The sequence below is a fragment of the Streptomyces sp. NPDC002092 genome, from assembly GCF_053593775.1.
This window is the reverse complement of the sequence record NZ_JBSFDG010000003.1, coordinates 488,285-544,933: the sequence shown is the minus strand read 5'-3', so window position 1 is coordinate 544,933 and position 56,649 is coordinate 488,285. Positions and strand designations below refer to the sequence as shown.

52 protein-coding genes (2 of these 52 only partly in view) are annotated in these 56,649 nt (G+C 70.2%); 23 read left to right on the top strand and 29 right to left on the bottom strand.

Features of this window, described 5'->3' with window-relative positions; genetic code table 11:
* The 4 genes from ACWCRD_RS09955 to ACWCRD_RS09940 form a co-directional block, all read left to right on the top strand.
* A protein-coding gene (locus tag ACWCRD_RS09955) for a 50S ribosomal protein L25/general stress protein Ctc (protein ID WP_450965405.1) crosses the window boundary here: on the top strand, positions 1-255 show its 3' end. It extends 342 nt beyond the left edge of the window; 255 of the gene's 597 nt are visible here — the last part of the coding sequence; its start codon lies beyond the left edge, outside the window; the stop codon is at positions 253-255.
* 69 nt (positions 256-324) lie between these two features.
* Positions 325-927 carry an aminoacyl-tRNA hydrolase gene (gene pth / locus ACWCRD_RS09950; RefSeq protein ID WP_115907713.1) on the top strand — a complete coding sequence of 201 codons (603 nt, stop codon included), beginning with the start codon at positions 325-327 and terminating at the stop codon, positions 925-927.
* Between the two features lie 42 nt (positions 928-969).
* The gene (locus ACWCRD_RS09945; RefSeq protein WP_450965404.1) at positions 970-1,485 is read left to right on the top strand and encodes a hypothetical protein; all 516 of its coding nucleotides are present in this window, start codon (positions 970-972) and stop codon (positions 1,483-1,485) included.
* Between the two features lie 135 nt (positions 1,486-1,620).
* On the top strand, positions 1,621-2,274 hold the full coding sequence (locus tag ACWCRD_RS09940; RefSeq protein WP_450965403.1) for an LPXTG cell wall anchor domain-containing protein: 654 nt from the start codon (positions 1,621-1,623) through the stop codon (positions 2,272-2,274).
* Positions 2,275-2,334: 60 nt separating this feature from the next.
* Here the strand turns inward: ACWCRD_RS09940 and ppc are convergent, their stop codons facing one another.
* Complete coding sequence (ppc, locus tag ACWCRD_RS09935) at positions 2,335-5,064, bottom strand: phosphoenolpyruvate carboxylase (protein ID WP_450965402.1); 2,730 nt, start codon at positions 5,062-5,064, stop codon at positions 2,335-2,337.
* A gap of 314 nt (positions 5,065-5,378) precedes the next feature.
* On the opposite strand from ppc, the gene ACWCRD_RS09930 reads away from it, so the two are divergent.
* Positions 5,379-6,386: an acyl-CoA desaturase gene (locus ACWCRD_RS09930; RefSeq protein WP_450965401.1), complete on the top strand. Its 1,008-nt coding sequence runs from the start codon at positions 5,379-5,381 to the stop codon at positions 6,384-6,386.
* On the top strand, positions 6,383-7,060 hold the full coding sequence (locus ACWCRD_RS09925) for a TetR/AcrR family transcriptional regulator (RefSeq protein WP_365843936.1): 678 nt from the start codon (positions 6,383-6,385) through the stop codon (positions 7,058-7,060). The genes ACWCRD_RS09930 and ACWCRD_RS09925 overlap by 4 nt, the downstream gene beginning before the upstream one ends.
* A gap of 27 nt (positions 7,061-7,087) precedes the next feature.
* On the opposite strand, the gene ACWCRD_RS09920 is transcribed toward ACWCRD_RS09925, so the two are convergent.
* The 3 genes from ACWCRD_RS09920 to ACWCRD_RS09910 form a co-directional block, all read right to left on the bottom strand.
* Positions 7,088-7,261: a CsbD family protein gene (locus tag ACWCRD_RS09920; protein WP_450965400.1), complete on the bottom strand. Its 174-nt coding sequence runs from the start codon at positions 7,259-7,261 to the stop codon at positions 7,088-7,090.
* A gap of 64 nt (positions 7,262-7,325) precedes the next feature.
* A complete protein-coding gene (locus ACWCRD_RS09915) occupies positions 7,326-7,694 on the bottom strand; it encodes a VOC family protein (RefSeq protein ID WP_450965399.1) in 369 nt (122 codons plus the stop codon).
* A gap of 3 nt (positions 7,695-7,697) precedes the next feature.
* On the bottom strand, positions 7,698-8,510 hold the full coding sequence (locus tag ACWCRD_RS09910) for a trans-aconitate 2-methyltransferase (RefSeq protein ID WP_450965398.1): 813 nt from the start codon (positions 8,508-8,510) through the stop codon (positions 7,698-7,700).
* 90 nt (positions 8,511-8,600) lie between these two features.
* Here ACWCRD_RS09910 and tamR point away from each other — a divergent pair, with 90 nt between their 5' ends.
* Complete coding sequence (gene tamR / locus ACWCRD_RS09905; RefSeq protein WP_450700478.1) at positions 8,601-9,098, top strand: MarR family transcriptional regulator TamR; 498 nt, start codon at positions 8,601-8,603, stop codon at positions 9,096-9,098.
* A gap of 135 nt (positions 9,099-9,233) precedes the next feature.
* Here the strand turns inward: tamR and ACWCRD_RS09900 are convergent, their stop codons facing one another.
* The gene (locus tag ACWCRD_RS09900) at positions 9,234-10,007 is read right to left on the bottom strand and encodes a LuxR C-terminal-related transcriptional regulator (RefSeq protein ID WP_450965397.1); all 774 of its coding nucleotides are present in this window, start codon (positions 10,005-10,007) and stop codon (positions 9,234-9,236) included.
* 301 nt (positions 10,008-10,308) lie between these two features.
* Between ACWCRD_RS09900 and ACWCRD_RS09895 the strand changes: the two genes are divergently transcribed.
* On the top strand, positions 10,309-10,752 hold the full coding sequence (locus ACWCRD_RS09895) for a GNAT family N-acetyltransferase (protein ID WP_450965396.1): 444 nt from the start codon (positions 10,309-10,311) through the stop codon (positions 10,750-10,752).
* On the opposite strand, the gene galK is transcribed toward ACWCRD_RS09895, so the two are convergent.
* The 3 genes from galK to galT are packed head-to-tail and all read right to left on the bottom strand — an operon-like array spanning position 10,745 to position 13,940.
* Complete coding sequence (gene galK, locus ACWCRD_RS09890; RefSeq protein WP_450965395.1) at positions 10,745-11,908, bottom strand: galactokinase; 1,164 nt, start codon at positions 11,906-11,908, stop codon at positions 10,745-10,747. The two genes, ACWCRD_RS09895 and galK, sit on opposite strands and share 8 nt — an antisense overlap.
* Complete coding sequence (gene galE / locus ACWCRD_RS09885; RefSeq protein WP_450965394.1) at positions 11,908-12,882, bottom strand: UDP-glucose 4-epimerase GalE; 975 nt, start codon at positions 12,880-12,882, stop codon at positions 11,908-11,910. The genes galK and galE overlap by 1 nt, the downstream gene beginning before the upstream one ends.
* Positions 12,882-13,940 carry a galactose-1-phosphate uridylyltransferase gene (gene galT, locus ACWCRD_RS09880; RefSeq protein ID WP_450965393.1) on the bottom strand — a complete coding sequence of 353 codons (1,059 nt, stop codon included), beginning with the start codon at positions 13,938-13,940 and terminating at the stop codon, positions 12,882-12,884. The genes galE and galT overlap by 1 nt, the downstream gene beginning before the upstream one ends.
* A 178-nt stretch (positions 13,941-14,118) precedes the next feature.
* Here galT and ACWCRD_RS09875 point away from each other — a divergent pair, with 178 nt between their 5' ends.
* Together ACWCRD_RS09875 and ACWCRD_RS09870 are read left to right on the top strand one after the other, a co-directional pair.
* Positions 14,119-15,810, top strand: coding sequence for a sodium:solute symporter family protein (locus tag ACWCRD_RS09875; RefSeq protein WP_450965392.1), 1,692 nt, complete (start codon positions 14,119-14,121; stop codon positions 15,808-15,810).
* 21 nt (positions 15,811-15,831) lie between these two features.
* Positions 15,832-16,149, top strand: a complete 318-nt coding sequence (locus ACWCRD_RS09870; protein WP_450965391.1) for a hypothetical protein — start codon at positions 15,832-15,834, stop codon at positions 16,147-16,149.
* A gap of 71 nt (positions 16,150-16,220) precedes the next feature.
* Here ACWCRD_RS09870 and ACWCRD_RS09865 read toward each other — a convergent pair whose 3' ends face one another.
* The 5 genes from ACWCRD_RS09865 to ACWCRD_RS09845 form a co-directional block, all read right to left on the bottom strand.
* Positions 16,221-16,913 carry a helix-turn-helix transcriptional regulator gene (locus ACWCRD_RS09865; protein ID WP_450965390.1) on the bottom strand — a complete coding sequence of 231 codons (693 nt, stop codon included), beginning with the start codon at positions 16,911-16,913 and terminating at the stop codon, positions 16,221-16,223.
* Positions 16,914-17,182: 269 nt separating this feature from the next.
* On the bottom strand, positions 17,183-18,853 hold the full coding sequence (locus tag ACWCRD_RS09860) for an outer membrane protein assembly factor BamB family protein (protein WP_450965389.1): 1,671 nt from the start codon (positions 18,851-18,853) through the stop codon (positions 17,183-17,185).
* A 52-nt stretch (positions 18,854-18,905) separates the two neighbouring features.
* Entirely contained in the window at positions 18,906-20,576 is a 1,671-nt protein-coding gene (locus tag ACWCRD_RS09855; RefSeq protein WP_450965388.1) for an outer membrane protein assembly factor BamB family protein, read from the bottom strand.
* A gap of 178 nt (positions 20,577-20,754) precedes the next feature.
* Positions 20,755-22,557 carry an ABC-F family ATP-binding cassette domain-containing protein gene (locus ACWCRD_RS09850; RefSeq protein WP_450965387.1) on the bottom strand — a complete coding sequence of 601 codons (1,803 nt, stop codon included), beginning with the start codon at positions 22,555-22,557 and terminating at the stop codon, positions 20,755-20,757.
* 110 nt (positions 22,558-22,667) lie between these two features.
* Positions 22,668-23,729 carry a peptidoglycan recognition protein family protein gene (locus tag ACWCRD_RS09845; protein WP_450965386.1) on the bottom strand — a complete coding sequence of 354 codons (1,062 nt, stop codon included), beginning with the start codon at positions 23,727-23,729 and terminating at the stop codon, positions 22,668-22,670.
* Positions 23,730-24,073: 344 nt separating this feature from the next.
* On the opposite strand from ACWCRD_RS09845, the gene ACWCRD_RS09840 reads away from it, so the two are divergent.
* Complete coding sequence (locus ACWCRD_RS09840; RefSeq protein WP_450965385.1) at positions 24,074-24,667, top strand: Uma2 family endonuclease; 594 nt, start codon at positions 24,074-24,076, stop codon at positions 24,665-24,667.
* Positions 24,668-24,681: 14 nt separating this feature from the next.
* On the opposite strand, the gene ACWCRD_RS09835 is transcribed toward ACWCRD_RS09840, so the two are convergent.
* The 6 genes from ACWCRD_RS09835 to rsmI form a co-directional block, all read right to left on the bottom strand.
* Positions 24,682-25,575, bottom strand: a complete 894-nt coding sequence (locus tag ACWCRD_RS09835) for a 4-(cytidine 5'-diphospho)-2-C-methyl-D-erythritol kinase (RefSeq protein ID WP_450965384.1) — start codon at positions 25,573-25,575, stop codon at positions 24,682-24,684.
* Positions 25,572-26,447 carry a 16S rRNA (adenine(1518)-N(6)/adenine(1519)-N(6))-dimethyltransferase RsmA gene (rsmA, locus tag ACWCRD_RS09830; protein WP_450965383.1) on the bottom strand — a complete coding sequence of 292 codons (876 nt, stop codon included), beginning with the start codon at positions 26,445-26,447 and terminating at the stop codon, positions 25,572-25,574. The genes ACWCRD_RS09835 and rsmA overlap by 4 nt, the downstream gene beginning before the upstream one ends.
* A gap of 275 nt (positions 26,448-26,722) precedes the next feature.
* The gene (locus ACWCRD_RS09825) at positions 26,723-28,117 is read right to left on the bottom strand and encodes a ubiquitin-like domain-containing protein (RefSeq protein WP_450965382.1); all 1,395 of its coding nucleotides are present in this window, start codon (positions 28,115-28,117) and stop codon (positions 26,723-26,725) included.
* A 164-nt stretch (positions 28,118-28,281) separates the two neighbouring features.
* Complete coding sequence (locus tag ACWCRD_RS09820; RefSeq protein ID WP_450965381.1) at positions 28,282-29,175, bottom strand: TatD family hydrolase; 894 nt, start codon at positions 29,173-29,175, stop codon at positions 28,282-28,284.
* Positions 29,176-29,221: 46 nt separating this feature from the next.
* Positions 29,222-29,638 carry a hypothetical protein gene (locus ACWCRD_RS09815; protein WP_450965380.1) on the bottom strand — a complete coding sequence of 139 codons (417 nt, stop codon included), beginning with the start codon at positions 29,636-29,638 and terminating at the stop codon, positions 29,222-29,224.
* 246 nt (positions 29,639-29,884) lie between these two features.
* Positions 29,885-30,745, bottom strand: a complete 861-nt coding sequence (gene rsmI, locus ACWCRD_RS09810; protein WP_450965379.1) for a 16S rRNA (cytidine(1402)-2'-O)-methyltransferase — start codon at positions 30,743-30,745, stop codon at positions 29,885-29,887.
* A gap of 162 nt (positions 30,746-30,907) precedes the next feature.
* On the opposite strand from rsmI, the gene ACWCRD_RS09805 reads away from it, so the two are divergent.
* The 3 genes from ACWCRD_RS09805 to ACWCRD_RS09795 all read left to right on the top strand — a co-directional run bounded on the left by ACWCRD_RS09805 (position 30,908) and on the right by ACWCRD_RS09795 (position 36,155).
* Complete coding sequence (locus tag ACWCRD_RS09805) at positions 30,908-32,644, top strand: dolichyl-phosphate-mannose--protein mannosyltransferase (protein ID WP_450965378.1); 1,737 nt, start codon at positions 30,908-30,910, stop codon at positions 32,642-32,644.
* Between the two features lie 109 nt (positions 32,645-32,753).
* The gene (locus ACWCRD_RS09800; RefSeq protein ID WP_450965377.1) at positions 32,754-34,382 is read left to right on the top strand and encodes a penicillin-binding transpeptidase domain-containing protein; all 1,629 of its coding nucleotides are present in this window, start codon (positions 32,754-32,756) and stop codon (positions 34,380-34,382) included.
* 99 nt (positions 34,383-34,481) lie between these two features.
* The gene (locus ACWCRD_RS09795; RefSeq protein WP_450965376.1) at positions 34,482-36,155 is read left to right on the top strand and encodes a penicillin-binding transpeptidase domain-containing protein; all 1,674 of its coding nucleotides are present in this window, start codon (positions 34,482-34,484) and stop codon (positions 36,153-36,155) included.
* A 121-nt stretch (positions 36,156-36,276) separates the two neighbouring features.
* Here the strand turns inward: ACWCRD_RS09795 and ACWCRD_RS09790 are convergent, their stop codons facing one another.
* Positions 36,277-36,624, bottom strand: a complete 348-nt coding sequence (locus ACWCRD_RS09790; protein ID WP_450965375.1) for an SsgA family sporulation/cell division regulator — start codon at positions 36,622-36,624, stop codon at positions 36,277-36,279.
* Positions 36,625-36,786: 162 nt separating this feature from the next.
* Between ACWCRD_RS09790 and ACWCRD_RS09785 the strand changes: the two genes are divergently transcribed.
* The 6 genes from ACWCRD_RS09785 to ACWCRD_RS09760 all read left to right on the top strand — a co-directional run bounded on the left by ACWCRD_RS09785 (position 36,787) and on the right by ACWCRD_RS09760 (position 41,591).
* A complete protein-coding gene (locus ACWCRD_RS09785) occupies positions 36,787-37,833 on the top strand; it encodes an energy-coupling factor ABC transporter permease (protein ID WP_450965374.1) in 1,047 nt (348 codons plus the stop codon).
* A gap of 1 nt (position 37,834) precedes the next feature.
* Positions 37,835-38,596, top strand: coding sequence for a cobalt ECF transporter T component CbiQ (gene cbiQ / locus ACWCRD_RS09780; RefSeq protein WP_450965373.1), 762 nt, complete (start codon positions 37,835-37,837; stop codon positions 38,594-38,596).
* A complete protein-coding gene (locus tag ACWCRD_RS09775; protein WP_450965372.1) occupies positions 38,584-39,345 on the top strand; it encodes an energy-coupling factor ABC transporter ATP-binding protein in 762 nt (253 codons plus the stop codon). The genes cbiQ and ACWCRD_RS09775 overlap by 13 nt, the downstream gene beginning before the upstream one ends.
* Positions 39,342-39,818, top strand: coding sequence for a MarR family winged helix-turn-helix transcriptional regulator (locus tag ACWCRD_RS09770; RefSeq protein ID WP_450965371.1), 477 nt, complete (start codon positions 39,342-39,344; stop codon positions 39,816-39,818). The genes ACWCRD_RS09775 and ACWCRD_RS09770 overlap by 4 nt, the downstream gene beginning before the upstream one ends.
* A gap of 113 nt (positions 39,819-39,931) precedes the next feature.
* Positions 39,932-40,393 carry an organic hydroperoxide resistance protein gene (locus ACWCRD_RS09765; RefSeq protein WP_450965370.1) on the top strand — a complete coding sequence of 154 codons (462 nt, stop codon included), beginning with the start codon at positions 39,932-39,934 and terminating at the stop codon, positions 40,391-40,393.
* A 34-nt stretch (positions 40,394-40,427) separates the two neighbouring features.
* Entirely contained in the window at positions 40,428-41,591 is a 1,164-nt protein-coding gene (locus ACWCRD_RS09760) for a serine hydrolase domain-containing protein (protein WP_450965369.1), read from the top strand.
* 47 nt (positions 41,592-41,638) lie between these two features.
* On the opposite strand, the gene ACWCRD_RS09755 is transcribed toward ACWCRD_RS09760, so the two are convergent.
* The 8 genes from ACWCRD_RS09755 to ACWCRD_RS09720 all read right to left on the bottom strand — a co-directional run bounded on the left by ACWCRD_RS09755 (position 41,639) and on the right by ACWCRD_RS09720 (position 50,056).
* Positions 41,639-41,914 (bottom strand): dsRBD fold-containing protein, encoded by a 276-nt coding sequence (locus ACWCRD_RS09755; protein ID WP_099934194.1) that lies wholly within the window; start codon positions 41,912-41,914, stop codon positions 41,639-41,641.
* A gap of 113 nt (positions 41,915-42,027) precedes the next feature.
* A complete protein-coding gene (locus tag ACWCRD_RS09750) occupies positions 42,028-44,784 on the bottom strand; it encodes a phosphoesterase (protein ID WP_450965368.1) in 2,757 nt (918 codons plus the stop codon).
* A gap of 47 nt (positions 44,785-44,831) precedes the next feature.
* Positions 44,832-46,181, bottom strand: a complete 1,350-nt coding sequence (locus ACWCRD_RS09745) for an ABC transporter permease (protein ID WP_450965367.1) — start codon at positions 46,179-46,181, stop codon at positions 44,832-44,834.
* Positions 46,178-47,122 carry an ABC transporter ATP-binding protein gene (locus ACWCRD_RS09740; RefSeq protein WP_450965366.1) on the bottom strand — a complete coding sequence of 315 codons (945 nt, stop codon included), beginning with the start codon at positions 47,120-47,122 and terminating at the stop codon, positions 46,178-46,180. The genes ACWCRD_RS09745 and ACWCRD_RS09740 overlap by 4 nt, the downstream gene beginning before the upstream one ends.
* A gap of 303 nt (positions 47,123-47,425) precedes the next feature.
* Positions 47,426-48,271, bottom strand: coding sequence for an EamA family transporter (locus tag ACWCRD_RS09735; protein WP_450965365.1), 846 nt, complete (start codon positions 48,269-48,271; stop codon positions 47,426-47,428).
* Complete coding sequence (locus ACWCRD_RS09730) at positions 48,268-48,810, bottom strand: YbaK/EbsC family protein (RefSeq protein WP_450965364.1); 543 nt, start codon at positions 48,808-48,810, stop codon at positions 48,268-48,270. The genes ACWCRD_RS09735 and ACWCRD_RS09730 overlap by 4 nt, the downstream gene beginning before the upstream one ends.
* A 152-nt stretch (positions 48,811-48,962) precedes the next feature.
* A complete protein-coding gene (locus ACWCRD_RS09725) occupies positions 48,963-49,214 on the bottom strand; it encodes a DUF397 domain-containing protein (protein ID WP_450965363.1) in 252 nt (83 codons plus the stop codon).
* Complete coding sequence (locus ACWCRD_RS09720) at positions 49,211-50,056, bottom strand: helix-turn-helix domain-containing protein (RefSeq protein WP_450965362.1); 846 nt, start codon at positions 50,054-50,056, stop codon at positions 49,211-49,213. The genes ACWCRD_RS09725 and ACWCRD_RS09720 overlap by 4 nt, the downstream gene beginning before the upstream one ends.
* 137 nt (positions 50,057-50,193) lie before the next feature.
* On the opposite strand from ACWCRD_RS09720, the gene ACWCRD_RS09715 reads away from it, so the two are divergent.
* Positions 50,194-50,622, top strand: coding sequence for an ATP-binding protein (locus tag ACWCRD_RS09715; RefSeq protein ID WP_450965361.1), 429 nt, complete (start codon positions 50,194-50,196; stop codon positions 50,620-50,622).
* 12 nt (positions 50,623-50,634) lie between these two features.
* The gene (locus tag ACWCRD_RS09710; RefSeq protein WP_450965360.1) at positions 50,635-52,647 is read left to right on the top strand and encodes a hypothetical protein; all 2,013 of its coding nucleotides are present in this window, start codon (positions 50,635-50,637) and stop codon (positions 52,645-52,647) included.
* A gap of 81 nt (positions 52,648-52,728) precedes the next feature.
* On the opposite strand, the gene ACWCRD_RS09705 is transcribed toward ACWCRD_RS09710, so the two are convergent.
* Positions 52,729-54,921: a bifunctional glycosyltransferase/CDP-glycerol:glycerophosphate glycerophosphotransferase gene (locus ACWCRD_RS09705; RefSeq protein WP_450965359.1), complete on the bottom strand. Its 2,193-nt coding sequence runs from the start codon at positions 54,919-54,921 to the stop codon at positions 52,729-52,731.
* Positions 54,922-55,149: 228 nt separating this feature from the next.
* Between ACWCRD_RS09705 and ACWCRD_RS09700 the strand changes: the two genes are divergently transcribed.
* Positions 55,150-56,649: the 5' portion of a N,N-dimethylformamidase beta subunit family domain-containing protein gene (locus tag ACWCRD_RS09700; protein ID WP_450965358.1), read on the top strand. It continues 63 nt past the right edge of the window; 1,500 of the gene's 1,563 nt are visible here — the first part of the coding sequence; it begins with the start codon at positions 55,150-55,152; the stop codon falls past the right edge of the window.

Genomic DNA, 56,649 nt, shown 5'->3' with positions numbered 1-56,649 from the left:
GGTGGCAACCTGCTGGAGCACGTGCTGAACGCGCTGCCGGTCGAGGCCGAGGCCACGCACATCCCGGAGTCCGTCACGGTGTCCGTCGAGGGCCTGGCGGCCGGTGACTCCGTCCTGGCGAAGGACATCACGCTGCCGAAGGGCACGAAGCTGGCGGTCGAGGATGACGCCGTCGTGCTGCAGGTTCTGGCCGCGCAGGCCGAGGAGGCCGCCGAGGGCGAGGGTGCCGAGGGCGAAGAGACCGCCGAGGCCTGATCCTCACCGTCGTCGTTTCGTTCAGCCGCTGTTCCCTCAGGGGGCAGCGGCTGGCGCGTACAAGGAGACATGGACGTGACCACCCCTGCCAACGCCCCCTGGCTGATCGTCGGCCTAGGAAATCCGGGGCCCGAGTACGCGATGAACCGGCACAACGTCGGGTTCATGGTGGCGGATCTGCTGGCCGAGCGGATCGGGGGGAGGTTCAAGCGGGCGGGGAAGGCTCAGGCGCAGGTCGTGGAGGGGCGGATCGGGCCTGTGGGTCCGGCGAATCGGCGGGTGATTCTGGCGAAGCCGATGTCGTACATGAATCTCTCCGGTGGTCCGGTGAACGCGCTGCGGGATTTCTACAAGGTGCCGGTGGCGAATGTCGTGGCCGTGCATGACGAGTTGGACATCGATTACGGCACTCTTCGTCTGAAGCTCGGTGGTGGGGACAACGGGCACAACGGGTTGAAGTCGATGACGAAGGCGTTCGGGGCGGAGTATCACCGGGTGCGGTTCGGGATCGGGCGGCCTCCTGGTCGTATGCAGGTCGCCGATTTTGTGCTGAAGGACTTCTCGTCCGCCGAGCGCAAGGAGCTGGACTATTTCGTGGACCGGGCGGCGGATGCGGTGGAGTGTCTGGTGATCGAGGGGTTGGAGCGGGCGCAAAGCACGTACAACTCCTGACTTGTCCCCCACCGGAGTTGACCTGGTGTGGGGGCATGGCCAATGATCCCGGCCATGCCTGCCATTGCCGCCTCGTCCCGTCGGGTTTCGCGCCGGGCTTCGGTTGCCGCTTTGCGGTTCGGGCGGTTTGCGGCGATGGGTGCGGTTGCGGTGGTGATTCTGATCGCCGGGGTGTGGGCGTCGTGGCGGACGGCTCCGTATGTGATGCTCACGAAGGGGCGGGAGCGCGGCACGATCGAGGTGGCGCGGTGCGGGGACGATTCGTGTTCGGGTCGCTATACGCCGATTTCGCAGGGGTCTTCGGGTCGTGACCGGGTGGTCATCGAGAAGACGGTTGCGGTGCGTAAGGGGCGGACGTACACAGTGGTGGTGAAGCCGGGCAGCGATGAGGTCGTGAGGTCGGGGCCGGCGGGGGTTCTGTATGCGTGGGTTCCGTTCGGCGGGGCGTTGCTGCTGGCTTCGGTGGTGGTGGCCGGGGGGCTGGGGCGGACGCGGGCCGGGTGGGTCATGGCGGGGTCGGGGGTCGTGTTGCTGACGGCAGCTTTCGTGACTATCTGACGGGTTTTCCCGTTCTCCGTCTTGTGGAGAGCGTGAGTGTTGTCTGTTCGTGATTGACCTTGGGTCAGTCGTGGCTGGATGCTGAGCCGCCCCCTCCACATCTTCCCGTCCGTAACTCGAAGATGGACTTGCCTCATGCCTACCCTCATCCGCGCCGGCGCGCTGTCCGCCGTCGCCGCGGCGGCGCTGTTCTCGGCGCCTGTTGCCGCTCACGCCACTGTTCCCGGTGACAACGGGACTGTGAAGATCCATGACGCCACTACCGGCGAGGAGCTGAAGCGGAACGAGCCGCACGTCTGCACGTTCTATCTGGACGCGTTCGGTTTTGACGCGGTCCAGCAGGTCGACTGGCACATCGAGGCCTGGGCTCCGACGGCCGGTGTGAAGGGCAAGACGGTGAAGACCGGCGCCATCACGCTCGACGCCGAGGGTCATGGCCGTACGGCGAACATGTCGCTGCCCGATGGGCACTACAAGCTGTTCTGGAACTTCGACGGTGAGAAGGGCGCCGCCAAGCACAAGGTGTTCTGGACGGACTGCAAGGACTCGCAGGGCGGCGGCGGTTCGACGCCGTCGCCGTCGGCGTCTTCCTCGGCCTCTCCGTCGTCGTCTCCGTCGTCGCCCGGTTCTTCGCCTTCGTCCGGGGCTTCTTCCGCGTCCCCGCAGGGTGGCTCCGGTGGTGACCTGGCGGAGACGGGTAGCACTGCTCCGGTGGGCCTGCTCTCGGGTGTCGCGGCCGCGCTGGTGGCCGGTGGCGGTTATCTGGTGGTGCGTCGGCGCAAGGCCTGACGTACGGCATGGGGGTGCCCCCGGGCTTCGTACGAGCCCGGGGGCACCCCCATGTCTGGGTCAGCCGGTGTTGCGCAGGCCCGCTGCCACGCCGTTGACGGTGAGCAGGAGGGCGCGGGAGAGCAGCGGGTCGGGCTGTTCGCCGGCGGCTGCGGCGTCGCGTTGGCGCTTGAGGAGGGTGACCTGGAGGTAGGAGATCGGGTCCAGGTAGGCGTCGCGGATGGCGAAGGTCTGCTTCAGCACCGGGGCGGCGTCGAGCAGTTCGTTCTCCCCGGTCACCCGCAGCACCTCGCGCACGGTCAGTTCGTGCTCGGCCTTGATGGTGTCGAAGACGTGCTTGAGTTCGTCGGGGACGAGGGTGTCGACGTAGTGGGAAGCGATCCGCAGGTCGGTCTTGGCGAGGGTCATCTCGACGTTGGAGATGAAGTTGCGGAAGAAGTGCCACTGTTCGTGCATCTCGTCGAGCACGGTGTCCAGGCCCGCCTCGCGCAGTGCCTTGAGGCCGGAGCCGACGCCGAACCAGCCGGGGACGATCTGCCGGGACTGGGTCCAGCCGAAGACCCAGGGGATGGCGCGCAGTCCGTCGAGGGAGACGCCCGAGCCGGGGCGGCGGGAGGGCCGCGAGCCCAGGTGCATGTCGGCGAGCTGGTCGACCGGTGTGGAGGCGAGGAAGTACGTGGGCAGGTCGGGGTCCTCGACGAGGTTGCGGTAGGCGGCGTGGGCGGCGTCGGAGACGACGTCCATGGCGGCGTCCCAGCGGGCGAGTGCCTCGACGGACTGGCGGGGGGCGGTGTGCAGGGCGGAGGCCTGGAGGGTGGCCGCGACCGTGAGTTCGAGGTTCTCCCTGGCCAGGGACGGTACGAGGTACTTGTCGGAGATGACCTCGCCCTGTTCGGTGACCTTGATCTCGCCTTCGAGGGTGCCCCAGGGCTGGGCGAGGATCGCGTCGTGGGAGGGGCCGCCGCCGCGGCCGACGGTGCCGCCGCGGCCGTGGAAGAGGCGCAGCCGTACGCCGTAGCGGTGGGCGACGTCGCGCAGTCGGCGCTGGGCGCGGTGGATCTCCCACTGGCTGGTGGTGATGCCGCCGAACTTGGAGGAGTCGGAGTAGCCGAGCATGACCTCCTGGACGTCGCCCCTCAGCGCGACCAGGCGCCGGTAGGACGGGTCGGAGAGCATGTCCTCGAGGATGGTGTCGGCGGCCTTGAGCTCGTCGGTGGTCTCCAGCAGGGGCACGATGCCGATCTTGGCCCAGCCGGCGTGCAGGTCGATGAGGCCGGCCTCGCGGGCGAGGACGGCGGCGGCGAAGACGTCGTCGGCGCCCTGGCACATGGAGATGATGTACGACTCGACGACCTCGGGTCCGAAGACCTCCAGGGCCCGCTTGACGGTCTGGAAGACGCCGAGGGTCTTCTCGCCGGGTGCGTCGACGGGGGCCGGGGTGGGGGCCAGCGGCCTTCTGGACCTGAGTTCCTTGGCGAGGAGCTTGGCGCGGTAGTCGCGGGGCATGTCGGCGTAGCGCCAGGACTCCTCGCCGAGGCGGTCGAAGAGCTGGCCGAGGGCGTGGTGGTGGGCGTCCGCGTGTTCGCGTACGTCCATGGTGGCGAGCTGGAGGCCGAAGGCGGCGAGGGTGCGGATGGTGCGGTTCATGCGGCCGTCGGCGAAGAGGCCGCCGCGGTGCTCGCGCAACGAGGTCTGGATGAGGGTGAGGTCCTGAAGGAGCTCGCTGGTGCCGAGGTAGTCGCGGCCCTTCTCGTGCGGGGTGCCCTTGGCGAGGCGCTGCTTGGTGTTCTCCAGCTTCTGCCGGATGCAGGTGGCCTTGAGGCGGTAGGGCTCCTCGGCGTTGAGGCGCTTGTAGCGGGGGCTGATCTCGGGGAGGCGTTCCAGGTCGGCCTGGAGGGAGTCGAGGAGTTCCTGGGTGGCGCCGGTGTAGCGGATGGAGTTCGACAGGAAGCCGCGGAGTTCGTCGATGAGTTCCAGGGCGTCGTTGATGCCGTGCTCGTGCTGGAGGATCAGGACGTCCCAGGTGACCTGGGGGGTGACGTTGGGGTTGCCGTCGCGGTCGCCGCCGATCCAGGTGCCGAAGGTGAGGGGGCGGGTGTCGTCGGGGAGCTTGACGCCGACGCGCTCCAGTTCGGCGGTCAGGTCCTCCAGGACGTCGCCGACGGCTCCGGCGTGGAGTTCGTCGAGGTAGTAGATGGCGTTGCGGGCCTCGTCGGCGGGCTCGGGGCGGACGACGCGGAGTTCGTCGGTCTGCCATACGAGGTCGATGTTCTCGGCCAGACGGGTGTCGTAGCGGCGGCGGTCGGACTCGATGACCGGGGTCTCCAGGAGTGCGGCGATGCGCCGGAGCTTGTTGAGGACCGACCGGCGCGCGGCTTCGGTGGGGTGCGCCGTGAACACGGGGCGCACGTTGAGGTGGCGGACCGTCTGGCGCAGGTGCTCGGGGTCGGCGTCCTTCAGCCGGTCGGCGGTACGGGCCAGCAGGCCGCCCTCGGCGGCGCGCCTGGCGCGCAGCTCGCGGCCGCGGTGCACCTGCTCGGTGACGTTGGCGAGGTGGAAGTAGGTGGAGAAGGCGCGGACCAGCTTGGCCGCGGTCTCCAGCTCGGTGCCGCGCAGCAGTTCGGCGGCGGCCTCTCCGTCCTCGCGGGTGAGGCGGCGGACCTTTTCGACGAGTTCCAGCAGCTCGGGGCCCTCCTGCCTCACGAGGGTCTCGCCGAGGAGGTCGCCCAGGCGCCGGATGTCGGCGCGCAGTTCGCTGCTCGTCGTGGTCTGGTCGTCGGCACTGCTCACAGGTGCGGCTCCTTGCAGTGTTGAAGCTCGTCCGGGAGGGGAACCCGGTGCCCGGGGCCGCGCGGCGGGCGCCGCATACGGCCCTGACATCCGGGAAAGGAATTCAGAGCGGACCGCGCTGTCCGACCGACTCCAGGATAGGTGTCCATGCGGACGCGCATGATTTCGGGCTCTTGCCGCCGGGCGACTCGCTGCCATACTTACGACGCCGTAGGTTACGGAACCGTAGGGACCGTCGTAATGGAAATCGGGCACGGTTTCGATGGCCTACCCCGGCATCACACCCTCAACCCTCGACCCCACAGGGGACGCCCATGACCACTAGCTCCGATGTGATCGGAGACGCCCCGAAGGCGACCGGCGACACGTCCGTCTCCGCCACGCTGGGCGGGGAGCAGAAGCGCTCGATCGAGCAGATCACGCTGCTGCTCTTCATCACCGTCCCGTTCCTCGCGCTGGTCGCCGCGGTGCCGCTGGCGTGGGGATGGGGGGTGAGCTGGCTGGACCTCGGCATGCTGGTTTTCTTCTACTACCTGGGCTGCCACGGCATCACGATCGGTTTCCACCGGTACTTCACGCACGGCTCCTTCAAGGCCAAGCGTCCTCTGCGGATCGCGCTCGCGATCATGGGGTCGATGGCGGTGGAGGGGCCCCTGGTCCGCTGGGTGGCGGACCACCGCAAGCATCACAAGTTCTCCGACGCGGAGGGCGATCCGCACTCTCCGTGGCGGTTCGGGGAGACGGTCCCGGCGCTGATGAAGGGCCTGTGGTGGGCGCACATCGCCTGGATGTTCGACGAGGAGCAGACGCCACAGGACAAGTACGCGCCGGATCTGATCAAGGACCCGGCGATCCGTGCGATCTCCCGCCAGTTCGTGTTCTGGACGGCGCTGTCGCTGGCTCTGCCGCCGCTGATCGGTGGTCTGGCGACGATGTCCTGGTGGGGTGCGTTCACCGGGTTCTTCTGGGGCTCACTCGTTCGGGTGGCTCTGCTGCACCATGTGACCTGGTCCATCAACTCGATCTGCCATGCGGTCGGCAAGCGGCCCTTCAAGTCGCGTGACCGTTCGGGCAACGTGTGGTGGCTCGCGGTGCTGTCCTGCGGAGAGTCCTGGCACAACATGCACCACGCCGACCCGACCTCCGCGCGGCACGGTGTGGAGTGGTGGCAAATGGACTCCTCGGCGCGCATCATCCGCTGGTTCGAGGCGTTCGGCTGGGCGTACGACGTGCGCTGGCCGTCACGCTCGCGTATCGATTCACGCCGTAACACCGGCCAGGAGGGCTCTGGGCCCCGGAAGGAGTCGGCGAAGGCGGCATGATTGACGCCGTGGCGACCGACTCCAGCAGCACCCCGACGAATGAGAAGCCGCGGCGAGCGCGTCGCACCCGGATGACGGGGGCCGAGCGCCGTCAGCAGCTGCTCGAGATCGGTCGCACCCTGTTTGCAGCCAAGGGCTTCGAGGGCACGTCGGTGGAGGAGATCGCGGCGAAGGCCGGGGTGTCCAAGCCGGTGGTGTACGAGCACTTCGGCGGCAAGGAGGGGCTGTACGCGGTGGTGGTGGACCGTGAGATGCGGCGCCTGCTGGACATGGTGACCAGTTCCCTGACGGCCGGCCATCCGCGTGAGCTGTGCGAGCAGGCGGCGTTCGCACTCCTGGACTACATCGAGGAGTACACGGACGGTTTCCGCATCCTGGTCCGTGACTCGCCCATCCCGCAGTCGACGGGGTCCTTCGCCTCACTGATCTCGGACATCGCCACCCAGGTGGAGGACATCCTGGGCCGCGAGTTCAAGTTGCGCGGCTTCGACCCGAAGCTGGCTCCGCTGTATGCGCAGGCCCTGGTCGGCATGGTCGCCCTGACCGGCCAGTGGTGGCTGGACGTGCGCCGTCCGAAGAAGGCTGAGGTGGCGGCGCATCTGGTGAACCTGGCGTGGCACGGCCTCGACGGGCTGGAAGCCAAGCCGCACCTGATCGGGCGCCGGAAGAGCTGACTCCCGGCGCCCTGGGGTGTGCCCCGCTCAGTGCTTGAAGACGTCCTTGCCCTTCTCCTTCGCCTGGCGTGCGTCGCCCTTCATCTGGTCGGCCTTGCCTTCGGCGGTCATCCGCTCGTTGCCCACGGCGCGACCCGTCGCTTCCTTGGCCTTGCCCTTCAGCTGTTCCTTCTTGCCCCTGGCCTTCTCTTCCTTCGCCACGTTCGTCACCCCTTGCCGGGTTCGGCGTCGTTGTCACCTCAGCGGGTGACCGCCGCGGGCGGGCTCAAACAGCGGTCGCCTTTTCAAGGAACTCCAGCCGGTTGCCGACGGGATCCTCGGAGTAGAAGCGCCGGTGGCCAGGCAGGTTCTCGTCCCACTCCACCTGGGCCCCGTGACCTTGCAGCCGGGCGGCGTAGTGCTCGATCCCGGTGACCCGCAGCCCGGGGTGCGCCTTCTTCGCGGGCCGGAAGTTGTCCTCGATCCCGAGGTGCAGCTGCACCGAGCCTGCCTGGAACCAGCAGCCGCCCCGCGCCGCGAGCACCGGCGGCTTGGGGATCTCGGCCATCTGGAGGACGCCGGCGTAGTACGCCCGCAGCCGGTCCTCGGAGCCGGACGGTGCGGCGAGCTGGACGTGGTCGACGGCGGTGATCACGACTCATGCCTCCTTGTGGGCCACGGCGAAGATCCGGCGGAACGGGAAGGCCGTACCGTGCGCCCCGGCCGGATAGGCCTCCCGCAGGGCCGTCCGGTACTCGTCCAGGAAGGCGTCCCGGGCCGCCGGGTCGTCGGCGAGGGCGGTGAGGACCGGTCGCAGGCCGGTGCCCTTCACCCAGTCGAGCACCGGGTCCTCGCCGGTCAGGAGATGGATGTACGTCGTCTCCCAGACGTCCGCCGCGCAGCCGAGGGCGGTCAGCTGCTCCAGGTAGGTCTCGGGCGCGAGGACGGCGTCGTCGTGGCGGAGGGTGTCGGCGAGGCGGTCCTTCCAGCGGGCGGAGTGGGCGAGCTCGCGCATGAGCCGGTGGCTGGGGGCGCCGAAGTTGCCGGGGACCTGGAAGGCGAAGGTGCCGCCGGGTTTCAGGCCCGCGATCCACTCCCCGAAGCGCTGTGCATGGCCGGGGACCCACTGGAGGGTGGCGTTGCTGACGATCAGGTCGTACGGCTCGTCGGGTGCCCAGGTGCGGGCGTCGGCGGGGGCGAAGTCGAGGCGGCCGCCGCCGGGGGTGGGTCCTGCGTGGTCGACGTGGGCCTTGTCGAGCATCTCGGGCGAGTTGTCGTAGCCGGTGATGTGGGCGGCGGGCCAGCGGTCGGCCAGGAACACGGTGACGTTGCCCGGGCCGCAGCCCAGGTCGGCGACGCGGGGCGGCTGCGTGGGCAGGGCCGGGATGCGGGCCAGGAGGTCGGCGAAGGGGCGGGCGCGGTGGCCGGCGTGGCGGAGGTACTGGGTGGGGTCCCAGGTGGGGGTGCTCATGTCTCCCTACCTTCCCCGCCCACATCTCTCGATGTCAAGAGACTTGATGTCAAGAGACTTCACATCGACACAACCACTACACTGATCGTCATGGAGGACGAGGTCGATCGACTGGTCGCAGCGTGGCGCCGGGAGCGTCCGGACCTCGACGTGGAACCGCTCGAGGTGCTCAGCCGGGTGAGCAGACTGGCCCGGCATCTGGACCGGGCGCGCCGGCTGGCCTTCGCCGAGCACAGCCTGGAGCCCTGGGAGTTCGACGTGCTGACGGCGCTCAGGCGCGCGGGCACGCCGTATCAGCTCTCCCCTGGGCAGCTGCTGACGCAGACTCTGGTCACCTCGGGCACGATGACGAACCGCATCGACCGCCTGGCGAAGAAGGGCCTGGTGGAGCGGCTGCCCGACCCGAGCGACCGCCGCGGTGTGCTGGTGCGGCTGACGGACGAGGGCCGGGACCGCGCGGACCAGGCCCTGGCCGGACTGCTCGACCAGGAGCGTGCGATTCTCGGCGAGCTGTCGCGCGCCCAGCGGGGTGAACTCGCCGGTCTGCTGCGGCAGCTGACGGCGCCGTTCGACAACATCCCTGGCTAGACGCTCCGCTGGGAGAGTCGTTTGGGTAGTGCCGCGATGGGTTGTCGTTTCGGTGCGGGTTCGTTGTGGCTTGTCGCGCCCACGCGGCGGAGCCGCATGTCGAATGCAGCCCCGCGCCCCTCTGGGGCGCGTTCTTCAGGCGCTGCTGCTCTCCTCCGCCCCGATTCGTCCGGCGGGCCCCAGCTCGACCGGACCGACCCCCGCGCGCCGCGCGAGCGCGACCGCGGCAAGCGTGGAGTGGACGCCCAGTTTGCCGAGGACGTTCTGCATATGGGTGCGGACGGTGTGCGGGGAGAGGAACAGGCGCTCGGCGACGGCCTTGCGCCCGAGGCCTGCGACCATGCACCGCAGCACTTCCCGCTCCCTCGGCGTGAGGGACTCCACCAGCCGCTCGCTCTCGGTGCGGTGCTTGCGCGCGGCCGTCAGTTCCCTGAGGACGCCCGTGAGCAGGGCGGGCGGCAGATGGGTCTCGTCGCGCAGGACGCCCCGGATGACATTGAGCAGCCGGGACAGCGAGCAGTCCTTGGCGACCCAGCCGGAGGCCCCGGCCTGCAGGGCGAGTGCGGCGCGCCGCGGATCGTCCTTCTCGGCGAGGACGACGATCCGTACGCCCGGCTGCCCGGAACGTACTCCGGCGACCAGCGAGATCCCGTCGACTAGCCCCTCCTCATTGCCTTCCTGGACGGGCACGGCGGGCCGTACGCCCGGCACGTTGCCGCCCAGGTCGGAGTCGACGAGCAGCACGTCGAAGCGGCGGCCCTCGGCCGCCGCACGCTCCAGGCTGCGCAGCGCGGCGGGACCGCTGCCGGCGGCGGAGACGTCGACGTCGGGCTCGGCCGCAAGGGCGGCGGCGAGCGACTCGGCGAAGATGCGATGGTCGTCGACGACCAGGACTCGGATGCGAACCACGAAACCCCCTTCCCCAAGCTCTCCAAGAGCAGGGGATACCCCATAGTCGGGAGACGGGACGGGCGCAGGTACGGCGCCCGAAGCATCCCAGGTCGTCTGTGACCACCTGGGACCGGAACGGCACACCGCACGACCGCCGCCGTGCGGAAACTGCTACCCCCACTTCGGGCGTCGAACCCGACTGTCGCGCCCCCTGATCGGCACCGGCCCCCACCGGTGCTGTTCATCAGGGTACGGCCGGGGGCCAGGAGCGGAAGGTAATTTGCAGAACTGGCTGGCCGGCGCGTTTATCGTGAGCCGCATGTTTCGTCTTGAGACAGAAGTCGACAGGAACCGGCGCGATCTTCTCCGTTCCCGGCTGCGCGACACCAACACGAAGGCCTCCCCCGTGCTGCGCGCCCTGCGCGGTACCCCGGCCGAACGTGAACGTCCGCTCCACGTCTGGGTGTTGGACGAGCGGGACGAGCTGGCCGCGGGCCTGGTGGGCCACACCTGGACGACCTGGCTGCACGTCGCCCTCCTGTGGGTGGACGAGCGGTGGCGGGGCGCGGGCCTGGGCTCACGGCTGCTGGCGGAGGCGGAACGCATCGCGCACGACGAGCGGGGCTGCACATCGGCCCGGCTGGAGACCTGGGACTTCCAGGCGCCGGGCTTCTACCGGAAGCAGGGGTACGACGTGGTGTGCGTGATCCCCGACTATCCGCCGGGGATCACCGAATACACGCTGACGAAACGGCTCAGCTGAGCCTGCGTGCTCCCGCCGCGGGCACCGCCTCGAACACCCTGGGCGCCGTGTGACCGCCGGAGGCGAACGCCTCCTCGACCGCCTTGGTGATGGTGTCCACGTCGGACGCCTCCGCCAGGACGATCGCCGAGCCGCCGAAGCCGCCGCCGGTCATGCGGGCGCCGAGGGCGCCGGAGGCGAGGGCCGTGTCCACGACCAGGTCCAGCTCCGGGCAGGAGATGCGGAAGTCGTCGCGCAGGGATGCGTGGCCGGCGACCAGGACCGGGCCGATCGCCCGGGTCTCGCCCGCCTCCAGCAGGGCGACGACCTTCTCCACCCGCTCGTCCTCGGTGACGACGTGGCGGACCAGGCGGACCGCCTCCTCGTCGTCGCCCAACCGCTCCAGCGCGGCGTCGAGTTCCGCGTACGGGACGTCCCGCAGCGCGTCGACGCCCAGCAGGGCCGCGCCCCGCTCGCAGCCCGCGCGGCGCTTGCCGTACTCGCCGTCGCTGTGGGCGTGCTTGACGCGGGTGTCCACGACCAGCAGCCGCATGCCCTCCGCGGCCAGGTCGAAGGGGATCTGCTTCTGGGAGAGGTCCCGGGTGTCGAGGAACAGCGCGTGGCCCTCCTCGCAGCAGGCGGAGGCCGTCTGGTCCATGATGCCGGTGGGGGCGCCGACGTAGACGTTCTCGGCGCGCTGGCACAGGCGGGCCAACTGCCAGCGCTGCAGGCCCAGTTCGAAGAGGTCGTTCAGGGCCAGGGCCACGACCACTTCCAGCGCCGCCGAGGAGGACAGGCCCGCGCCGGACGGGACCGTCGACGACAGGTGGATGTCCGCGCCGGTCACCGCGTGGCCGGCCTCGCGCAGGGCCCAGACGACACCCGCCGGGTAGGCGGTCCAGTTGCGGTCCGACTCCGGGGCCAGGTCGTCGAGTCGAAGTTCCACGACCCCGCCCGCGTCACCCTCGATGTCCGCCGAGTGCAGGCGCAGGACGCCGTCCGTGCGGCGGGAGACCGCCGCGATCGCGGTGTGCGGCAGCGCGAAGGGCATCACGAAGCCGTCGTTGTAGTCGGTGTGCTCACCGATGAGGTTGACGCGGCCCGGCGCCGACCAGACACCCTCGGGCGCGGATCCGTAGAGCTCCACGAAACCGTCCCGCACCTGCACTGCGCCCACTACTGCTCCCTTACTGTGCTGATGGACCGCGCGAACTCCCACGCGTCCGCCACGATCCCCGCGAGGTCCGCGCGGGACGGGTTCCAGCCCAGCTTCTCGCGGGCCGTGGCGGCCGAGGCCACCAGGACCGCCGGGTCACCGCCGCGGCGCGGGGCCACGACCTCGGGGATCGGGTGGCCGGTGACCTGCCGGACCGTCTCGATGACCTGGCGGACCGAGAAGCCCTCGCCGTTGCCCAGGTTGCAGATGAGGTGCTCGCCGGGGGTGGCGGCCTTCAGTGCGAGCAGGTGGGCGTCAGCGAGGTCCGCGACATGGATGTAGTCGCGGACGCAGGTTCCGTCCGGGGTCGGGTAGTCGTCACCGAACACGGAGATGGCGTCCCGCCTGCCCTGCGCGACCTGCAGCACCAGCGGGATCAGGTGCGACTCGGGGTCGTGGCGCTCGCCCTGCTTGCCGTAGGCGCCCGCCACGTTGAAGTAGCGCAGCGAGACCGCGCCCAGACCGTGGGCCGCCGCCTCACCGGTGATCATGTGGTCGACGGCGAGCTTCGAGGCGCCGTAGGGGTTGGTCGGCGAGGTGGGCGCCGACTCGACGATCGGGACCTCCTTCGGCTCGCCGTACGTGGCGGCCGTCGAAGAGAAGACCAGCTTGCGGACGCCGGCCTCGCGCATCGCGCCGAGCAGCGCCATGGTGCCGGCGACGTTGTTCTCCCAGTACTTCTCGGGCTTCACGACCGACTCGCCGACCTGCGAGAACGCGGCGAAGTGCAGGACCGCGTCGTAGGAGGGGTCCAGCCATTTGGCGGCGTCGCGGATGTCGCCCTCGATGAAGGCGGCGCCCGCCGGGACCCCCTCGCGGAAGCCCGTCGTCAGGTTGTCGAGGACCGTGACCTCGTGGCCCGCCTCCAGCAGATGCTGGGCGACCACGCTGCCCACATAGCCCGCGCCCCCGGTGACCAGGTACTTACCGCTCATCAACTCGCTACCTCTCGCAGTCGCTCGGCCGCGCGCTCCGGCGGCACGTCGTTGATGAACACGTTCATGCCGGACTCGGAACCCGCGAGGAACTTCAGCTTGCCGGAGGTGCGGCGGATGGTGAAAAGCTCGAGGTGGAGCGCGAAGTCGTCACGGTTGACGCCCTCGAAGTCCTCCAGCGCCCCGAACGGGGCCTGGTGCCAGGCCGCGATGTAGGGCGTGGGCGGTTCACCTTCGCCGAAGATCCGGTCGAAGCGCCTCAAGAGTTCCAGATAGACCTTGGGGAACTCTGTGCGCGCCTCCTCGTCCAGCCCGAGCAGGTCGGGCACGCGGCGCTTGGGGTACAGGTGCACCTCGTACGGCCAGTGCGCCGCGTACGGCACGAACGCCAGCCAGTGTTCACCCTCCAGGACGACCCGCTCACCGTCGAGTTCGCTCTCCAGGACGGCGTCGAAGAGGTTCTCCCCGCCCGTCGCCTCCTTGTGCTGGGCGACCTGGCGCAGCATCAGGGCGGTGCGAGGCGTCGTGAACGGGTAGGCGTAGATCTGGCCGTGCGGATGTCCGAGCGTCACGCCGATCTCCGCGCCCCGGTTCTCGAAGCAGAACACCTGTTCCACGGAGGGGAGATGCGACAGCTCGGACGTACGGTCCGTCCATGCCTCCAGGACCAGCGCGGCCTGTTCCTCGGTGAGGTCGGCGAAGGACGCGTTGTGGTCGGAGGTGAAGCAGACGACCTCGCAGCGGCCCGAGTCGCCGGCCAGGGAGGGGAAGCGGTTCTCGAAGACGACCACGTCGTACGACGAGTCCGGGATCTCGCTCAGCCGGCCGTCCCGGGAGGGGCACAGCGGGCACTCGTCGGCCGGCGGGTGGTAGGTGCGGCCCTGGCGGTGCGAGGCGACGGCGATGGCGTCGCCGAGCAGCGGGTCACGCCGGATCTCGGAGGTCGTGACGGTCCGCTCCAGCGGCCGGTGGTCCACCGCGTCGCGCACGTTGTCGTCGCGCAGGTCGTAGTAGATCAACTCGCGACCGTCGGCCAGGCGGGTCGAGGTCTTCTTCACTGCGGACTCCCTATTCGAGCCACATCAATCATCAAACAGAACCAAACACATTGGAACATCGCCCCCTCACATCCGTCAACATCACAATCCAACAAAGAGCATCAACAAAACTGTTTGGATACTGAACACAGAGGCATAGGTCCGCTCTGTATCAGTTCACGCGACGAAGCGAGTACTCATGCAAACCCCCACATACCAGGCCATGGACCTGGCCGCCGAGCTACGACTCCCCACGAACGGGCTCGACTACACGATCCTCGCCATCTACTTCGCCGTCGTCCTCGGCATCGGATTCGCCGCCCGTAGATCGGTCAGGACCAGCCTCGACTTCTTCCTCTCCGGGCGCTCCCTGCCCGCCTGGATCACCGGTCTCGCGTTCATCTCGGCCAACCTGGCCGCCACCGAGATCCTGGGCATGGCCGCCAACAGCGCGCAGTACGGCGCCTACACCGTGCACTGGTACTGGATCGGCGCCATCCCCGCCATGGTCTTCCTCGGCCTGGTGATGATGCCCTTCTACTACGGGAGCAAGGTCCGCTCGGTCCCCGAGATGCTGCTGCTCCGCTTCGACAAGTGGGCACATCTGCTGAGTTCGATCCTGTTCGCGTTCGCCGCCATCCTGATCGCCGGCGTGAACCTCTACGCCCTCGCCATCGTCGTCGAGGCGCTGCTCGGCTGGCCGCAGTGGGTGGCGATCGTGGTCGCCGGCGCCTTCGTGCTGGCGTACATCACCCTCGGCGGTCTCTCCTCCGCGATCTACAACGAGGTGCTGCAGTTCTTCGTGATCCTCGCGGCCCTGATCCCGATCGTCGTGCTGGGCCTGAAGAAGGTCGGCGGCTGGGGCGGGCTGACCGACAAGCTCACCGCGAGCCACGGCGCGAACTTCACCACCGCCTGGGGCGGCACCGGCATCGGCAGCGGCAACCCGCTGGGCGCCAACTGGCTGACCATCGTGCTCGGCCTCGGCTTCGTGCTGTCCTTCGGCTACTGGACGACGAACTTCGCCGAGGTGCAGCGCGCCCTGTCCGCGAAGAACCTCTCCGCCGGGCAGCGCACCCCGCTGATCGCCGCGTACCCGAAGATCTTCATCGTCTTCCTGGTGATGATCCCGGGGCTGGTCGCCGCCGCGATCGTCCCCGGCTTCGGCACCACCAAGTCGGGTTACCAGTACAACGACGCCATCCCCTACCTGATGCAGGAACTGCTGCCCAACGGCGTCCTCGGTATCGCCGTGACCGGACTGCTCGCCGCCTTCATGGCGGGCATGGCGGCCAACGTGTCGTCCTTCAACACGGTGTTCACCAACGACATCTGGGGCCGGTACGTCGTCAAGGGCCGCGAGGACGGCTACTACGTCCGCTTCGGCCGCCTGATCACGGTGATCGGCGTCTGCGCCTCGGTCGGCACGGCCTTCCTGGCCTCGTCGTTCTCGAACATCATGAGCTACCTCCAGACGCTGTTCTCCTTCTTCAACGTGCCGATGTTCGTCGTGTTCATCGTCGGCATGTTCTGGAAGCGCGCCTCCGCCAGGTCCGGCTTCTGGGGCCTGCTCGCCGGCACCGTGGCCGCGATGGTGAACTACTTCGTGATCTACAAGAGGGGCATCATCGACATCCCCTCCGACCAGGGCGCCAACTTCGTCTCCGCGATCGTCGGCTTCGTGGCAGGCGCCGTGGTGATGGTCGTCGTGTCGCTGCTCACTCAGCCGAAGCCGGCCGAGGAGCTGGAGGGCCTGGTCTACGGCACCACCTCACCCGGCATGTCCGAGCCGCCCGCCGCCGGCGACGACGCCTGGTACCGCCGGCCGGCCCTGCTGGGCTGGGGCGCGGTCGTCCTTGCTGCCGCCTGCTACATCCCGTTCTCGTTCTGATCGAGGGAGGATCGATTCACCATGACTGATCAGCACGGGTACTCAGAACATGACGTGCAGCGCGAAGTCACCGAACTCCAGCAGAAGTCGGCGACGGCGGCGCGCATCTTCGACCTGCGGCGCATCATCGGCGGGTTGTTCGTGGTCTACGGCGTGATCGTCACGATCGCCGGGATCACCGATGACCAGGCCGCGATCGACAAGGCGCAGGGGGTCAACATCAATCTGTGGACCGGGATCGCGATGTTGGTTCTGGGGGTGTTCTTCCTGGTGTGGCTGCGGTTGCGGCCTACTCCGCCGCCGGTGCCTGTGCCTTCGGCGGAGGAGGAGGCGGAGTAGCGCCGTTGGGGGTGCGGTTTTCTGCCGACTGCGGCGCCATTGTGGCTTGTCGCGCAGTTCCCCGCGCCCCTTCAGGGGCGCTGCTCAGGGCCGGAGGTCACCGGACCCGCCCGGTCCAGCAAGCCCGTCCTCGCCGCCAAGGCCGCGGCTTCCAGGCGGGAGCCCACGCCCAGTTTCATCAGCACCCTCTGCACATGGGTGCGCGCGGTGCTGGGGGCGATGCCCATGCCTGCCGCGATCAGGCGGGTGTCCTCGCCGTCCGCGACCCTGACCAGGACCTCTACCTCCCTCGGGGTGAGCATCTGGAGCAGGCGCTGACCCTCGTCGTCCGGTTGGGCGGCGGGGTTCAGCAACTCGCTGAAGGCTCCTTGCAACAGCTGCGGGGCCACCGCCGCCTCGCCCGCCCTCGCCTTCATGATGGCGCGCTCGACGCCCTCTATGCGCTCGTCATGGCGTACGTAGCCCGAGGCACCGGCGGCGAAGGCGGCGGCTATGCCTCGCGGGCTCGGTACCGGGCCGAGGACCAGGACCGCCACCTGCGGACGCTCCCGTTTGATCTTCACCACCGGGTCGAAGATGCCCGGCTCGGCCGGTGTCGCCGTACCCAGCAGGCACACCTCCGGCGCCCGGGTGATCACCAGCTCCGCCGCGCCCGCGGCAGGCGCCGCCGCGGCGAGCACCCGGTGCCCCCGCAGCTTCAACGCCGAGGCCAGCGCCTCGGCGAGCAGTCGGTGGTCGTCGACCACCATGAGCCGCACTCCCATCGAGCAACCCCCCAGTCCCCCCGATGGATCCCCATGGATGCCGCACTATGGATGCCCACCGGTCCGCGCGGACAGGAGCCCCCTCCCGGCTCCCCCGCTCTTCATGCCCCCGGAAGCTACACGCTTGTTCGACATTGCGCTCCCCCTACCGGTGAGAACTGCCCCTGATCGACGGAATTTCTGGCTTTCCGCGCATTCGAGGGTGATGGGCGGTACGCGCACGGCCCCTCCCCTGAGCAGGGACGGGGCCGCAGCTGCGGAGCAGTGGTTCAGCCGCCGGCGCCGAGCGCGAGCGCCAGGACCTTCTCCCCCGAGACCGCACTCGACAGCTTGTCGGCGAACCGGCCGGCCAGGTACAGGTGGCCCTGCGAGTAGAGGATCTCGGAGTAGTCGGGCGACAGGGTGCCCTCCAGGTCCCGCACCGACCCCGCCGCCGGGTTCTCCAGCAGCTTGGTCTCCTTGAAGGAACCGCCGTCGATGCTGACCACCTGGCCGCCCTTGTTGTACGGCGGGTGCTTGTACGCGATCACATTGCCGCCGTCCATGCGCAGCGGGGTGATCGTGTAGCCATCGCCGGCGTCGGCGCGCTGGCCGTTCTGCTTGCCGGTGGCCAGGTCGAACGCGACGATCTCATTGGTCCGGCTGTAGTCCTTGGTGCCCTCGTGCTCCTCGGTCGGCAGGTACAGCCTGCCGTTGCCGACGGCGACTCCGGTGCAGTGCTCCAGCTCGGAGATCGCGTCGCATTTGGCCGCGTAGTCCTTGCCGGGCGCCGAGATCCGGGCGATCAGCTTTCCGGTCTTGTTGTCGATGGAGAAGAAGTCCGAGATCTCACTGCCGTCGCCCGCGCTGTGACCGACGTCGGCCGCCACGACCAGCGGGTTCGTCGACACGACGGCGGCGTACTCGAGGCCGGTGGCCAGCTTGTACTCCGAGATCGTCTTCCCGGACCGCGGGTCGATGGTCTGGATGTGCAGCTGCGGATCGGTGAACGAGCCGCACTTGAGCACCGCGACGAGCTTCTCGCCGCCGCCGTATCCGGCGTCGATGCAGGTGTCCTTGGGTTTCGGGGCCCACAGCGGCCTGCCGCCGGCGAGGTCGAAGGCGACGCCTCCGTAGTTGCCGCCCGCGGCGACCGTGTTCGCGCTGACGGTGACGTTCTCGAAGGTCATCGCCCGGCCGCCGGAGCCGAGCGACTTCGTCCACAGTTTCTTGCCGGCGTCCAGGTCGATCGCCGCGATCTGGCTGCACCCCTCTGACCTGCCCTTCGGCGGCATCCTGGGCTGGAAGACGACGGCCGTCCGGTCGTCGTCGGTGGTGTGCGTGCTGACCGTGCAGACCGGGCCGGGCAGCTTGATCGTCCACAGCTTGCCGCCCTTGTCGCGGTCGTAGCCGTTGATCTCGGCGACGCCGCTCTTCACATACGCCTTGTCCGTGAGCCACGAACCGGCGACGACGGTGGTGTCGTCGACCTGGGGCACCGGCACCTTGAACAGCAGCTGCGAGGCGGTGCGGGCGGGCACCTTCTCGTCGCCGTTGGCCGTGTTGCCACCGGTGCCTCCGGTGCCGCCGCCGCTGGAGCTCGCCCCCGCGCCGGAGGCGCTATCGGATGCAGTGTCGTCCTTCTTGCCGTCGTCCTTGCCCAACGAGGCGTACCAGACGCCCCCGGCGACGAGCAGCGCGACGGCGACGACGGCCGCGACGATGATCAGCGCCTGCGTGCTGCCCTTGCGCCCGCCGCCGGGCTGCCCGGGCTGCGCGTACGGCGGCGCGTACGGCGGCGGGTAGCCGTAACCGGCCTGCTGGCCGTAGGGGTTCGGCGGCTGCCCGTAGGGCGGTGCGGGCTGGGCGTAGGGGTTGGGCTGCTGCGGAGCCTGCGGCGCCTGGGGATAGCCGTATCCCGGCTGCTGCGGGGGCTGGTGGGGCGGCGGGGGCTGCGTCATGGCGTGGCTACCTCGTGAGCGGACGGCGGGGACGACGGGGCCTGGGGAGCGGTCACTTGCCGTAGGCGAGCATCAACTTGCCCTTCGAGTCGTCGTTTCCGCTGATCCGGGTGGGTGAGAGGTAGAAGCGTCCGTCGACCCAGTCGAAGGCCTTGGTGAAGACGGCGCTCTCCAGGGCCGCCGTGCTCCGCGGGTTCTGCAGCAGCTTCACCGGCGTGTGGCCGGAGCCGCTCGTCGCGATCGACACGATCTGGCCGCCCGTGTCGTACGAGGGCTGCACATAGGCGATGAGCCTGCCGCCCTCGACCTTCATCGGCAGCATCGATGCGTCCGCCGGGGACTTGACGCGCCACTTCTCCTTGCCGTTCGCGAGGTTGACCGCGACGATCTCGTTCGGTCCGGTGGTGGCGTCGGTCGGCAGGTAGAGGGTGTCGGCGTCCGCAGTCACGCCCCTGCAGCCCTGCAGGTCGCGTTCGAGGAGCGCCCAGCCGCACTGGGGGGCGAAGTTCTCGTCGAAGCCGACCTGGGAACGGAACTTGCCGTTCGAGTCGAAGGTCGAGATGTTCCAGGCCTTCTTGTCCTGGTTGGTGCTGTAGACGACGAGCGGGTCGACGGAGTACGTCCGCGCGACCGACCAGCCCTTGTCGAACTTCTGCGTCCACCTGACCCTGCCGGTCGCCGGGTCGAGCTCCTGGATCTCGTCGTGCTCGTTCGGTTCGCTGGCGTTGCAGGTCGCGACGGAGATCAGCCTGCTGCCGCCGGCGAAGGCGGTCGGGAAGCAGGCGCTGCCGTACTTCTTCTTGTCGAACAGCTTTTTCCCGCTGTCGATGTCGTACGCCACCCCGGACTGCGAGCGGCCCACCAGCACCGTCCGGCCGCTGAGGGACAGGGAGACGGTCAGGGTGCTGTCGAACAGCGCGCCGTCGGGCAGCGTGCCGCTCCAGCCCCTGGCGCCGGTGCCCAGGTCGAGTTGCTGGAGCTGGTTGCACTTGGCGCGCTGGCCGGTGCCGCTCTCGTAAGCCACCACGATCTTGTCGTCGGCCGACTTCTGCGGGGTGACCGCGCAGATCTTCTGCGGGAAGGTGACGGTGTCCCAGGCCGGACTGCCGTCGGTCACGTCGTAGGCGAAGACCTGCTTGTACGCCGCCTTCACGGCCGCCTTGTCGGTGATCCACATGCCGGGGGCCTCGGCGCCCGCACCGGGCGCGTCCGGGGGCGACTTGTACCAGAGCACCTTCGCCTCGCCCGTCCTGCGGCTCGCGTTGAAGCCCTGCGGGTCGGAACCGCCGCCGCTGCCACCGGTGCCGCCCGAGCCGGACGCGGTGGGCTTCGGGTCGTCGCTCTGCCCGGCGACCGGCTTCTTGTCGCTGCCGCCGCTCGTCACGGCGTAGACGGTGCCGCCGATGACGGCCAGCGCGGCGACGGCCGCCGCGATCACCAGGCCCGGCTTCCCCTTGAAGGGGTTGCCGGAGCCGGGCGGCGGGGTGCCGGGCGCGCCGGGGTACTGGGGCTGCGGCGGATAGCCATAACCGGGCTGCGCGCCGTACGGGCCGGGCTGCTGCGGCTGCCCGTAGGGGCCGGGCTGCTGGGGGTACTGGCCCGGCCGGCCGTAAGGACCCGGCTGCTGGGGAGGCTGCTGGGGTGGCAGCGGGGGTGGTGCCCCGAAACCGCCCTGTGGTGCTCCGAAACCGCCGTACGGCGGCTGGTCGGGCGGCTGGGTCATCAGCGCGTTCCCCCGTTCAGTCACTGATTTTTAGCCAAGTCCTCTTTCTATCACCCGCAACTGACAGCACACCGGGCCGGTTCAGCCCCTGTTCCCAAGGGAGAACCGGCCCGTGATGCCGCCGTTATGAGTGGGGGGGTCTGGGGGGAATCCCCCCAGAAAGCACAGCACGCGCCGTTCACGCGTCTTCGGCGAGTTCCAGCCAGCGCAGCTCCAGGTCCTCGCGCTCGCCCGCCAAGTCCCGCAGCTGGGCGTCGAGTTCGGCGACCTTGGCGAAGTCGGTGGCGTTCTCGGCGATCTGGGCATGCAGCTTGGCCTCCTTCTCGGAGACCTTGTCCAACTGCCGCTCGATCTTCTGGAGTTCCTTCTTCGCGGCGCGCTGGTCGGCGGCGCTCTTCTCGGTGGCGGGCCTGGCCGCGACGGGCGAGGCGGCCGCGACCGCCTCCTCCATCTTCCGGCGCCGCTCCAGGTACTCGTCGATGCCGCGCGGCAGCATCCGCAGGGTGGCGTCGCCGAGCAGCGCGAACACCCGGTCGGTGGTGCGCTCGACGAAGAACCGGTCGTGGGAGATCACGATCATCGAGCCGGGCCAGCCGTCGAGGAGGTCCTCCAGCTGGGTCAGGGTCTCGATGTCGAGGTCGTTGGTGGGCTCGTCGAGGAAGAGGACGTTGGGCTCGTCCATGAGCAGGCGCAGCAGCTGCAGGCGGCGGCGCTCACCGCCGGACAGGTCGCCGACGGGCGTCCACTGCTTCTCCTTGTTGAAGCCGAAGGTCTCGCACAGCTGACCGGCGGTCATCTCCCGCCCCTTGCCGAGGTCGACGCGCTCGCGCACCTGCTGCACGGCCTCCAGGACCCGCAGGTTCGGGTTGAGTTCGGCGACCTCCTGGGAGAGGTAGGCGAGCTTGACGGTCCTGCCGACGGCGACCCGCCCGCCGACGGGCTGCACCTCGCCCTCGCTGCGAGCGGCCTCCGCCATGGCCCGCAGCAGGGAGGTCTTGCCGGCGCCGTTGACGCCGACCAGGCCGATCCGGTCGCCGGGGCCGAGCTGCCAGGTGACGTGCTTGAGCAGCACCTTGGGTCCGGCCTGCACGGTGACGTCTTCCAGGTCGAAGACGGTCTTCCCGAGCCGCGAGGAGGCGAACTTCATCAGCTCGCTGCTGTCCCGGGGCGGCGGTACGTCCTTGATGAGCTCGTTGGCGGCCTCCACGCGGAAGCGGGGCTTGGACGTACGGGCAGGCGCACCGCGCCGCAGCCAGGCCAGCTCCTTGCGGACGAGGTTCTGCCGCTTGACCTCCTCGGTGGCGGCGATGCGCTCGCGCTCGGCGCGCGCGAAGACGTAGTCGGAGTAGCCGCCCTCGTACTCGTGGACGACGCCCTTCTGCACGTCCCACATGCGCGTGCAGACCTGGTCGAGGAACCAGCGGTCGTGGGTCACGCACACGAGGGCGGAGCGGCGCTCGCGCAGATGCCGGGCGAGCCAGGAGATGCCCTCGACGTCGAGGTGGTTCGTCGGCTCGTCGAGGACGATCAGGTCCTGTTCCTCGATGAGCAGCTTGGCGAGCGCGATACGGCGCCGCTCACCGCCGGACAGCGGCGCGATGACGGTGTCGAGGCCCTGCGGGAAGCCGGGCAGGTCGAGGCCGCCGAACAGGCCGGTGAGCACGTCCCGGATCTTGGCGTTGCCCGCCCACTCGTGGTCCTCCATGTCCCGGATGACCTCGTGCCGGACGGTGGCGTTCGGGTCGAGGGAGTCGTGCTGCGTGAGCACGCCGAGGCGGAGCCCGCCGGAGTGGGTGACCCGCCCGGTGTCGGCGTCCTCCAGCTTGGCCAGCATGCGGATCAGGGTGGTCTTGCCGTCGCCGTTGCGCCCGACCACCCCGATCCGGTCGCCTTCGGAGACGCCGAGGGACACGCCGTCGAGGAGGGCACGAGTGCCGTACACCTTGCTGACGTTCTCGACATTGACCAGATTGACGGCCATTACGCTCCTGCCCACAGGGCTGTGCTCGACATGCGGCTCCGCCGCGGGGGTCAGCCTCCCAGCCTAATGTGCGCCGGTCGGTGGCCGATCCCGCGGCGGATCACCGCAGGTCAGCGGGCTGCGGCCGCCCTGACCTCGGCGAGGAGGTCGTACATCGTCTGGCCGGGGCACTCCGTGGCGAAGTAGTCGCGGTGGCCGCCGATGGTGTTCGTCTCCTTCTGCACGCCGTTCACGGGGTTGGTGTACGTGACCCTCGCCTGCGGGTCCAGGCCCTTGATCCGGCAGATCACCTTGATCAGACGGATGAGGGAGGCCTTGGCCGCGTCCGTGGGGGGCTTGTCCTGGAGGGTGCCGATCAGGGCGATGCCGAGGTTGCCGGAGTTGTAGCCCACGGAGTGGAAGGCGGTGACCAGGTCGCCGTCCTCATTGAAGGCCGGGATGCCGTCGTCACCGGAGTAACGGCCCTCGTAGACGGTGCCGGACTCGTCGATGAGGAAGTGGTAGCCGATGTCGCCCCAGTCGTTGGTGATCGCGTGGTACTCGTAGATCGCGCGGACGGTCGCGGCCGGGTCCGGGTCGTCGTTCGGCGTCGCGGTGTGGTGGACCGTAAGGACCTGCAACGGGTAGTACTTCTCCGGGGAGTTGACCTTGCCGTCCTTGTACCGCTTGGACTCGTCGGCGCCCCAGGCCGGACGCGAGAGGTAGCGGACGCCCCGCAGGCGGGTCGGCTCGCTCGGCACGTGGAACGTGCGGCCGGGGCCGTCGGTGCAGTCGATCGCCAGCGAGTGCAGGCCCGTGACGTCGCTCGCGGCCTTCACGGCGTACGCCGTTGCGTTCTGCGCGGCGACCAGCGCCGTGCCGCCGTCCTCGACGGCCGCGCAGCCGGGTGTCAGGGTCTGCCAGGCGCCGTCCGCGAGCTTGATGGCGGTGCCGTCCTTCGCGCCGGACCAGCGCACACCGACGTAGGAGGCGGCGAAGGCGGTGGTGGCCTCGCCGGTGCCGGCGGCGGCCTCGGTGCGGGTGGCGGGGAACTTCTCCGGCGTCGTACCGGAGCCACCTGTTCCGGAGCCGGAACCGGTGCCGTCACCGTCAGCGGAGCCGGAGTCGGTGGCCGCGAAGACCGCCGGGGTCAGGGCGGCCGCGCCGGCCACGGCCGCGGCGGCACCGATCACGCCACGACGGGACAGAGAGCGCTTCCTACGGTGGGCGGGGGTGGGTGTGGGGGATTCGGACACGTGCGTGACCCTTCGGCTGTGCAGTGGGCGTAGGTGCGCCACACCGGGCGCTTGAAAGCTCAACCGACCCTATTGGCCCCACCGGCCCCATCAGTACTGCGATTGCAGTACATCCCTGTGGAAATCCGGCCCGTTCGTGTGGAGATCGGGCGAAGATCGCGTAAGGCGTCAGCTCCGGCTTGAGCAGCCGCGAGGCGATGGTCACTCTTTGTGACAACCTGATCGGGAACCGGCCGCTACCGTGGAGGACAGGCAGCAGGATCCCGTCCATGGGAGGAACCATGACCGCCGAGTCCGCAGAGCACCGCGTGCAGTGGCCGGTGCCGCCGCAGGACGGCTACACCGTGGACGACCTGTTCACGCTGCCGGATCTCCCGCCGCACACCGAGCTGATCGACGGGAGCCTTGTCTTCGTGAGTCCGCAGCGCGTCTTCCACGCCGATGCGATCGACCTGCTGGTCAACGGCCTTCGTCGCAGCGTGCCGACGGAGTTCAAGATCAAGCGGGAGATGACCGTCATCCTCGACCAACGCAACGGCCCCGAGCCCGATGTCAGCGTGATCCGTGCCGATGCGCAAACCGGTCCGAATCAGACCAGCTACGAGGCCAAGGACGTGCTCCTCGCCGTCGAGGTCGTCTCACCGGACTCGGAATCCCGCGACCGCACCACCAAGCCGCAGAAGTACGCGGCCGCAGGGATCCCCAGCTTCTGGCGCGTCGAGCAGAACGGAGCCGACGGCAGGCCCGTCATCCACGTCTACGAACTCGACCCGCTCACCAACGCATACGTGCACATGGGTATGCACCGTGACCGGATCAAGGTCGACAAGCCTTACGACATCGACATCGATCTCACCGCCATCGACGACTTCTGAGCCCGTACGCCCCCTCAGAGCACCGTCGCGCCCGGCGCAGGCCCCGATGCCATACGCACCGTCCGGCACGTGCCCGAATTGCGCAGCGTCTCGGCCACCCTGGCCGCCGACTCCGCGTCCCGGGCGAGGAAGGCCGTGGTCGGGCCCGAGCCGGAGACCAGGGCGGCGAGGGCGCCCGCGGTGCGGCCCGCGGCGAGGGTGTCGGCGAGTTCGGGGAAGAGGGAGAGGGCGGCGGGCTGCAGGTCGTTGGAGACGGACGCGGCGAGCGCGTCCGGGTCGCCCTTCGCGAGGGCGCGCAGGAGTTCCTCGGAGGCGACGGGCTCGGAGATGTCGAGCCCCTCCGCCAGCCGGTCGAACTCGCGGAAGACCGCCGGCGTGGAAAGACCGCGGTCGGCCATCGCGAACACCCAGTGGAAGGTGCCGCCGACCTCCAGCGTGCGCAGCTGCTCGCCGCGCCCGGTGCCCAGCGCCGCCCCGCCCACCAGACTGAAGGGCACATCGCTGCCCAACTCGGCGCAGATGGCGAGCAGTTCGGCCCGGGAGGCGCCCGCCTGCCACAGCGTGTTGCAGGCCAGCAGCGCGCCCGCGCCGTCCGCGCTGCCGCCCGCCATGCCGCCGGCGACGGGGATGTCCTTGGCGATGTGGATGTGCACGGCCGGTTCGATGCCCCGCCGCGCGGCGAGGGCGAGGGCCGCGCGCGCCGCCAGGTTCGTCTCGTCCAGGGGCACCTGGTCGGCGTCCGGCCCTGCACAGGTGATGCGCAGTTCGTCGGCGGGCGTCACGGTGACCTCGTCGTAGAGGCCGACCGCCAGGAAGACATTGGCCAGGTCGTGGAAGCCGTCGGGGCGGGCCGCACCCACCGCGAGCTGGACATTGACCTTGGCGGGGACGCGTACGGTGACGCTCACTTCTGACCCGGCTCCTTGTTTTCCGCGATACGGGCGAACTCCTCGACCGTCAGCGCCTCCCCGCGCGCCTGCGGCGACACCCCGGCGGCGACGAGGGCCGCCTCCGCCGCCGCGGGCGACCCGGCCCAGCCGGCGAGCGCGGCCCGCAGTGTCTTGCGCCGCTGGGCGAAGGCCGCGTCGACCACGGCGAAGACCTCGCGCCGCGAGGCGGTGGTCTTGAGCGGCTCGGTGCGCCGGACCAGCGAGACGAGGCCGCTGTCGACGTTCGGCGCCGGCCAGAAGACGTTGCGGCCGATGGCGCCGGCCCGCTTGACCTCGGCGTACCAGTTGGCCTTCACGGACGGGACGCCGTACACCTTCGAGCCGGGCGCGGCGGCGAGGCGGTCGGCGACCTCCGACTGGACCATGACCAGGGTGCGTTCGATGCTCGGGAAGGTTTCGAGCATGTGCAGGAGGACGGGGACGGCGACGTTGTAGGGGAGGTTCGCGACGAGCGCGGTCGGGGCGGGGCCCGGCAGCTCGGTCACGTGCATCGCGTCCGAGTGGACGAGCGCGAAACGGTCGGCGCGGTCGGGCATGCGGGCCGCGATGGTGGCGGGCAGCGCCGCGGCCAGTACGTCGTCGATCTCGACGGCGGTGACGCGGTCGGCGACCTCCAGCAGCGCCAGGGTGAGGGAGCCGAGCCCCGGGCCGACCTCGACGACCACGTCGTCCGGGCGGACGTCGGCGGTGCGGACGATACGGCGGACCGTGTTGGCGTCGATCACGAAGTTCTGGCCGCGCTGCTTGGTGGGGCGGACGCCGAGGGCTGCCGCCAGTTCGCGGATGTCGGCGGGGCCCAGGAGGGCGTCGGGGGCGGGGCTGCTGCTCACGGCGACAAGGGTACGGGGGTGTGGAGCCGGGGGGTGCCAGGTGCCCTGCGCTGCAGGTGGCCGCGAGGGTGGGTTTGCTTGCCCGCGCTTGCGGGGTGCCGCTTTCGTTGGGTCGGGAGCCGCCCCAGCGGCACGACTGCCCGCAGCTACGACGGCACATATGCGGCCGACGGCGCTGCCCCCCTGGGGGCGCGGGGCTGTATCGATATGCGGCTCCGCCGCGTGGGCGCGATCAGCCCCCACCGGCCCGCAGTCGAACCGCAGCCCAGCGACAGCTAGCCGTGCAGCCGCGCCCCGCAATGCGGCCAAGGGGAAGCCCCCCGCCGTACATACAACTTCTTCGCACGGGCCGTCTGCTCCGCCGGGGACGCGTCCTCGGGGCGGCCGGTGCCGCCGAGGCTCTGCCAGGTGCGGGACTCCAGCTGGTAGAGGCCGCCGTAGGTGCCCGAGGGGTCGACGGCGTGCGGGCGGCCGCCCGACTCGCAGGCCGCGAGGCCCTTCCAGTTCAGGTCGTCGGCCCCGCGCACGGACGTCGGTAGCGGCTTCGTGCCCACCTTCACGACCTGCGGCCGCGGCTCGCGCACCACCTCGGTGCCGGCCAGCCGCGGCTTCTGCCGGACCCCGTTGACGATGCGCAGGGAGTACGTGATCCGCCGCAGCCCCGGCTGTCCCACCCGGTCGACGACCTCCGTCCCCTTGAACAGCCCAGGGTCGTCCTCCCGCTGCACCTTGAACGGGATCTCCTCCTCGCGGACCTCCTTGGAACCGGTGACCCGCAGCACGGTGACCGTCTGCCCGTCGCGCGGGAAGCTGTCCGCCGGGACGGAGGTGGTGTCCTCGCCGCGCAGCAGGACCCCGGCCTCCTCGACGACCTCCTGCACGGTCGCCGCGTTCGTGCGGACCGTCCGTGCATGGCCGTCGGCCATGACCGTCACGGAACGCTCGGTGCGCACATCGAGCGCGAGACCGGCGCGTCCGATGTGCCGGGAGCGCGCAGCGGACAGATACGCGCCCTGCGCCCGCACCCCCATCTCCTCGAGCGCCTCCTGCACGGTGTCCGCCGTCGTCCACACCTCGCGCCGGTGTCCGTCGATGGTGAGCCGCACGGGGCGCCCGTACTGCACGACGATCTCGTCACCGCTGCGGATCGCCGTGCCGGGAGCGGGTGCGACCACGTCGTGCGCCCCCACGTCGACGCTCTCCTGTGCGAGCAGTTCGGTCACGTCGTCGGCGAAGGTGTGCAGGGTGCGCGGCTTGCCGTCGACGTTCAGCTCGATGGCCTTGTCCTTGGCGACGAAGGCGGTGGTGCCGCCGGCGAGGAAGGCGACGACCAGCGCCTGCGGCAGCAGTCGGCGCATCGAGCCGTCCGGGAGCTCCATGGGCCGCGCCCGCCGCCGGCGTGCGGCCCGGCGCCTGCGTCCCGTTCCGGCGCGCGCGGCGGGCTCGGGCACTTCCTCGCCCGCCGCGCTCCCCACCTGCCGCGGAAGCGGCGGCTCGGGTACCTGGGCCGCCTCGTAGGCGGGCCGGTACGTGTCCTCGTATGCCCCGGGCACCCCATAAGCCAGGGTCTGCGCGCTGTGGACGTCGTAGGCGTACGCCGGCGGATACGCCGGGTCGTACGCCTCATACGTCCCGTACTGCCAGTACTGCGAGTACTGCGAGTTGCTCACGCCGACACGCTCCAGGGGCCGTAGGGGTCCAGAGGGGTCCGGATCGGGCACCAGAACCTAGCGGAGCCCGTATCACTCTCCAAAGCGGCGTGATTACGAAGAGTCACGGTCGCGGCGAACGCGAGTCCGCCGGGACCTTATCGTCAGGTTATGAACGCCTACGCTCAGTAGTCGAATGCGCGGGCCGTGTTCGCCGCCAGGGCCGTCGCCAGCGCGTCCTCCTCGATACCGCGCACGGCGGCCATGGCGCGCACCGTGACCGGAATGAGATACGGAGCATTGGGCCGTCCGCGGTACGGCGCCGGTGTGAGGAAGGGCGCGTCGGTCTCCACCAGGACCAGCTCCAGAGGCGCCACGGCGAGCGCGTCCCGCAAATGCTGGGCGTTCTTGAAGGTGACGTTGCCGGCGAAGGACATGAAGTACCCGGCGCGGGCGCACACCTGAGCCATCTCCGCGTCCCCGGAGTAGCAGTGGAACACCGTCCGCTCGGGCGCGCCCTCCTCCTTGAGGATGCGCAGCACATCGGCGTGGGCGTCGCGGTCGTGGATGACCAGGGCCTTGCCGTGCCGCTTGGCGATCTCGATGTGGGCGCGGAAGGAGGCCTCCTGCGCCTCCTTGCCCTCGGGGCCGGTGCGGAAGTAGTCGAGGCCCGTCTCACCGACGCCCTTGACCTGGGCCAGCCCGGCCAGCGCGTCGATCTGCCCGAGCGCCTCGTCGAGCGCCGCCGTGCCCCCCGGCTCGCGTGCGCCCTGCCGGGACCAGCCGTCGGGGTCTCCGTGGACGATGCGCGGCGCCTCGTTGGGATGCAGGGCCACCGTTGCGTGGACGGCGTCGTGAAGTCCTGCCGTCTTCGCGGCCCACTGCGAGCCGGCCACATCGCAGCCGACCTGTACGACCGTCGTCACACCCACCGAAGCGGCCTTCGCGAGGCCCTCCTCGACCGTGCCGTTCTGCATGTCGAGGTGGGTGTGGGAGTCGGCGGCGGCCACCCGGAGGGGTTCCGGGAGCGGCGGCGCACTCTTGTCGACGGTCTTCTCGCCGGAGCTTGAGGAGGGCATGCTCCGATCCTACGAAAGGGGCATGCCCGCCCGGCCGCCGGTGCTGTCAGCCCGCCTTGCGGTGGAAGGGGTGCAGGAGATCGGAGAGGTGCCAGTGGTGGTCCCGCTCGCCGGCCTCGGCACCGTCGGCACCCTCGGCTGCGGGCTCCTGGGCCTCGGTCTGCGGTGTCCGCCGCTGCTGCTTGTGCACCGCGTCGCGCACCGACGAGACCTGCCCGGGTCGCATGATCCGTACGACGTGGCTGTCGCAGTTCTGGCAGGTGGGCTTGGACAGTGGAGACGGCACGACCTGCCCCTCGGCCACGTACATCACGAACTCGTGGCCCTCGGCGTCGTTGTGGTGCTCTATCTCGTACGACTGCTCCCAGCCGTGCCCGCAGCGCATGCAGGCGAAGGAGTACGACTCGTGGACGACTGCGGTGGCTGCGCCGCGGAGGCCGGACTGCCCTGAGATCTCGCTCATGCCAGCTCCTCTTGATCTGCTGGACCAAGGGACGGGTGCGTCCCTTCAACCAGTGGACGCTTCTGGCGGAGCGAATGCATCAGCCCTGTCGACTGTTGGAGTCGATTTGGATTTTCCTTGCCAGAGCGACCCCGATCAGGGGGTCTGGGCTTTGCTTTTCACGACCTTGCTTTGCCCTTTTGTGGGGCGCTTGCTCAGGCGAGATGCGCCCTGCTCAGAGGGGGTGTGGCCTACTTCACGAAAACGTCACGAACCACTGGCCGAATGCGCATTCTTCGCGGCCACAACGGCGTCGAACACTTCCCTTTTGGGAAGCCCGGCCTCTGCCGCAACCGCCGCAATGGCTTCTTTTCGCCGCTCTCCTGCCTCCTCCCGCACCCGCACCCTGCGCACCAGTTCGGCGGCGTCGAGTTCCCCGGGTCCCTTCTCCGGGGCACCCTCGACGACCACAGTGATCTCACCGCGCACACCCTCGGCGGCCCAGGCGGCCAGCTCACCGAGCCCGCCACGCCTGACCTCCTCGTACGTCTTGGTCAGCTCCCGGCAGACGGCGGCGCGCCGCTCGGTGCCGAAGACCTCGGCCATGGCGGCGAGGGTGTCGTCGAGGCGGTGCGGGGCCTCGAAGTAGACGAGGGTCCGGCGCTCCCCGGCGACCTCCTTCAGGCGGGTCAGCCGCTCGCCCGCCTTGCGCGGCAGGAACCCCTCGAAGCAGAACCGGTCGACGGGCAGCCCGGACAGCGCGAGCGCGGTGAGCACGGCGGACGGTCCGGGCACGGCGGTGACCCGGATGTCCTTCTCCACGGCGGCCGCGACCAGCCGGTACCCGGGGTCGGACACGGACGGCATCCCGGCGTCGGTGACGAGCAGCACACGTGCGCCGTTCACCAGTTCCTCGACGAGTTCGGGAGTGCGGGCGGTCTCGTTGCCCTCGAAGTACGACACGATCCGCCCCTTGGGCGTGACGCCCAGGGCCTGCGTCAGCCGCCTGAGCCGCCGGGTGTCCTCGGCGGCGACGACATCGGCCCCCGCCAGCTCCTCGGCCAGCCGGGGCGGCGCGTCCGCGATGTCGCCGATGGGGGTGCCTGCGAGTACGAGGGTTCCGGTCACGTCCCCCATCCTCCCAGGGGACACGGACAGAGACGCATCCGAGCCCTTACCACCCTCGGGCCCTGTCGCCCCATTCCCGCCCGCCCTTCGGGCGGACGACGGGAATGGGACGACAGGGCCCATGCACGGGACTCACACAGAACGGTTCCCTACGATGGCGCGGTGACCAGTACCGCGTCCTCCCCGGACACCCGGCAAGGCCAGAGCCCGCAGGACCAGCGGCCGTCGTGGCAGCAGCGGCTGCGCCGTTTCGGCTACACGGCCGGGCCGAGAAGCGATGTCCGCGAGCGTCTGGTGCCGCCGTACGTGCAGCCCAGCCCGCGGGTGTGGCAGGTGCTCGGGGTGCCGCCGGCGCTCACCGAGCGGATCACGCGCTGGTCGGCCTGGGGCGGCCCGCTGCTGGTCACGCTGATGGCGGGCGTGATGCGGTTCTGGCACCTGGGCAGCCCGAAGGCGGTGATATTCGACGAGACGTACTACGCCAAGGACGCCTGGGCGCTCGTCCACCGCGGCTTCGAGGTCAACTGGGACAAGAACGCCAACGACCAGATCCTGGCGCTGAACGGGCACGTCCCGATCCCGACGGACGCGGCGTACGTGGTGCATCCGCCGGTCGGCAAGTACGTCATCGGGCTCGGGGAGCTGATCTTCGGGTTCAACCCGTTCGGCTGGCGGTTCATGACCGCGCTGCTGGGCACGCTGTCGGTCCTGATGCTGTGCCGCATCGGCCGCCGCCTCTTCCGCTCGACCTTCCTCGGCTGCCTCGCGGGCGCGCTGATGGCGGTCGACGGGCTGGCCTTCGTGATGGCACGCACCTCGCTGCTCGACGGCGTGCTGATGTTCTTCGTGCTGGCCGCGTTCGGCTGCCTGGTCATCGACCGCGACAAGTCCCGGGAGAAACTCGCGGCCGCACTCCAGCCGGACGCCGACGGCCGCGTGCGCCCGGACGCGCACATCGCCGAGACGGCCTTCCTCGGCCTGCGCCCGTGGCGCTGGCTGGCGGGACTGATGCTGGGCCTGGCCATCGGCACCAAGTGGAACGGGCTGTACATCATGGCCGTGTTCGTCCTGATGGCGATCCTGTGGGACATCGGCGCCCGCAAGGTGGCCGGCGCCGGGAACCCGTACAAGGCGGTGCTGCGCGACGTGGCCATCCTGGTGGGCACGGTGACCGTCGCGACCGTCACCTACCTGGTCTCCTGGACCGGCTGGATCCTCTCCCCCACCAACGGCAAGGGCGGCTACTACCGCAACTGGGCCGCCACCGACGGCAAGGGCGGCAACTGGACCTGGCTGTTCCCCGACTGGTGGCGGAGCCTTTGGCACTACGAGCACGAGGTCTACGAGTTCCACCGCCACCTGCACTCGCCGCACACGTACATGTCCAACCCCTGGAGCTGGATCGTCGACGGCCGCCCGGTCTCGTACTTCTACGAGTCCCCCTCGCCCGGCAAGGACGGCTGCCCCGTGAGTGCGGGCCAGAAGTGCGCCCGCGAGGTCCTGGCCATCGGCACCCCGCTGCTGTGGTGGGTGGCCTGCTTCGCGGTCCTGTACATCCTGTGGCGCTGGCTGCTGCGCCGCGACTGGCGGGCGGGCGCCATCGCCTGCGGCATCGCGGCCGGTTACCTGCCCTGGTTCCTGTACCAGGAGCGGACGATCTTCTTCTTCTACGCCGTCGTCTTCGTGCCGTTCCTGTGCCTGGCCGTCGCGATGCTGCTGGGCGCGATCGTCGGGCCGCCGGGGTCGAGCGACACCCGCCGGGTGGCGGGCGCGACGGGAGCGGGCGTGCTGGTCCTGCTGATCGCCTGGAACTTCATCTACTTCTGGCCGCTGTACACCGGAACCGCCATCCCGATCGACGACTGGCGTTCACGTATGTGGCTGGATACCTGGGTATAGCGGACCCTCCGGGTCTCCGATCGGACAACATACGGAAACACCCCTCACAGCTCCCCCTCACGCCACATACAGTGCGAGCACCAACGGGGAACGGGGAGGGGAGCCCTTCATGGGCAAGGGGGTCAAGATCACCATCATCAGCAGCGTCTTCGCTGTGATGGTGGGCGGCGCGGGATACGGCGCGTACAACGTCGTGTCCGCGCTGAACGGCGACGGGGGCCCGGGCGGCTCGGCGTCCGTGAAGACCGGTCCGCCGAGCGGCGACGAGATCAAGGAGACCTCGGCGAAGTTCTTCGCGGCCTGGGAGAAGGGCCAGGCGGCCCAGGCGGCCACGTACACGAACAACGACACGGCGGCCGAACCGCTGCTGAGCGCCTACGGCAACGCCGCGCACATCACCGGCGTGAAGATCACCCCGGGTACGGCGAACGGCGCGACCGTCCCCTACACGGTCAGGGCGACGGTGTCCTACGGCGGCAAGTCCAAGCCCCTGACCTACCGGAGCGAGCTGACCGTCGTGCGCGGGAAGACCACCGGGCGGGCGCTGGTCGACTGGCGGCCGTCCGTGGTCCATCCGCAGCTGCAGAAGGGCGACACCCTGTTCACCGGCGAGGCGGCGAAGGCGCCGATCGAGGCCGTGGACCGGGGCGGGGCCGTACTGACGAAGGAGAAGTACCCCTCGCTCGGCCCGGTCCTGGACACCCTGCGCGAGCGGTACGGCGACAAGGCGGGCGGCACCCCCGGCATCGAGCTGGCGATCAAGCACCAGTCCCCGGACGCGGGCGACACCTCGCTGCTCACCCTCACCAAGGGCAGGGCTGGCAGGCTGCAGACCACGATCAGCGCGAGCGCCCAGGCGGCGGCCGAGACGGCCGTGAAGAAGTTCGCGCAGTCGTCGGTGGTGGCCGTCAAGCCCAGCACCGGTGAGGTCCTCGCGGTCGCCAACAACCGCAGGGACCAGTTCAACGCGGCCTTCCAGGGCGAGGTGGCACCCGGCTCCACCATGAAGATCATCACCGCCGCGATGCTCATCGACAACGGCGTGACCTCGATGAACGGCCCGGCGCCCTGTCCTGAGGACGCCGTCTGGCAGGGCCAGACCTTCAAGAACCTCAAGGGCATGCAGCCCAACGAGAAGGCAACCCTGGCCAACAGCTTCCTGCGCTCCTGCAACACGGCCTTCATCAAGCTCATCGACGAGAAGCCGCTCTCGGACTCCTCGCTGACCACGGAGGCCCAGGACCGGTTCGGGCTCGGCCGGGACGACTGGAAGACCGGCATCGTCTCCTTCGACGGCAAGGTCCCCGCGGTCAGCGGCCCGGACCGGGCGGCGAACGCCATCGGCCAGGGCCAGGTCCAGATGAGCCCGCTGAACATGGCGTCGGTCACGGCGACCGCCATCACCGGCACGTTCCGGCAGCCGTATCTGGTCTCGCCCAAGCTCGACGACCGTGAACTGGCCACCGCGAAGGGCCTGCCCGCGAGCACCGCGGCGCAGCTGAAGCAGATGATGCGGCTCACCGCGACCCAGGGCACCGCGGCGCAGGCGATGGCCGGGCTGAGCGGGGACTTCGGCGCGAAGACCGGTTCCGCGGAGGTCGACGGACAGGCGGTGTCCAACAGCTGGTTCACGGGTTTCCGTGGTGACCTGGCGGCGGCGGCGATGACCGAGGAGGGCGGCCACGGCGGCACGGCGGCCGGGCCGATTGTCGCAGCTGTGCTACGGACCGGCTCCTGAAGTCACCCGTTGAGGACGGGACTCTAGGCTGTTGCCGTCGTTGGTTGGGATGGATGTGGACAACGGGGACCCTGGGGATCTCTCGGAGGAACGGGAACAGTGGGCAACAGAAGGCGCGTCGCCGAGCGACCGAAGACCAAACCCGCCGTGGTCGGCGGGATGATCGCCGTGGTGATCGGCGGTGCCGGCTTCGGCGCCTACGCGCTGTACGGCGGCGGGGCGTCGGCCGACGACCGGTCGGCCTCGACGGCCGCGTCCTCCGACCACAAGGCCGTCAAGACCGGCCCGCTGTCCGCGACCGAGGTCCAGACGACGGCCGAGCGGTTCCTCACGGGCTGGCAGCAGGGCAAGGTGGCACAGGCCGCCGCCGCCACGAACGACCCGACGGCGGCCACCGCCCTGCTGACCGGCTTCACCAAGGACGCCCACATCACGGGCGCCACCGTCACCGAGGGCACCCGCACCGGGGACAAGGTCCCCTTCTCCGTCAAGGGCACGGTCTCCTACAAGGGCACCAAACTGCCGCTCTCGTACCAGAGTGCGCTGACGGTCGTGCGCAAGAAGGAGGACGGCAAGCCGTACGTCGACTGGCACTCCTCCGTCGTCCACCCCGACCTGAGGGACGGCGACACCCTGGTCACCGGCGAGTCCGGGACGCCGCCGGTCAAGGCGTACGACCGCCACGGCGGCGAGCTGACGACCGCCAAGTACCCCTCGCTCGGCCCGGTGCTCGACGGTCTGCGGGAGAAGTACGGCAAGACCGCCGGCGGCAAGGCGGGCATCGAGCTGGACGTGGTGCGCGGCAAGGCCTCGCAGAAGGCCAAGCTGTCCGACAAGACGCTGCTGACGCTGACCAAGGGCACTCCGGGCAGGGTGAACACGACGCTGAGCCCGACGTTCCAGGCCGCGGCCGAGAAGCAGGTCGCCGCGAAGGACAGGTCCTCGGTCGTCGTCATGCGCCCGTCGACCGGCGAGATCCTCGCGGTCGCGAACCACAGCCCCAGCTTCAACGTGGCGTTCCAGGGCTCCCTGGCCCCCGGCTCCACGATGAAGATCGTGACGTCGACGATGCTGTTCGAGAAGGACCTCATCCACCCCGACCAGTCGCACCCCTGCCCCAAGACGTACAAGCTCGCGGGCTGGACCTTCCACAACGACGACAACTCCGAGATCAAGAAGGGCACGTTCAAGCTGGCCTTCGGGGCCTCCTGCAACAACGCCTTCATCAACTTCGCGCCGAAGCTGTCCAACAGCGACCTGACGCAGGAGGCCCAGCAGGTCTACGGCCTCGGCCTCAACAACTGGTCGATCGGCGTCCCCACCTTCGACGGCTCGATCCCCGTGATGAGCGGCGCGCAGATGGGCGCCTCGCTGATCGGGCAGGGCGGGGTGCGGATGAACCCGCTGAACATGGCGTCGGTGTCGTCGACGGTGGCGACCGGCAGCTTCCACCAGCCCTACCTGGTCGCCCCCTCGGTGGACCACCGCACCCTCGCGAAGGCCTCCCGCACGATGTCGTCGCAGACCCAGGCCGAACTGAAGGAGGTCATGTCCTACACGGCCTCCTACGGCACGGCGGCCAAGGCGATGGCGGGCATGTCCGGCTGCGGCGCCAAGACGGGCTCGGCCGAGGTCGACGGCCAGGACAAGCCCAACGGCTGGTTCACCGCGTACTGCGGCGACCTCGCGGCCTCAGGCGTGGTCCAGGCAGGCGGCCACGGAGGCGACACGGCGGGGCCGATCGTGGCGGCCCTGCTGAAGATGGGCGGCTGAGTCGATGGGGCGCCCCGGGGGGGCGCCCCGAAGGGGCGCGGGGCTGTGTCGATTTGCGGCTCCGCCGCGCGGGCGCGACCAGCCCCCCACGGCGCCGCAGAGATTCAACGACCAAAGAGATTCAACGACCAACAGGCGCCGCAGCCATATAGGTGCGGCGCAGGAACCGCAGCAGAGTCTTCGACTCGAACTGCACGACCGAAACCCCTGTCGCCGAGTGGAACTCGACCACGGCCTGAACCCGCCCGCAGGGCCACACCCGCACCTCTCCGCTGCCGGCGGGGGCGCGCAGGCCCTGTTCCAGCAGGGAACGGGAAAAACTCCATTCATGCGCCCCCGGCAGCCCCACCCGCACCTCACGCGGATCGACCTCGGGGTCGTACCTCAGGACCACCGGCACCGTCTCGTCCTCCGGTACCGCCGCATCCGTGACCAGGTGGGCTCGTGCGTACTGCTCGACTACAGACATCGTGACGGCCCTCTCACGCTGCGTGTCCTGTGTGGAAGCTATGCGTCCGCCCCCTCCTAATGTCCCATATTTTCCCGAACACGCCCCTTGTCGTGGGACAACTCCGAGTCACGAGCGCCTCGCTCTTGCAAGTAGTTCGCAACAAGGCACTATCATCGAACGGTGCATGTGCCTGACGGATTCATCAACGCCCCCGTCTCCGCCGCGACCGGAGTCCTCGCCGCGGGCGCCATCGCGGTGAGCCTGCGCGGGGCCCGCCGTGAGCTGGACGAGCGGACGGCGCCGCTGGCCGGGCTGGTCTCGGCCTTCATCTTCGCGGTGCAGATGCTGAACTTCCCCGTCGCGGCGGGGACCAGCGGCCATCTGCTCGGCGGCGCGCTCGCCGCGATCCTCGTCGGCCCCTTCACCGGCGTCCTGTGCGTGTCCGTCGTCCTGCTGATGCAGGGCATCCTCTTCGCGGACGGCGGTCTGACCGCGCTCGGCGTGAACATCACGGACATGGCGATCGTCACGACGGTCGTCGGGTACGCCGTCTTCCGCGGCCTGGTGAAGCTGCTCCCGCGTGGCCGCCGCTCGGTCACCGTGGCCTCCTTCGTCGCCGCGCTGCTCTCGGTCCCGGCGGCGGCGGTCGCCTTCACGCTGATCTACGCCGTCGGCGGCACCACGGACGTCTCCCTCGGCAAGGTCGCCACCGCAATGGTCGGCGTACATGTGCTGATCGGGATCGGCGAGGCGGCGATCACGGGGCTGACCGTGGGCGCGGTGATCGCCGTACGCCCGGATCTCGTGTACGGCGCGCGCGGCCTGGAGCAGAAGCTCAAGCTGCGGGTGAACGGCGAACTCGTGGACGCTCCCGCCTCCCGCCCGGCGCCCGTCGCGGCGCGCACCTCCCGCCGCGCGCTGTGGGTCACCGGCCTGGTCACCTCCCTGGTCCTCGCGGGCTTCGTCAGCTTCTACGCCTCCTCGAACCCCGACGGCCTGGAGAAGGTCGCCCACGACAAGGGCATCGACAGCAGGGCCCAGAAACACGCCTCCGACGGCTCCCCGCTCGCCGGCTACGGCGTCAAGGACGTCGAGGACGCCCGCCTCTCCGGCGGCCTCGCGGGCGTGATCGGCGTCGGCGTGACCGTCGTCGCGGGCAGCACGGTCTTCTGGGCGGTGCGCAGGCGCCGTACGACCGACGCCTCTCCCGTCGGCACGGGCGTCTGAGATGGGCGCCGGGCACGCACACAGGCTGTACCGGCACGGGCACTCCCCCGTGCACGCCCTGCCGCCGCACACCAAGCTCGCCGCCGCCTTCGCGTTCGTGGTGGTCGTGGTGTCGACACCGCGGGAGGCGGTGGGGGCGTTCGGCCTGTACGCCGTGCTGCTCGCGGTCGTCGCGCATCGCGCCCGCGTGCCCGCCGGGTTTCTGCTCAAGCGGCTGCTGATCGAGGTGCCGTTCGTGGCCTTCGCGGTGCTGATGCCGTTCGTGGCGGAGGGCGAGCGGGTGGACGTCCTGGGGCTGTCCCTGAGCGTGAACGGCCTGTGGGGCGCCTGGAACGTCCTCGCGAAGGGCACGCTGGGCGTCGCCGCCTCCGTCCTCCTGGCCTCCACCACCGAGCTGCGTGAACTCCTCCTCGGCCTCCAGCGCCTGAAGCTCCCGCCCCTGCTCGTGCAGATCGCGTCCTTCATGATCCGCTACGGCGACGTCATCACGGACGAGATGCGGCGGATGCGGATCGCGCGCGAGTCCCGGGGCTTCGAGGCGCGGGGCGTACGGCACTGGGGCGTGCTCGCGAAGTCGGCGGGCGCCCTGTTCATCCGTTCCTACGAGCGCGGGGAGCGCGTCCACCTGGCCATGGTCAGCCGCGGTTACGCAGGCTCGATGCCGGTGATCGACGAGGTGACCGCCTCCAGAGCCCAGTGGTCGTACGCCCTCACGCTCCCCTTCGCCGCCCTCGTCGTCTGCCTGCTGGGATGGACCTTGTGAGCACCGCTTCCCTCGAGGTCTCCGGCCTCGCCTTCGCGTACCCCGACGGCCACCAGGCCCTGTTCGGCGTCGACTTCTCCATCGGCCGCGGCGAGCGGGTGGCGCTGCTCGGGCCGAACGGTGCCGGCAAGACGACCCTCGTGCTGCACCTCAACGGCATCCTGACCGGCGGCGCGGGCACGGTCACGGTCGCCGGGCTGCCCGTCGGCAAGCAGCACATGGCTCAGATCCGCCGCAGGGTCGGCATCGTCTTCCAGGACCCGGACGACCAGCTGTTCATGCCGACGGTCCGCGAGGACGTGGCGTTCGGTCCCGCGGCGGCCGGGCTCAAGGGGCCGGAGCTGGAGGAGCGGGTCGACCGGGCGCTCGCGCAGGTCGGCATGGCGGAGTTCAAGGACCGCCCCCCGCACCACCTCTCCTTCGGGCAGCGGCGCCGGGTGGCCGTGGCGACCGTACTCGCCATGGAGCCGGAGATCCTCGTCCTGGACGAGCCGTCCTCCAACCTCGACCCGGCCTCCCGACGCGAACTGGCCGACATCCTGCGCTCGTTGGACGTCACCGTCCTCATGGTCACGCACGACCTGCCGTACGCCCTGGAGCTGTGCCCGCGCTCGCTGATCCTCAGCGAGGGCGTGATCGCGGCGGACGGCAAGACGGCCGAGCTGCTCTCGGACGAGGACCTGATGCGCGCCCACCGGCTGGAGCTGCCCTTCGGTTTCGACCCGCGGTCCGTGACAATGGGCGCGTGACGAACGCGGACGACACGGCGGCCGGGACCGGCTCTGAGGGCTCGCTGCTGCTCGACGACCAGCTGTGCTTCGCGCTGTACGCGGCCCAGCGGGCCGTGACGGCCTCCTACCGCCCGCTCCTCGACGAACTCGGCCTCACCTACCCGCAGTACCTCGTCCTGCTCGTCCTGTGGGAGCGCGGCGAGATCCCGGTCAAGGAACTGGCGACCGCGCTGCGGCTCGACTACGGCACGGTCTCGCCACTGCTCAAGCGGCTGGAGGCGGCGGGCCTGGTGCGCCGGGAGCGCGCGGCGCACGACGAGCGCTCGGTGCTGGTCGCCTGCACGGGGCGCGGGGAGGAACTGCGCGAGCGCGCGACGTGCGTACCGGGCGCGCTGCTCGCGGCGACGGGGCTCGACGCCCCGGAGGTCGCACGCCTCCGCGAGGAGCTGTGGCGGCTGGCGGCGAAGGCCGAAGCAGCAGCACACCGCTGATCTCGGATTACCCACGGTTGCCACCCCCTGGCAGCGGCTGCTGACCTACCAGCCAGTACCTTGTGCACGATGTACTTGCGCGCACTCGTTTTGGGGGGCCAACCATGAGCGCCATGGGTGACGATCTCACCGACGTCGACACCGACACCGACACCCGACCGACGAAAATCATGTACGTGGCCGAGGCGACCGCACACGGCGGCCGGGACGGCTATGTCACCAGCCAGGACGGGCAGATCGAGGTCAAGGTCGCGATGCCGCCGGAGCTGGGCGGCGACGGCAACGGCACCAATCCCGAGCAGCTGTTCGCGGCCGGCTACAGCTCGTGCTTCCACAACGCGCTGGTGCTGGTGGGCCGCCGTTCCGGGTTCGACCTCACCGGTTCCACGGTCGCCGCGAAGGTCGGCATCGGCCCCAACAAGCAGCGCGGTTACGGACTCGCGGTCGCCCTCAGCGTCTCGCTGCCGGTCCTCGACCAGGAGGTCGCGGCGCAGCTGGTGGACGCGGCGCACGAGGTCTGCCCGTACTCGAACGCGACCCGCGGGAACATCGACGTGACCATTCTGCTTGGGTGAGTAGGGAGTACACACAGGCAGGAGGAGCACGGGCGTGGACGTGCACGGTGCGGTCGCCGAGGGCTTCGAGCCGGTCAGGGAAGCGTTCGTACGGAACTTCGAGGTGCTCGGGGACCGGGGCGCGGCCGTCACCGTCTACCGGGACGGGCGCAAGGTCGTCGACCTGTGGGGCGGCACCAAGGACGTCGACGGCACGGACCCCTGGGAGCACGGCACCGCCCAGATCGTGCGCTCCGCGACCAAGGGGGTCGCCGCCGCCGTACTCCTGCTGCTGCAGCAGCGCGGGGAGCTGGACCTGGACGCGCCGGTCGGCGAGTACTGGCCGGAGTTCAAGGCGGCGGGCAAGGAGCGGACGCGGGTGTGGCACCTGCTCGCGCACCGCGCCGGAATGCCCGTGCTGGACCGCCCGCTGACGCCCGCCCAGGCCGCGGACCCCGACCTCGCCGCCGAGGCGGTGGCGGCGCAGGCACCGGCCTGGGAGCCGGGTACCGACCACGGGTATCACGCGCAGACGTACAGCTGGCTGACGGGCGAACTGGTCCGGCGGATCACGGGACGCGGCATCGGCGAGTGGATCGCGGACGAGATGGCCGGGCCGGCCGGGGCGGACCTGTGGCTCGGGCTGCCGCCGGCCGAACAGGCGCGCGTGGGCCGGGTGGCCCGGATCGACCCCCCGGCGGACCCGCGCGGCCTGCGGACCCGCCCCAAGCGGGCGGTCTCCGAGGCCTACGCCGACCCCGGCTCCCTCACCCGCCGAGCCTTCGCCGCGATCACCCCACTGCCCGACGAGAACGACCCCGCCTACCGCGCCGCCGTCCTGCCCGCCTCCAACGGCATCGCGACGGCGGAGGGCCTCGCCCGCTTCTACGCCTCCCTGATCGGCGAAGTCGACGGCGGCACAAGGCTGTTCACCCCGGAGACCGTGAACCTGGCCCGCGCCGAACGCAGCGCGGGACCGGACCGCGTACTGGTCGTCCACACCCGCTTCGGCCTCGGTTACATGCTCCACGGAGCGGCATCCCCGCTCCTGTCCCCCGCCTCCTTCGGCCACCCAGGCCGCGGCGGCGCCCTGGGCTTCGCCGACCCGGACTCGGGCATCGCCTTCGGCTACGTGACGAACGGTTTCCGCAAGAGCGTTACAGCGGATCCGCGGGCGCAGGCGCTGGTGCGGGCACTACGGGGTGCTGTCTCGGCGTGACGTGGCCGCGCCCCGAAGGGGCGCGGGGCAGCCCGTGAAGCGCTGCCTCAAACGTTGATGGAGTGCGAAGTCCGCCCCGACGCCGAGTCGATCTCCCCATGCGCCTTCGTCAGCAGCTGCATGGCGAGTTCGTTCAGCGCCCGCGCGCCGGCGATCTCCTCCCCCACCCGTGGCTGATTGGCATCGGTGTGGTGCCGGCTCGCATGCCCGTGGGCCTTGACCTCGGTCCCGTCGGACAGACGTACCAGCGCGACCGCCCGCGTGTGCGTCTCGTCCTCCTGGAACTCCAGCTCGACGTGCCATCCCACTGCGGTGTGCATCATGACGATCACCTCCGGAAGACCTGCTTCCAGAGTGCTCCTGTGCGCCCTCGGATGCACGCAGACCCCGGGCCGGTGTGACGTCGGCCCGGGGTCCGCTGCGCGCTGGGCGTGTGTCAGCCGTCGTTCTCCGCCGACGGCAGGTAGGCGCCCGGCACGTCGGCAGGCGCATACACCTTCTTGTCACCGGGGTACGGCTTGGTCCAGTTGTGGGTCTGGTACCAGGTGTAGCGGTTCATCTGCTCGTTGTTGGCGTAGTCGGGCACGGCGTGCGGGCCGGTGAGCCGCTGGTGCGAGGCCCAGGTCTTCCACTCCGCGGCGAGCTGCTGCTGGGCCTGCGGGACCGCGGCGGACGTCGGCGCGAGTGCCGCCTTGGTGTCCTGCGGGGCCGGGGTGTCCGAGCCGCAGGTGGGCTGGGGGCTCACGCCGAGGGTCAGGGAGGTCCGGTTGGGGACCGCCGTGAACGGTGTGTTGTCCGGCTTCAGGGAGAACGCCCCGTACATCGGGGTGGCCGCGCTGTCGAGCTGGTTCATCGGGTGGATCCCGAGGATCTGCTCGATGGTGCGGACCATCGTGATCTGCGAGTAGTAGTGGCTGTCGACGGTGTCGTGCTTGGCCCAGGGGCTGATGATCTGGACCGGGGCACGGTGGCCGTCGACGTGGTCGAGGCCGTTCTGGGAGTCGTCCTCGACGACGAAGATCGCCGAGTCCTTCCAGTACTTGCTGTGGGAGATCTCGTCGACCATCCGGCCGACCGCGAGGTCGTTGTCCGCGACCTCGGCCGCCGCGTTGGCCGGGCCTCCGGTGTGGTCGTTGGAGAACCAGAACATGTTCAGGTTCGCCGGACCGTCCTTCTCGAAGTCCTGCTTCCAGATCTGCTCTTTGTAGATGTCCGGGACGGTGAGGTCGAACATCGGGAAGCCCTGCACCGACACCTTGTTGAGCGAGGGGATCGCCGAACCCGTCTGGATCGGGTACTGGGTCTGCGCCCCGGTGGCCTCCATGTTCTTGCTGTCGCAGTACAGGTTCTGCCACGTCGCCCCGGCCGGCTTGGTCTCCAGCGACTGGAACTCGCCGAAGTCCTTGACCGACCGGCCGGCCGCCTGCGCGCCGCTCCAGATGAAACCGGACTTCTGGTGGCCGAGGGCGTCGTCCTCGGTGTCGTAGCTGCGCTGGTACTCGCCCGCGGAGGACTCGGTGTACTCCGGGTTGTCCGACTGCATCAGCCAGTTGTGGCCCTCGGCGGAGTTCGTGCCGACGTCGTAGAAGTTGTCGTAGAGCCCGAACTGCTCGGCCAGGGCGTGCTGGTTGGGCGTGACGTTCTCGCCGAACGTGGTGAGCGAGGGGTCTCCGTCGCCCTGCGGCAGGTCGCCGTAGACCTGGTCGTACGTCCGGTTCTCCTTGACGAGCAGGAAGACATGCTTGATCGTCGAGGGGTCGCCGAGCCGCAGCGGGACCGGCAGCGCCTTCCCGGAGGTCCTGCCGCCGGCCGTCAGGACCGAGCCGGGCGTCCAGCCGTTCTGCTTGAAGACCTTGGCGGTCTGGGCCTTGACGGTCTTGTCGTCGGGCAGCGTGAACTGGGTCAGGCTCGACGTCGTGTCGTGGGTGTTGTGGCCGGAGGCGGCGGTGGGGCGGCGGGCGTCGATGCCGCGGGTGTTGGAGACGACGATCTTCTTGCCGACGGTGGCGATCCCGGAGGGGAAGTAGTCGGTCGGGAGCAGCCCGACGTAACGGGCGGGCTCCTGCGGGGACTTGTAGCGGTAGACGGCGACCGCGTTGGCGCGGCCGAGCGTCACCAGCAGACGACCGTCGTCGGTGAGGGTCACGGCGTTCGGCTCGTAGCCGACCTTCGCCTCCGGCCAGGGCTGGGTGGCGATGGTCTGTACGACCTTGTCCTTGGCCGTGCTGATGACCGAGACGCTGTTGTCGGCGGTGTTGGTGACGAACACCGCGCCCTTGCTCGCGTACACCGCGGTCGGGTGCAGTCCTACGTCGATGCTGCCGACGGCGGCGGACGGGTCCGCGGTGTCGATGACGCTGACGGTGCCGGTGGTGGTGGCGCCCGTGTCCGGGTTGGCGGGCACCTGGGTGCCGTAGGAGTTGATGGTGGTGTCGCCGTCCCTGGCGGGACGGCCGCCCTCGTTGCTGACGTACAGCTTGCCGCCGACCAGGGCGATGCCCCGGGGGGCGTTGCCGACGGCCCAGCTCTGCTTGACGGTTCCGGTGGCCGCGTCGACGGCGACGACCCGGTTCTGGCCGTTGACCGCGGAGTAGACGGTGGAGCCGTCGGCCGAGAAGACCGCGGCGCCCACGAGGGCGTGCTTGGTGCCGTCGGCCGGGACGGGGACAGCCACCGGGTTGGAGAGGGTGCCGTCGGCGCCGACCGTGAACTTGGTGTAGCCGTCGGTCTGGCCGAGCCACAGCTGCGTGCCGTCGGGCGAGTACGTCGGGCCCTCCTGGCCGACGGAGCCGCTCTTGATGCGCAGGTCGTCCGCCGCGTTGGTGCCGACCTTCTGCTTCACCTGACCGGTCGCGAGGTCCAGGACGACCAGGGAGGCGTCACCGTCGGCGACCGAGGCCGCGAGCCGGCTGCCGTCCGGGCTGACCGCCGACGACATGATCTTGCCGTCGTTGATGACGGAGCGGGTGCCGTACGGCTTGATGTACTGGTCGCTGGGGAGGACCTGGCCGTTCGCGGTCTCGTCGGCGACCTGCTGGGTGCCGAACTGCCACGTGGACGCGACCGCGGTGCCCGTGACGCCGAGCGCGACCGCGATGCCCGCCGTGACCAGCACGGCGCGGCGGCCGACGCGTCTGCCGAAGAGGTTGACCTGATTCTTCTCGTTGATCCGACGCTGGCGTGTGACCTGCACGGAGCTGTCCCTTCAGTGGACCAATCAGTGGAACCTTCGTGTGAACTTCAGTGGGGGGTGAGCAGCTCGACGTTGCCGTCGAACTGCCATAGCGGATTCGGGGCGTCGCCGGTCGAAGTCCGGAGCAGGAAGTAGCCGTTGACTTCCTTGGGACCGTCGCCGTCGGCCACGAACCGCCCGTCTGAGGTGATGTCGAGCTGATAGATCGCCGTCCCCGGGACCGGGACCCCGGGCAGATGCCAGGTCACGACGCACCGCCAGTCGTTGCCCGCGCCCTCCTGGGCCGACTGGCCGTCGCTCTTGGTGCAGGCCGCCGAGGCCCGCAACTGCGCCTCGGTGACGGCGGGACGGTGCAGCTCCTGCGTCTGCATGCGGTAGAGGTGGGCGAACGCCGTGGCCACCGACCGCTGGACCTTGTCCTGCTCGATGCCGGAGCCCATGGAGGGGGTCGCCACGGCGACCACGCCGACGGTGACCGCGGTCAGCCCGGCCAGCGGCAGCGCGCCGACGGTGAGCGCCCGGCGCCCGGAACCGTCGTAGGCGAGGTTGGTGAAGTCGCGTCGCAGGAAGAGGAGATACGCCAGCGCGGTCGCGAGCACGGCCCACAGCAGGCCGACCGCGACGCCGATCAGGAGCGGGCCGAGCTGGGCGGGGCTGGTGAACAGGCCGTTCCAGGCGATGAAGGCGTAGCCGGGCAGGGCGAGGCGCACGGCGACGGGCAGCGGCAGCATCTGGGCGACCGACATCGCGAGCGCGACGAGCGGGGGCAGCAGCAGCCCCATCGGGGACCGCCCCAGCGCGACCGACCCGAGCAGTCCGATCGCGGCGAGGGCCAGGGTCGGCGCGAGGGCCGCGACCCAGGCGAGCAGGACTCGCAGGGCTGCATCCCCCGGTGCCAGGAGGTGGCCGTCGAGGCCGACGAGCGGCTGGTTGCCGACCGACACCAGCCCGCCGACCGCGCTGGACACGGCCAGCCCGGCGACCAGCAGCAGGATGACGGTGAGGCTGGCGAGCGCCTTCGCCACGAAGATCCGCCGCGGTGACCGTACGGCGACCAGCAGATGCCGCCAGGTGCCGAGCCGGTCCTCGGCGGCGAACACGTCACCGGCGACCACCGAGGTCAGCAGGGGCAGCGCCCAGGTCCCCGCGAACCCGAGCATGACCAGTGGTCCGGCCCACCCGGTGGCGTGCATCCAGCGCCCGAAGAGGGTGTCGGAGGGCAGCGTGCTCTGCTGGCTCACACCCGCGACGAACAGGGCGGGAGCGATCCAACAGGCAAGGACCAGCAGCCGGATCCGCCACTGCGAGACCAGCTTGACCAGTTCGAAGCGGTAGCCGCGCGAGACGGGGACCCGGCGGGCCCTGACAACCTTGTCGGGGGTGACGGTCGCGGTCATCGGCCGGCCTCTTCCTGCTGCTCGGTGAGGGCGAGGAAGGCTGCCTCCAGCGGCGATACGACGGGCGCGAGCTCGCGCACCGCGACGCCCGAGCGCACGAGGGCCGCCACCAGTTCGTCGAGGGCGGGCACCAGGGCGCGCACGACGAGCAGTTCGTCGTCCTGCCGTATCCCGGCGTCGTCGACGACCCGGATCCCGTCCGAGAGGTCGGCCAGCCGTCGCGCGGCCTGCGGGTCGGAGGTCCGTATCCGGTAGTCGAGTTCACGGTTCTCGGCGGCCAGCTTGCCGAGCGGGCCGGAGAAGACGACCCGTCCGGTGGCGAGGATGGTGACCTCGGAGCACAGCGCCTCCAGGTCGTCCATACGGTGGCTGGAGAGCACCACGCTGGTGCCGTTCGCGGCGAGCCGGGTGAGGACACGGTGCACGTGCCGTTTCCCGGCCGGGTCGAGGCCGTTGGAGGGCTCGTCGAGCACGAGCAGCCGGGGCTTGGTGAGCAGGGCGGCGGCGAGCCCGAGCCGCTGCCGCATACCGAGCGAGAAACCGCGGGCCTTGTCGTCGGCGACTGCGGTGAGCCCTACCTGGTCGAGCACCTCGTCGATGCCCGCGCTTGGGGCGTCCTCGCCGCGCAGTCGGGCCAGCGCGGCGAGGTTCTGCCGGGCGGTGAGGGAGGGATACAGGCCGGGCCCGTCAACGAAACCGGCGACGCCCTCGGGTGCGGCGAAGGCCCGCCCCACGGGCGTACCGAGGACCTCGAGCCGCCCGCCGTCGGCGACGGCCAGCCCCAGCAGCAGACCGAGCAACGTCGTCTTGCCGGCACCGTTCGGACCGACCAGCCCATGTATCTGACCCTGGTTCACATCCAGATCGACACCGTCGAGTGCGACGACGTCGCCGAAGCACTTGGTGACCCCGCGAGCCACCACTGCGTGGCGTGTCCCCATGGGTCCCCCTTCTCCCGATGCCCGCACGGACCATAGGGACAACACACAACCCAGGCACAAACGCCGAGTTGAACTCCCGCGGAACGGATCGTCAAGGCGTAGGCAAATCGCGCGCTTGAACACCGACGTGAATCGGACAGGGGCGGTGCGGGGTGCGGTAATCGCGATGCGGTCGCGCAATATGCGGCTCCGCCGCGCGGCCGCAGACAACCCCGCCACGGCGCGCAGCGCCCCATAGGGGCGCGGGGAACTGCGCGACAAGCCACGAGGCAGCCGCAGCCGACCGACCGCCAAGCCGGGCGCTCAGCCGGCCCGCAGCATCAGCCCGATCCCCGCCACCAACAGCAACGCCGCCGCGATCCGCGGGGCCCCGAAGCGTTCCTTGAAGAATACGGCTCCGATGGCCGCCCCCACGATGATCGAAGACTCGCGCAGTGCAGCGATCGGCGCCAGTTCGGCCTTCGTCTGGGCCCACAGGACCAGGCCGTACGCGGCGACGGACATGGCCCCGCCGAGGAGGCCCACGCCCGCGAACGGCCGCAGAACGGCGAGGAACTCACCCCGCCAGCGGGTCAGCGCGTACACCGGGATCGCGAACCCCTCCACCGCCATCAGCCAGGCGATGTACCCGAGGGACGAGCCGGACGCCCGCACCCCCAGCCCGTCGACGACCGTGTACGCGGCGATGGTCAGCCCGGTGGCGAGCGCCGCGCCGATCGCCGCCCAGTTGGGCCGGCTGCCGCGCAGCCCCCACAGGGCGACACCGGTCAGGCCCGCGCAGGACAGCGCGATACCGGCGGCCGCCCACCCGTTCGGCACCTCGTGCGCGAAAACGGCGGCGAGCACCGTGACGACCAGCGGCGCGGTCCCGCGGGCGATCGGGTACGCCTGCCCGAAGTCCCCGAGCCGGAAGGACCGCATGAGCAGCACGTAGTACGCGAGGTGGATGAAGGCGGAGGCGGCGAGGTACGGCCACGCCCCGGACGCCGGGAGGGGGACGAACGGCACCATCGCCAGCCCGATCAGCATCCCGCCGCCCGCGATCAGCGTGAACCCGACCAGCTTGTCCGTGATGCGGTGGGCTATCGCGTTCCAGCCGGCGTGGGTGACCGCGGCGCACAGGACGGCCGTGGCGACCAGCGGCGTCACGAGCTGCGCTCGCGCACGTCCACCAGGGTGGCTCCGGCGCGGGTGACGAGTTCCTCGGGCTCCATGGGGAACACGGCGTGCGGATTGCCCGCCGCGGCCCACACCACGTCATGCTCCAGCAGCGAACGGTCGGCGAGCACCCGGGTCTTCGTACGGTGCCCGAAGGGCGGCACACCCCCGATCGCGTACCCGGTGGTCTCCCGTACGACGTCCGCCTTGGCCCGCGTCACCTTCTCGGCGCCGAGTTCCTCCCGCACCCGCTCGACGTCCACCCGCGACGCCCCGTCCATCAGCACCAGCACCGGAACCCCGTCCGCCGCGAAGATCAGCGACTTGCAGATCTCGCTCAGCTCACACCCGATCGCGGCGGCCGCCTCTGCGGCGGTGCGGGTCGCATCCGGGAACCGGCGGATACGGCGATGCAGGTCGTCGAGCCCCAGTTCGCCCAGGGCGGCGGCGAAACGGGGGCTGGCTCCGGAGCTGTCGGTGGCATCGGCGGTCGTCATGCCCGGCACGCTAGCGCTGCGTGTACGCGGCATGCGAGCGAGTTCCGCGCCCGCGCTGTGTCTCCCTTGTACGACGTAACAGTTTCCGCGGAGGTGTTACATCGTGGGGGGACGGGGGTCCCCGGGGGCAGGGTCTTCGACCGGGACGGCGGGTACGAGGGAAACCTGCGAGAAGCTCCGCGGGGTCAGCGTGTGGAGACGTGGCTGAGGAAGGTTGTCCACGTGGTGGGGGCGACGGTGAGGTGGAGGTTTTCGGGAGCCTTGGAGTCGCGGATGTGGATGACGGTGGCCGTGTTGGCGACCTCGACGCAGTCGTTGATGTCGCTGCTGTCGCTGTAGCTGCTCTTGAACCAGTCCAGCGCCACTTCGACACAATCGCCGGATTCGTTGCTGCTGCTGTAGCTGCTCTTGAACCAGTGGAGTTCGGTGGCGCTCATAGTCTCCCCAGCGCTTGCTCGATGAAGGCCTGCGACTCCCTCGGCGTGAGAGCCTGCGCCCGGATCATGCCATAGCGCAGTTCAAGGATACGAAGATCCCGGGGACTTGAGACCGGGCGGCCATTGAAGGCGCCGTCGGAACGTCCGATCGCCGTACCGTCATCGAACTTCAGCACTTCGATCAGGCCCGCTACTCCGGCGTGCTCCTCCCGGTCGGTCGGCATGACCTGGACGGTGACGTTCCTCAACTGCGATACCTCCAGGAGGTGTTCGAGCTGTCGACGCAACACCATCTTCCCACCGTACGGGCGTTCCAGCGTCACTTGTTCCTGGACGAAACCGAGCGTCGGGGCGGGCTCCCGGTCGAAGACCGACTTCCGGGCCATGCGCGCTGCGACATCCCGCTCCACCACGTCGGGCGAGTACGCGGGCTGCCTCATCTCGGACAATTTTCGCGCGTACTCCGGCGTCTGCAACAGGCCATGGATGTTGTGATTGCTGTACAGCATCATCTCCACCGCCCGCCCCTCCATCTCCTTCAGTCGCCGTACCTTCTTCGGATATCGGGCCTGCTCCATCTGCCACTTGAAAGCCTTGAGGTGCCCCTGTGCCCTCAGCACGTCGTCGGCCCTGTCCAGAAACTCCGGTCGGGGAATCCGCTGCCCCCGCTCCATCTTGCGGATCATGTCCTCGCCGTAGCCCAGGAGCTCCCCGAACTCGGCCGCCCTCACTCCCGCAGCCTCCCGGCAGACCTTGAGCAGATGCCCTACAGCCTGCACCACCGGCTCGATCTCGTCCCCGGGCTCGACATCCCAACCCGCCTCATCCGCAACCTCGTTCATGCCCCACCTCCAACGCGCTTCCGTACCCGATCAACCCCCGAGACAGCCAAGACAGCACGAGACAAAGCCGAGACAGTCACGCTACGCACGGGCAACAGCACTCACTCACGGAAGCAGAACCGGCCACGCTGAGTGACATGAATCAAGAAGCCGCCGAGCTCCGCCCCCAACTCGACAGCCCCATCCGCAACTTCAGCGTCCGCCTGTCCCCCACGCCCCTCGGCGCTCGTCTGGCCCGCCTCCTCACGGAGGAGCAACTCCACGCATGGGGGCTCCCGTTGGAGAACGCGTCGCACATCGTCGCCGAGCTGGCGGCCAACGCCGCGACACACGGCCGCGTACCGGGGAGGGACTTCCGCCTGACCCTCTACGTCGTCGGGAGCACCCTCCGTATCGAGGTGACGGACACCCGCCCCGACCGTCTTGCCCGCCCCGCGCAGGGCGACCCCGACGCGGAGTCGGGCCGGGGCCTGCTCCTGGTGGACGCGCTCGCGGACCGGTGGGGCGTCGCTCCGGGGCCGTATCCACGGAAAACCGTCTGGGCGGAGCTGCGTGTGCCGCTCTGATACAAGTGTCGGATGGCGGTGAGCACGATAGACCCGAGGAAACTGCTGGACAGGGTGCCGGTGACGGCGGTCGCGGGGTTCCCGGTGGGGCTGCTCGGGCTGTTCGCGGCCGCGGTGGTGCCCAGCGGCTGGGCGTTCGCCGTGTTCGCGGCCGCGGACTACCTCGCCGAGCCCAAGGCGCTGCGCCGGATCGCAGGCTCCATGCAGCCCCTCGGCCAGGTGTGCCTGAGCGTCACGGCGGGGTCGCTGCTGCGGGGCGCGGCGGCGCTCGTGCTGCTGGCACGGCTGGGGGACGCCCAGTCGGGCGCGTTCGTCCTGACCGCCCTCGGCTTCCTGGCGCTGCAGGCGCTGCGCGGCGGTTACGCGGGACTGCTGCTGTTCGTCTGGTGGTGCAGGCGGCTGCCGGTGGTGACCCGGAACGTGGATCTGTCCGCGCTGCGGATCCCCGACGCGCCGCCACGGCTGCTGATGGACCTCCACCGGGGGCCGCTCGCGCTCGTGGACCTGCCGCTGGTCGTCGGGGTGGCCGTCGCGGCGGCGGCCGGGGCGAGGTGGGCGGCGCTCGGCGCGGGGACCGCGGTGCTCGCCGCTCTGGCCACCGCCGCGTGGCTGGCCCGGCACGCCTGGCGGGGCCGGCACCTGGCCGCGAAGGGCAAGGTGCTGCAAGCGGTGAACGAGCAGGTGGAGGCGTACCGTCCCGAGGTCGTCGTGTACTTCTCCGGCGCCCTGGAATCGGCGTACCAGCTCAACGGCTGGCTGCCGGTGCTCGACCGGCTGCAACGGCGGGTCGTCGTCGTGCTGCGCGAACGCGAGATGCTCACCCGGCTCGATCCGACGTCCCGGCCCGTGGTGTGCCTGCCGCTGGGCAAGGACCTGACCGCCTTCCGGCTGCCCGACGCGCAGGTGGCGCTGTTCGTGGCCAACGCCGCCAACAACACCCACCTGCTGCGGCTGCCGGAGTTCCGGAGCGTCTACCTCGGACACGGGGACAGCGACAAGCCCACCAGTTCCAATCCGTTCACCAAGGTGTACGACGAGGTGTGGGTGGCGGGGCCCGCCGGGCGCGAGCGTTACGCGCGCTCGGGGTCCGGAGTGGCCGACGCGGACGTCGTCGAGGTCGGCCGCCCGTCGCTGGGGCGGCTGAACGCCGTCGGCGGCACCTCCGCGTCGCCGATGCCGACCGTGCTCTACGCGCCCACCTGGGAGGGCTTCCACGGCGACCCGGGCGCGGCGACGTCGCTGACCGACATGGGACCGCGGATCGTGAAAACCCTGCTGGAGCGGGAGCCGCCGGTCCGCCTGGTCTACCGGCCGCACCCGCTGACCGGCACCCTCGACCCCCGGGCGCGCGCGGCGCACGCCGAGATCCTCGCGATGATCGACGCCGCGAACACCGCCCGGGACACCCGCGAGGAGTTCCGTCGCCAGGACACGCGGGAACGGGCCGCGCAGGCGGCCCTGCTCCCGGAGCCCGCCCGCCGCCTCGACGAGCTGCGCCGGCCCGCACGCGGGGACGAGGCGCAGGCCGCGCGGGACGCCGGGGTGCCCGAAGAGCCGCCCTCGGCTGCTTGGGAGTCGGCACTGGCGGAGTGGAGCGAGGCGTACTGGGCGGCCGAGGGCTGGTGGCGCCACCGCGTCACGGGCGGCTCCCGACCGGGCCTGTACGACTGCTTCGACCACGCCGACCTGCTCATCGCCGACGTGTCCGGCGTCGTCACCGACTACCTGGCCACCGGCAAGCCGTACGCCGTCGCCAACCCCGCAGACCTCGCCCCCGACACCTTCCGCGACCGCTACCCGGCCGCCCGCGCCGCCCACCTCATCGCCCCCGACCTGACCGGCCTGGACGACCTCCTCGACCGCCTGGCCGACGACGACACCGACCCCCTGGCCGAGGAGCGCCAGCACCTGCGTACCTACCTGCTGGGCCCGTCCACACCCGACCCCCTGGCCCCCTTCGAACGGGCCCTGGACGACATCCTGTCCCGGTCAGCAAAATCGCGTACGGTTCGGCAGCTCCCCTAGGGGCGCGGGGCTGTGTCGACATGCGGCTCCGCCGCATGGGCGCGACGAGCCACGACGAGCCCGCAGACAATCGACGGCCTATCACTTCTCACCGAGAAACACCCGCCGCACAACCCGCTCAGCCGCGCGCCCGTCGTCAAACGCACAGAACCGCCGCCGGAACACAGCACGCGCCTCCTCCGCCGCGCCGGAGGCGACCGCCCCGGAGCGGAACACCTCGATCAGCTGCTCCTCGCTCTCCGCGACAGCGCCCGGCGGCTCGGCCAGCAGGTCGAAGGTGACGCCCCGGGTGGCCCGGTACGTCTCCCAGTCCGGGGCGTAGACGACGATCGGCCGGTCGAGGCAGGCGTAGTCGAACATGATCGACGAGTAGTCGGTCACCAGCACGTCGGCCGCCAGGCACAGGTCCTCGACGACCGGGTACGACGAGAGGTCGACGACCCGGGCGGCACCCTCGGCCCGCCTCTCGGCACCCGTCTGCGCGCCTTCGGCGTCGTAGTAGTGGGAGCGCAGCATCAGCACATGATCCGGCCCGAGGGCGGCCGCCAGGCGGGACGGATCCGGCAGCGGACCGGCGCCGCCGTACTCCCGGAACGTCGGGGCGTAGAGCACGGCGGTCTGGCCGGGCTCGATGCCCAGGCGGGCGCGGATGGCGGTGATCTCCTCCGGGCCGGTGCGGAAGTAACGGTCGTTGCGCGGATAGCCGGTCTCCAGCAGCTCGTAGCTGCCGGGGTACACGCGCGGCCACACCTCGGACGAGTGGGGGTTGGCCGACAGCAGGAAGTCCCAGCGGGCGGAGTGCTCGCGCAGCCGCGTGAAGTTCATCCCCTGGGCACCGACCGGATAGTACTGCTGGTCCAGGCCCATGGCCTTCAGCGGGGTCCCGTGCAGCGTCTGGACATGCACCGAGCCACGGCGCTTGGACACCACGTGCGGGAAGTTGACGTTGTTGACCAGGTATTTCGCCCGCGCCAGGACGCGCAGGGAGCGCAGCGAACCCTCCACGGCATGGTCCACCCCGGCGGGCAGCGAGGCGACCGCGTCCTTGCGGACCACCCACACGCCGTGGATGTCCGGGGCGAGTTCGCGGGCCGCCTCGTAGACGGCGCGGGGGTTGCAGGAGTAGCTGCGGTACCAGTACGCCGCGTAGACGGCGAGCCTGTCGTCGACGGGGAGGCGCTTGTACGCCTCGTAGTAGAGGAGGGCCGGCAGGGCACGGGCCCGCCGCGTCGCCGTCCGTGCCGCGCCGACCGCTCCGCGCACGCCCCGGCGGGCCTTCAGGCGCAGCCGGTTGACCGGGCGCAGCGCGGCGAACAGCCGGTAGTCGCCCCGCTCGACCAGGCGGAACTTCACGCCTCGGGCGCCGGGCGGGTAGGTGTGATCCGCGGGCCGGAAGCGGGCGAAGTGCTCGGCCATCCGGCGGAAGAACTCCCGCTGCCGGGCCGCGGGGACCCGGCCGGGTTCGTCGATGATGGTCGTGTAGTGCCAGATCGCCCGGTCGAACAGCCTGGCGCGGAACTCCTCGGCCGCCGCGCCCCGCTCGTCCAGGAAGGCGAAGACCTTCTCGTACTGGCCGAACACATCGAAGTGGCGGTCGCTGACGGTGGTGGTGATCGCGCCCGTACGCCGCTCGCGGTAGAGGTAGCAGACCCGGTCGAGGAGCGATATTCGCCCGGCGGCCACCAGGATCGGGTAGGTGACCGGCAGGTCCTCGTACAGTCCCTGCCCGAAGCGCACGCCCAGACCGGTCAGGAAGTCACGGCGGATCGCCTTGTTCCACGCGGTCATCATCAGCTCGAGCACACTGGGCCGGCTCCGCAGCTCGAACGCCTCGGGCGGCGGCGGTTCTCGCAGCAGGTGCGCGCGGGGAGCGGGCTCGATCCCGCCCTCGGGGAACAGTCGTGCGTAGTCGAAGAAGAGCACGTCGGGCCGGGCCGCGGTGAGTCTGCCGGCTATCGCGGTCAGCGATTCGTCGGCGATCAGGTCGTCGCTGTCGACGAACCAGACGTATTCGCCGCGAGCAAGTTCCAGCCCCGCGTTACGGGCTTCGCCGAGCCCGCCGTTGCGTTCCAGATGCACGACCCGGATCCGCGGATCCCTGCTCGCGTACTCGTCGAGGATCGCCCCGCACCCGTCGGGCGAGGCATCGTCCACGGCGATCACCTCGAAGGAGGAGAACGACTGCCCGAGCATCGAGTCCAGACAGGGACGCAGATACTCCTCCACCCCGTAGACCGGGAGGACAAGGCTGATCAGTACCTGGGACGGCTCCACGCATGACCTCCGGCCGACTGCGGGCGGCTAGCTCTACTGCAGAACGAAGCTACTACGACCTGTAGGAGGTATCGCGCCGGGCAAGGCACCTCGCACCCCACGGGCACAGTTGTTCCACACAGTAACGTCGCCTTCCCGCGCCTCGCCCTTTCATGGCGCCCAGGGCCGCGCCGTTGCAGGCTGTTCCCAGGTCGGACTCTCCGCGAGTGCGCACACACGGGAGGCGATGTGGGCCCCGAGAGGCGGGAGACACCGCGGCACGGGACGGAGGACGGCTCGGCGCTGCGCCGCAGGACCTTCCTGGGGGCGTGTGCGTGCGCCGGGCTCGTCTCGGCGGCCGGTGCCTGCGACCGTTCTCATGCCGCTCACGGCACCCGGGCGGCGACGGCCGCGCACCGGCCCGAGGCGGAACGGGACCGCCCGGGGACACCCGACTGGCGCATCCGCTCGACGGGCCCGGCGGCGGCCGTCGTGGGGTATGCCGACCGGGTGAGTGTGACGCCGGGTGAGGAGTGCGGTCTGTACGTCTCCACGACCGCCCCGTCCTTCCGCGTCTCGGCGTTCCGGGTCGGCTGGTACGGCGGGGCCGAGGCACGGCTCGTCTGGTCGTCCGGGCGGGTGCCGGGCAGCGTCCAGCCGGAGCCGGGCTTCGTCACCGACACCCGCACCGTCCGCGCGGACTGGCGTCGGACCCTGAGCTTCGGGACGACGGGCTGGCCGGAGGGCGCGTATCTGCTGCGGCTCGACACCGAGGACGGCCATCAGCGCTACGTCCCGCTGATCGTGCGCTCCGCGCAGGGCGCGGGCCGGACGGTGCTGATGCACGCGCCCGCCACCTGGCAGGCGTACAACCGGTGGGGCGGCTACAGCCTCTACGCCGGCCCCTCCGGGGCGTACGCCGGACGCTCCCTCGCCGTCAGCTTCGACCGGCCCTACGACTTGGACGGCGCGGAGAAGTTCATGGTGTACGAGCGGGCGGCGGTGGTCCTCGCGGAACGGCTCGGTATCCCCCTCGCCTACACCACCGGGGTCGACGTGCACCGGGACCCGGAGGTGCTGCACGGGGCGGCCGCCGTCATCTGCCTCGGTCACGACGAGTACTGGACCCCGCAACAGCGTCAGCACATCACCCGGGCCCGCGACGCCGGCACCAACGTGGCCTTCCTGGGCGCCAACACCTGCTTCCGCCGGATCCGTCTGGAGCCCGGCGGGGCTCAGCCCGAGCGCACGGTGGTCTGCTACAAGTCCTCCTTCCCCTCCGACCCCTGCTACACCACCCACCCCTCCTTGGTGACGACGGACTTCCGCCGCTCCCCGGCGGCCGACCCGGAGTCCTCCCTGACCGGCGTGCTCTACGAGGGCTATCCGGTGGACGCCCCCTATGTCGTCCACGCGGCGGACCACTGGCTGTACGAGGGGACGGGCGTACGCCCCGGCGACGGCTTCGACCATCTGGTCGGTGTGGAGTACGACCGGGTCACCCCGGGTGCGCCCGTCCCCGAACCCCTGGAGATAACGGCCCATTCCCCTGTGGTGTGCAACGGGGTTCGCAGCAGCAGCGACTCGGCGTACTACACCGCGCGAAGCGGCGCCGGTGTCTTCGCGACCGGCACCATGCGGTGGGTGGAGGCGCTGCTGGCCGAAACCCCCGACGGGGGCCGGGACCACGGTATGGACGCCCGCACCCGCACGTTCGTCACCCGCACGACGGAGAACCTCCTGCACGCC

Bases quoted from the DNA above. Each gene is read 5' to 3' on its own strand.
- pth (WP_115907713.1), top strand. From the start codon at position 325: ATGGACGTGACCACCCCTGCCAACGCCCCCTGGCTGATCGTCGGCCTA.
- ACWCRD_RS09945 (WP_450965404.1), top strand. From the start codon at position 970: ATGATCCCGGCCATGCCTGCCATTGCCGCCTCGTCCCGTCGGGTTTCG.
- ACWCRD_RS09940 (WP_450965403.1), top strand. From the start codon at position 1,621: ATGCCTACCCTCATCCGCGCCGGCGCGCTGTCCGCCGTCGCCGCGGCG.
- ACWCRD_RS09930 (WP_450965401.1), top strand. From the start codon at position 5,379: ATGACCACTAGCTCCGATGTGATCGGAGACGCCCCGAAGGCGACCGGC.
- ACWCRD_RS09925 (WP_365843936.1), top strand. From the start codon at position 6,383: ATGATTGACGCCGTGGCGACCGACTCCAGCAGCACCCCGACGAATGAG.
- ACWCRD_RS09910 (WP_450965398.1), bottom strand. From the start codon at position 8,510: ATGAGCACCCCCACCTGGGACCCCACCCAGTACCTCCGCCACGCCGGC.
- tamR (WP_450700478.1), top strand. From the start codon at position 8,601: ATGGAGGACGAGGTCGATCGACTGGTCGCAGCGTGGCGCCGGGAGCGT.
- ACWCRD_RS09895 (WP_450965396.1), top strand. From the start codon at position 10,309: ATGTTTCGTCTTGAGACAGAAGTCGACAGGAACCGGCGCGATCTTCTC.
- galE (WP_450965394.1), bottom strand. From the start codon at position 12,882: ATGAGCGGTAAGTACCTGGTCACCGGGGGCGCGGGCTATGTGGGCAGC.
- ACWCRD_RS09875 (WP_450965392.1), top strand. From the start codon at position 14,119: ATGCAAACCCCCACATACCAGGCCATGGACCTGGCCGCCGAGCTACGA.
- ACWCRD_RS09870 (WP_450965391.1), top strand. From the start codon at position 15,832: ATGACTGATCAGCACGGGTACTCAGAACATGACGTGCAGCGCGAAGTC.
- ACWCRD_RS09865 (WP_450965390.1), bottom strand. From the start codon at position 16,913: ATGGGAGTGCGGCTCATGGTGGTCGACGACCACCGACTGCTCGCCGAG.
- ACWCRD_RS09860 (WP_450965389.1), bottom strand. From the start codon at position 18,853: ATGACGCAGCCCCCGCCGCCCCACCAGCCCCCGCAGCAGCCGGGATAC.
- ACWCRD_RS09855 (WP_450965388.1), bottom strand. From the start codon at position 20,576: ATGACCCAGCCGCCCGACCAGCCGCCGTACGGCGGTTTCGGAGCACCA.
- ACWCRD_RS09850 (WP_450965387.1), bottom strand. From the start codon at position 22,557: ATGGCCGTCAATCTGGTCAATGTCGAGAACGTCAGCAAGGTGTACGGC.
- ACWCRD_RS09840 (WP_450965385.1), top strand. From the start codon at position 24,074: ATGACCGCCGAGTCCGCAGAGCACCGCGTGCAGTGGCCGGTGCCGCCG.
- ACWCRD_RS09820 (WP_450965381.1), bottom strand. From the start codon at position 29,175: ATGCCCTCCTCAAGCTCCGGCGAGAAGACCGTCGACAAGAGTGCGCCG.
- ACWCRD_RS09815 (WP_450965380.1), bottom strand. From the start codon at position 29,638: ATGAGCGAGATCTCAGGGCAGTCCGGCCTCCGCGGCGCAGCCACCGCA.
- ACWCRD_RS09800 (WP_450965377.1), top strand. From the start codon at position 32,754: ATGGGCAAGGGGGTCAAGATCACCATCATCAGCAGCGTCTTCGCTGTG.
- ACWCRD_RS09790 (WP_450965375.1), bottom strand. From the start codon at position 36,624: ATGTCTGTAGTCGAGCAGTACGCACGAGCCCACCTGGTCACGGATGCG.
- cbiQ (WP_450965373.1), top strand. From the start codon at position 37,835: ATGGGCGCCGGGCACGCACACAGGCTGTACCGGCACGGGCACTCCCCC.
- ACWCRD_RS09775 (WP_450965372.1), top strand. From the start codon at position 38,584: ATGGACCTTGTGAGCACCGCTTCCCTCGAGGTCTCCGGCCTCGCCTTC.
- ACWCRD_RS09765 (WP_450965370.1), top strand. From the start codon at position 39,932: ATGGGTGACGATCTCACCGACGTCGACACCGACACCGACACCCGACCG.
- ACWCRD_RS09755 (WP_099934194.1), bottom strand. From the start codon at position 41,914: ATGATGCACACCGCAGTGGGATGGCACGTCGAGCTGGAGTTCCAGGAG.
- ACWCRD_RS09745 (WP_450965367.1), bottom strand. From the start codon at position 46,181: ATGACCGCGACCGTCACCCCCGACAAGGTTGTCAGGGCCCGCCGGGTC.
- ACWCRD_RS09740 (WP_450965366.1), bottom strand. From the start codon at position 47,122: ATGGGGACACGCCACGCAGTGGTGGCTCGCGGGGTCACCAAGTGCTTC.
- ACWCRD_RS09730 (WP_450965364.1), bottom strand. From the start codon at position 48,810: ATGCCGCGTACACGCAGCGCTAGCGTGCCGGGCATGACGACCGCCGAT.
- ACWCRD_RS09725 (WP_450965363.1), bottom strand. From the start codon at position 49,214: ATGAGCGCCACCGAACTCCACTGGTTCAAGAGCAGCTACAGCAGCAGC.
- ACWCRD_RS09720 (WP_450965362.1), bottom strand. From the start codon at position 50,056: ATGAACGAGGTTGCGGATGAGGCGGGTTGGGATGTCGAGCCCGGGGAC.
- ACWCRD_RS09715 (WP_450965361.1), top strand. From the start codon at position 50,194: ATGAATCAAGAAGCCGCCGAGCTCCGCCCCCAACTCGACAGCCCCATC.
- ACWCRD_RS09710 (WP_450965360.1), top strand. From the start codon at position 50,635: ATGGCGGTGAGCACGATAGACCCGAGGAAACTGCTGGACAGGGTGCCG.